Origin of the sequence: Stenotrophomonas maltophilia (genome assembly GCF_006970445.1) — a bacterium.
GTDB classification, from domain to species: Bacteria; Pseudomonadota; Gammaproteobacteria; order Xanthomonadales; family Xanthomonadaceae; genus Stenotrophomonas; species Stenotrophomonas maltophilia_AU.
Map to the genome: position 1 here is coordinate 1054623 of NZ_CP033877.1, position 53483 is coordinate 1108105.

The 53483-nt window shown below is 67.5% G+C and carries 63 protein-coding genes (2 of these 63 cut by a window edge); 23 read left to right on the top strand and 40 right to left on the bottom strand.

What is annotated here, in order from left to right; translation table 11 throughout:
- Positions 1–280, bottom strand: the 5' end (the start) of a protein-coding gene (locus EGM71_RS04795; RefSeq protein ID WP_188488115.1) for a TonB-dependent siderophore receptor. The gene continues 1808 nt to the left of window position 1, outside the view; only the first 280 of its 2088 coding nucleotides appear in the window; it begins with the start codon at positions 278–280; its stop codon lies off the left edge, out of view.
- A gap of 331 nt (positions 281–611) precedes the next feature.
- Complete coding sequence (locus tag EGM71_RS04800; protein ID WP_188488117.1) at positions 612–1016, bottom strand: GFA family protein; 405 nt, start codon at positions 1014–1016, stop codon at positions 612–614.
- A 171-nt stretch (positions 1017–1187) separates the two neighbouring features.
- On the opposite strand from EGM71_RS04800, the gene EGM71_RS04805 reads away from it, so the two are divergent.
- Complete coding sequence (locus EGM71_RS04805; protein WP_188488119.1) at positions 1188–2162, top strand: DUF4105 domain-containing protein; 975 nt, start codon at positions 1188–1190, stop codon at positions 2160–2162.
- Entirely contained in the window at positions 2162–4183 is a 2022-nt protein-coding gene (locus tag EGM71_RS04810) for an esterase/lipase family protein (RefSeq protein ID WP_188488121.1), read from the top strand. Before EGM71_RS04805 ends, EGM71_RS04810 begins: the two co-directional genes overlap by 1 nt.
- An 86-nt stretch (positions 4184–4269) precedes the next feature.
- Here the strand turns inward: EGM71_RS04810 and EGM71_RS04815 are convergent, their stop codons facing one another.
- Positions 4270–5691 (bottom strand): MFS transporter, encoded by a 1422-nt coding sequence (locus tag EGM71_RS04815; protein WP_188488123.1) that lies wholly within the window; start codon positions 5689–5691, stop codon positions 4270–4272.
- 29 nt (positions 5692–5720) lie between these two features.
- Here EGM71_RS04815 and soxR point away from each other — a divergent pair, with 29 nt between their 5' ends.
- Entirely contained in the window at positions 5721–6155 is a 435-nt protein-coding gene (gene soxR, locus EGM71_RS04820) for a redox-sensitive transcriptional activator SoxR (RefSeq protein ID WP_005415534.1), read from the top strand.
- A gap of 66 nt (positions 6156–6221) precedes the next feature.
- Here the strand turns inward: soxR and EGM71_RS04825 are convergent, their stop codons facing one another.
- A complete protein-coding gene (locus EGM71_RS04825; protein WP_188488125.1) occupies positions 6222–6824 on the bottom strand; it encodes a short chain dehydrogenase in 603 nt (200 codons plus the stop codon).
- Between the two features lie 98 nt (positions 6825–6922).
- On the opposite strand from EGM71_RS04825, the gene EGM71_RS04830 reads away from it, so the two are divergent.
- A complete protein-coding gene (locus EGM71_RS04830) occupies positions 6923–7798 on the top strand; it encodes a LysR family transcriptional regulator (protein WP_188488127.1) in 876 nt (291 codons plus the stop codon).
- A 60-nt stretch (positions 7799–7858) separates the two neighbouring features.
- On the opposite strand, the gene proC is transcribed toward EGM71_RS04830, so the two are convergent.
- Positions 7859–8680: a pyrroline-5-carboxylate reductase gene (gene proC / locus EGM71_RS04835; RefSeq protein ID WP_188488129.1), complete on the bottom strand. Its 822-nt coding sequence runs from the start codon at positions 8678–8680 to the stop codon at positions 7859–7861.
- Between the two features lie 18 nt (positions 8681–8698).
- On the bottom strand, positions 8699–9376 hold the full coding sequence (locus EGM71_RS04840; protein ID WP_188488131.1) for a YggS family pyridoxal phosphate-dependent enzyme: 678 nt from the start codon (positions 9374–9376) through the stop codon (positions 8699–8701).
- Between the two features lie 87 nt (positions 9377–9463).
- Here EGM71_RS04840 and EGM71_RS04845 point away from each other — a divergent pair, with 87 nt between their 5' ends.
- The 3 genes from EGM71_RS04845 to EGM71_RS04855 all read left to right on the top strand — a co-directional run bounded on the left by EGM71_RS04845 (position 9464) and on the right by EGM71_RS04855 (position 12849).
- The gene (locus EGM71_RS04845; RefSeq protein WP_004147099.1) at positions 9464–10501 is read left to right on the top strand and encodes a type IV pilus twitching motility protein PilT; all 1038 of its coding nucleotides are present in this window, start codon (positions 9464–9466) and stop codon (positions 10499–10501) included.
- Positions 10502–10580: 79 nt separating this feature from the next.
- Positions 10581–11744, top strand: coding sequence for a PilT/PilU family type 4a pilus ATPase (locus tag EGM71_RS04850; protein ID WP_049400675.1), 1164 nt, complete (start codon positions 10581–10583; stop codon positions 11742–11744).
- Positions 11745–11865: 121 nt separating this feature from the next.
- Positions 11866–12849 carry an aldo/keto reductase gene (locus tag EGM71_RS04855; protein ID WP_188488133.1) on the top strand — a complete coding sequence of 328 codons (984 nt, stop codon included), beginning with the start codon at positions 11866–11868 and terminating at the stop codon, positions 12847–12849.
- 78 nt (positions 12850–12927) lie between these two features.
- Here the strand turns inward: EGM71_RS04855 and EGM71_RS04860 are convergent, their stop codons facing one another.
- Entirely contained in the window at positions 12928–13824 is an 897-nt protein-coding gene (locus EGM71_RS04860; RefSeq protein WP_188488135.1) for a LysR family transcriptional regulator, read from the bottom strand.
- Between the two features lie 93 nt (positions 13825–13917).
- Here EGM71_RS04860 and EGM71_RS04865 point away from each other — a divergent pair, with 93 nt between their 5' ends.
- From EGM71_RS04865 to EGM71_RS04875, 3 genes are all read left to right on the top strand, one after another.
- Positions 13918–14130, top strand: coding sequence for a DUF4287 domain-containing protein (locus EGM71_RS04865; RefSeq protein WP_188488137.1), 213 nt, complete (start codon positions 13918–13920; stop codon positions 14128–14130).
- A gap of 96 nt (positions 14131–14226) precedes the next feature.
- Complete coding sequence (locus EGM71_RS04870) at positions 14227–14676, top strand: GNAT family N-acetyltransferase (RefSeq protein WP_188488139.1); 450 nt, start codon at positions 14227–14229, stop codon at positions 14674–14676.
- A gap of 93 nt (positions 14677–14769) precedes the next feature.
- Positions 14770–15477, top strand: coding sequence for a YitT family protein (locus tag EGM71_RS04875; protein ID WP_094002035.1), 708 nt, complete (start codon positions 14770–14772; stop codon positions 15475–15477).
- Positions 15478–15560: 83 nt separating this feature from the next.
- On the opposite strand, the gene EGM71_RS04880 is transcribed toward EGM71_RS04875, so the two are convergent.
- Positions 15561–16106, bottom strand: coding sequence for a DNA-3-methyladenine glycosylase I (locus EGM71_RS04880; protein WP_188488141.1), 546 nt, complete (start codon positions 16104–16106; stop codon positions 15561–15563).
- Positions 16103–17890 (bottom strand): DUF4153 domain-containing protein, encoded by a 1788-nt coding sequence (locus EGM71_RS04885; RefSeq protein WP_188488143.1) that lies wholly within the window; start codon positions 17888–17890, stop codon positions 16103–16105. Before EGM71_RS04885 ends, EGM71_RS04880 begins: the two co-directional genes overlap by 4 nt.
- A gap of 91 nt (positions 17891–17981) precedes the next feature.
- On the opposite strand from EGM71_RS04885, the gene EGM71_RS04890 reads away from it, so the two are divergent.
- Genes EGM71_RS04890 through EGM71_RS04900 form a run of 3 tightly spaced genes read left to right on the top strand, consistent with a single transcriptional unit; the run spans position 17982 to position 20002 of the window.
- Positions 17982–18548, top strand: coding sequence for a YqgE/AlgH family protein (locus EGM71_RS04890; protein WP_005408377.1), 567 nt, complete (start codon positions 17982–17984; stop codon positions 18546–18548).
- Positions 18541–19035, top strand: a complete 495-nt coding sequence (ruvX, locus tag EGM71_RS04895; protein ID WP_188488145.1) for a Holliday junction resolvase RuvX — start codon at positions 18541–18543, stop codon at positions 19033–19035. Before EGM71_RS04890 ends, ruvX begins: the two co-directional genes overlap by 8 nt.
- A gap of 16 nt (positions 19036–19051) precedes the next feature.
- On the top strand, positions 19052–20002 hold the full coding sequence (locus EGM71_RS04900) for an aspartate carbamoyltransferase catalytic subunit (RefSeq protein ID WP_142807420.1): 951 nt from the start codon (positions 19052–19054) through the stop codon (positions 20000–20002).
- Positions 20003–20090: 88 nt separating this feature from the next.
- Here EGM71_RS04900 and EGM71_RS20940 read toward each other — a convergent pair whose 3' ends face one another.
- The 18 genes from EGM71_RS20940 to EGM71_RS04985 all read right to left on the bottom strand — a co-directional run bounded on the left by EGM71_RS20940 (position 20091) and on the right by EGM71_RS04985 (position 34196).
- The gene (locus EGM71_RS20940) at positions 20091–20345 is read right to left on the bottom strand and encodes a hypothetical protein (protein ID WP_317608634.1); all 255 of its coding nucleotides are present in this window, start codon (positions 20343–20345) and stop codon (positions 20091–20093) included.
- On the bottom strand, positions 20342–20581 hold the full coding sequence (locus tag EGM71_RS20945; protein ID WP_317608635.1) for a hypothetical protein: 240 nt from the start codon (positions 20579–20581) through the stop codon (positions 20342–20344). The genes EGM71_RS20940 and EGM71_RS20945 overlap by 4 nt, the downstream gene beginning before the upstream one ends.
- Positions 20582–20783: 202 nt before the next feature.
- Positions 20784–21581: a prolyl oligopeptidase family serine peptidase gene (locus EGM71_RS04910; RefSeq protein WP_188488147.1), complete on the bottom strand. Its 798-nt coding sequence runs from the start codon at positions 21579–21581 to the stop codon at positions 20784–20786.
- A gap of 71 nt (positions 21582–21652) precedes the next feature.
- Complete coding sequence (locus tag EGM71_RS04915) at positions 21653–21919, bottom strand: hypothetical protein (protein WP_188488149.1); 267 nt, start codon at positions 21917–21919, stop codon at positions 21653–21655.
- A gap of 63 nt (positions 21920–21982) precedes the next feature.
- Positions 21983–23344, bottom strand: a complete 1362-nt coding sequence (gene mgtE, locus EGM71_RS04920; RefSeq protein WP_110711405.1) for a magnesium transporter — start codon at positions 23342–23344, stop codon at positions 21983–21985.
- 187 nt (positions 23345–23531) lie between these two features.
- Positions 23532–25301, bottom strand: a complete 1770-nt coding sequence (gene ptsP / locus EGM71_RS04925; RefSeq protein WP_188488151.1) for a phosphoenolpyruvate--protein phosphotransferase — start codon at positions 25299–25301, stop codon at positions 23532–23534.
- 2 nt (positions 25302–25303) lie between these two features.
- A complete protein-coding gene (locus EGM71_RS04930) occupies positions 25304–25573 on the bottom strand; it encodes an HPr family phosphocarrier protein (RefSeq protein WP_005408385.1) in 270 nt (89 codons plus the stop codon).
- Positions 25566–25958, bottom strand: a complete 393-nt coding sequence (locus EGM71_RS04935) for a PTS sugar transporter subunit IIA (RefSeq protein WP_032958481.1) — start codon at positions 25956–25958, stop codon at positions 25566–25568. Before EGM71_RS04935 ends, EGM71_RS04930 begins: the two co-directional genes overlap by 8 nt.
- A 492-nt stretch (positions 25959–26450) precedes the next feature.
- Positions 26451–27335, bottom strand: coding sequence for an RNase adapter RapZ (gene rapZ, locus EGM71_RS04940; protein WP_188488153.1), 885 nt, complete (start codon positions 27333–27335; stop codon positions 26451–26453).
- Between the two features lie 27 nt (positions 27336–27362).
- Positions 27363–28313: an HPr(Ser) kinase/phosphatase gene (hprK, locus tag EGM71_RS04945; RefSeq protein WP_005408388.1), complete on the bottom strand. Its 951-nt coding sequence runs from the start codon at positions 28311–28313 to the stop codon at positions 27363–27365.
- Positions 28310–28762 carry a PTS sugar transporter subunit IIA gene (locus EGM71_RS04950; protein WP_032130191.1) on the bottom strand — a complete coding sequence of 151 codons (453 nt, stop codon included), beginning with the start codon at positions 28760–28762 and terminating at the stop codon, positions 28310–28312. Before EGM71_RS04950 ends, hprK begins: the two co-directional genes overlap by 4 nt.
- Before the next feature lie 21 nt (positions 28763–28783).
- On the bottom strand, positions 28784–29101 hold the full coding sequence (gene hpf, locus EGM71_RS04955; protein ID WP_005415556.1) for a ribosome hibernation-promoting factor, HPF/YfiA family: 318 nt from the start codon (positions 29099–29101) through the stop codon (positions 28784–28786).
- 58 nt (positions 29102–29159) lie between these two features.
- Entirely contained in the window at positions 29160–30581 is a 1422-nt protein-coding gene (locus EGM71_RS04960; protein WP_188488155.1) for an RNA polymerase factor sigma-54, read from the bottom strand.
- Positions 30582–30621: 40 nt separating this feature from the next.
- A complete protein-coding gene (gene lptB / locus EGM71_RS04965) occupies positions 30622–31341 on the bottom strand; it encodes an LPS export ABC transporter ATP-binding protein (RefSeq protein WP_005415558.1) in 720 nt (239 codons plus the stop codon).
- Complete coding sequence (gene lptA, locus EGM71_RS04970; RefSeq protein WP_188488157.1) at positions 31341–31907, bottom strand: lipopolysaccharide transport periplasmic protein LptA; 567 nt, start codon at positions 31905–31907, stop codon at positions 31341–31343. Before lptA ends, lptB begins: the two co-directional genes overlap by 1 nt.
- A gap of 101 nt (positions 31908–32008) precedes the next feature.
- Positions 32009–32584 carry an LPS export ABC transporter periplasmic protein LptC gene (lptC, locus tag EGM71_RS04975; protein ID WP_188488159.1) on the bottom strand — a complete coding sequence of 192 codons (576 nt, stop codon included), beginning with the start codon at positions 32582–32584 and terminating at the stop codon, positions 32009–32011.
- On the bottom strand, positions 32581–33129 hold the full coding sequence (locus EGM71_RS04980) for a KdsC family phosphatase (protein ID WP_049415164.1): 549 nt from the start codon (positions 33127–33129) through the stop codon (positions 32581–32583). The genes lptC and EGM71_RS04980 overlap by 4 nt, the downstream gene beginning before the upstream one ends.
- 65 nt (positions 33130–33194) lie before the next feature.
- Positions 33195–34196: a KpsF/GutQ family sugar-phosphate isomerase gene (locus EGM71_RS04985; protein WP_049434447.1), complete on the bottom strand. Its 1002-nt coding sequence runs from the start codon at positions 34194–34196 to the stop codon at positions 33195–33197.
- A gap of 54 nt (positions 34197–34250) precedes the next feature.
- Here EGM71_RS04985 and EGM71_RS04990 point away from each other — a divergent pair, with 54 nt between their 5' ends.
- Genes EGM71_RS04990 through EGM71_RS05000 form a run of 3 tightly spaced genes read left to right on the top strand, consistent with a single transcriptional unit; the run spans position 34251 to position 36097 of the window.
- Entirely contained in the window at positions 34251–34481 is a 231-nt protein-coding gene (locus EGM71_RS04990) for a BolA family protein (protein ID WP_005408396.1), read from the top strand.
- A gap of 21 nt (positions 34482–34502) precedes the next feature.
- Positions 34503–35774 carry a UDP-N-acetylglucosamine 1-carboxyvinyltransferase gene (gene murA / locus EGM71_RS04995; RefSeq protein ID WP_014036247.1) on the top strand — a complete coding sequence of 424 codons (1272 nt, stop codon included), beginning with the start codon at positions 34503–34505 and terminating at the stop codon, positions 35772–35774.
- Positions 35771–36097, top strand: coding sequence for a hypothetical protein (locus tag EGM71_RS05000; protein WP_049459898.1), 327 nt, complete (start codon positions 35771–35773; stop codon positions 36095–36097). Before murA ends, EGM71_RS05000 begins: the two co-directional genes overlap by 4 nt.
- A 115-nt stretch (positions 36098–36212) precedes the next feature.
- On the opposite strand, the gene EGM71_RS05005 is transcribed toward EGM71_RS05000, so the two are convergent.
- The 7 genes from EGM71_RS05005 to purM form a co-directional block, all read right to left on the bottom strand.
- Positions 36213–36896: a DUF3108 domain-containing protein gene (locus tag EGM71_RS05005; protein ID WP_188488161.1), complete on the bottom strand. Its 684-nt coding sequence runs from the start codon at positions 36894–36896 to the stop codon at positions 36213–36215.
- A gap of 2 nt (positions 36897–36898) precedes the next feature.
- Positions 36899–37720 carry a DUF3108 domain-containing protein gene (locus EGM71_RS05010; RefSeq protein WP_188488163.1) on the bottom strand — a complete coding sequence of 274 codons (822 nt, stop codon included), beginning with the start codon at positions 37718–37720 and terminating at the stop codon, positions 36899–36901.
- Positions 37721–37787: 67 nt separating this feature from the next.
- A complete protein-coding gene (purN, locus tag EGM71_RS05015; RefSeq protein ID WP_188488165.1) occupies positions 37788–38447 on the bottom strand; it encodes a phosphoribosylglycinamide formyltransferase in 660 nt (219 codons plus the stop codon).
- Positions 38444–39106: a DUF2238 domain-containing protein gene (locus tag EGM71_RS05020; protein ID WP_223224537.1), complete on the bottom strand. Its 663-nt coding sequence runs from the start codon at positions 39104–39106 to the stop codon at positions 38444–38446. Before EGM71_RS05020 ends, purN begins: the two co-directional genes overlap by 4 nt.
- Positions 39107–39147: 41 nt before the next feature.
- On the bottom strand, positions 39148–39570 hold the full coding sequence (locus tag EGM71_RS05025; protein WP_188488167.1) for a hypothetical protein: 423 nt from the start codon (positions 39568–39570) through the stop codon (positions 39148–39150).
- Entirely contained in the window at positions 39567–40055 is a 489-nt protein-coding gene (locus EGM71_RS05030) for a hypothetical protein (RefSeq protein WP_188488169.1), read from the bottom strand. The genes EGM71_RS05025 and EGM71_RS05030 overlap by 4 nt, the downstream gene beginning before the upstream one ends.
- Before the next feature lie 21 nt (positions 40056–40076).
- A complete protein-coding gene (gene purM, locus EGM71_RS05035; RefSeq protein WP_188488171.1) occupies positions 40077–41135 on the bottom strand; it encodes a phosphoribosylformylglycinamidine cyclo-ligase in 1059 nt (352 codons plus the stop codon).
- A gap of 99 nt (positions 41136–41234) precedes the next feature.
- Here purM and EGM71_RS05040 point away from each other — a divergent pair, with 99 nt between their 5' ends.
- From EGM71_RS05040 to hda, 3 genes are read left to right on the top strand one after another with little or no spacing between them, the layout of a single operon-like run.
- Positions 41235–42374: a DUF2066 domain-containing protein gene (locus EGM71_RS05040; RefSeq protein ID WP_100439385.1), complete on the top strand. Its 1140-nt coding sequence runs from the start codon at positions 41235–41237 to the stop codon at positions 42372–42374.
- On the top strand, positions 42371–43540 hold the full coding sequence (locus EGM71_RS05045) for an AI-2E family transporter (protein WP_188488173.1): 1170 nt from the start codon (positions 42371–42373) through the stop codon (positions 43538–43540). Before EGM71_RS05040 ends, EGM71_RS05045 begins: the two co-directional genes overlap by 4 nt.
- Positions 43540–44247, top strand: coding sequence for a DnaA regulatory inactivator Hda (hda, locus tag EGM71_RS05050; RefSeq protein WP_188488175.1), 708 nt, complete (start codon positions 43540–43542; stop codon positions 44245–44247). The genes EGM71_RS05045 and hda overlap by 1 nt, the downstream gene beginning before the upstream one ends.
- Before the next feature lie 520 nt (positions 44248–44767).
- On the opposite strand, the gene murU is transcribed toward hda, so the two are convergent.
- The 4 genes from murU to EGM71_RS05070 all read right to left on the bottom strand — a co-directional run bounded on the left by murU (position 44768) and on the right by EGM71_RS05070 (position 48396).
- A complete protein-coding gene (gene murU / locus EGM71_RS05055) occupies positions 44768–45478 on the bottom strand; it encodes an N-acetylmuramate alpha-1-phosphate uridylyltransferase MurU (protein WP_188488177.1) in 711 nt (236 codons plus the stop codon).
- Entirely contained in the window at positions 45475–46500 is a 1026-nt protein-coding gene (locus EGM71_RS05060; protein ID WP_188488178.1) for an aminoglycoside phosphotransferase family protein, read from the bottom strand. The genes murU and EGM71_RS05060 overlap by 4 nt, the downstream gene beginning before the upstream one ends.
- 63 nt (positions 46501–46563) lie before the next feature.
- Positions 46564–46833 (bottom strand): GlsB/YeaQ/YmgE family stress response membrane protein, encoded by a 270-nt coding sequence (locus tag EGM71_RS05065; protein ID WP_188488180.1) that lies wholly within the window; start codon positions 46831–46833, stop codon positions 46564–46566.
- A 69-nt stretch (positions 46834–46902) separates the two neighbouring features.
- Complete coding sequence (locus EGM71_RS05070) at positions 46903–48396, bottom strand: M20 family metallopeptidase (RefSeq protein ID WP_126928499.1); 1494 nt, start codon at positions 48394–48396, stop codon at positions 46903–46905.
- A 199-nt stretch (positions 48397–48595) separates the two neighbouring features.
- Between EGM71_RS05070 and EGM71_RS05075 the strand changes: the two genes are divergently transcribed.
- The 4 genes from EGM71_RS05075 (at position 48596) to EGM71_RS05090 (ending at position 51757) form a co-directional block, all read left to right on the top strand.
- Positions 48596–48922: a ComEA family DNA-binding protein gene (locus EGM71_RS05075; RefSeq protein ID WP_223224538.1), complete on the top strand. Its 327-nt coding sequence runs from the start codon at positions 48596–48598 to the stop codon at positions 48920–48922.
- A gap of 351 nt (positions 48923–49273) precedes the next feature.
- Entirely contained in the window at positions 49274–50371 is a 1098-nt protein-coding gene (locus EGM71_RS05080) for a L,D-transpeptidase (RefSeq protein WP_188488184.1), read from the top strand.
- 17 nt (positions 50372–50388) lie between these two features.
- A complete protein-coding gene (locus tag EGM71_RS05085; protein ID WP_004147404.1) occupies positions 50389–51114 on the top strand; it encodes a murein L,D-transpeptidase catalytic domain family protein in 726 nt (241 codons plus the stop codon).
- 34 nt (positions 51115–51148) lie between these two features.
- Positions 51149–51757: a HutD/Ves family protein gene (locus EGM71_RS05090; RefSeq protein WP_188488186.1), complete on the top strand. Its 609-nt coding sequence runs from the start codon at positions 51149–51151 to the stop codon at positions 51755–51757.
- Between the two features lie 116 nt (positions 51758–51873).
- Here EGM71_RS05090 and EGM71_RS05095 read toward each other — a convergent pair whose 3' ends face one another.
- Together EGM71_RS05095 and EGM71_RS05100 are read right to left on the bottom strand one after the other, a co-directional pair.
- Positions 51874–53478: a sulfite reductase subunit alpha gene (locus tag EGM71_RS05095; RefSeq protein WP_188488187.1), complete on the bottom strand. Its 1605-nt coding sequence runs from the start codon at positions 53476–53478 to the stop codon at positions 51874–51876.
- A protein-coding gene (locus EGM71_RS05100) for an FAD:protein FMN transferase (RefSeq protein WP_188488189.1) crosses the window boundary here: on the bottom strand, positions 53475–53483 show its final stretch. Its footprint extends 963 nt past the window's final position; only the last 9 of its 972 coding nucleotides appear in the window; its start codon lies beyond the right edge, outside the window — the gene reads right to left on this strand; its stop codon occupies positions 53475–53477. The genes EGM71_RS05095 and EGM71_RS05100 overlap by 4 nt, the downstream gene beginning before the upstream one ends.

The window sequence follows — 53483 nt, forward strand, 5'->3', positions numbered from 1 at the left end:
GGCCCCAGGCGTCGGCGGTGACGCCGGCGCTGTAGCGCAGCACCTCCTGCAGGTTGTGCGCGCCGCGATCGGTGAACAGCTGCTGGGTGACCACGCTGATCGCCTGTGGCGTCGCGGTCAGTGCGGTATCGGTCTTGGTCGCGGTACTGGCGCGGTCGGCCACGACGCTGACGCGGTCCAGAGTCCGGGCGTCCGGTGTTTCCGCTGCCGTAGCCAGTGGTGCGGTGAGGACGCCTGGCATCGCCAGGGCAAGGCAGAGCAGGGTGTGGCGGGCAGGCATGGCGGTCGGTCCATGGAAGATCGCCGCGGATTATCGGGATTGCTCTTGATTGATGCAAATGATTCTCAATGGCGTGTCATCCGGCGGTCGTCGCCGCGTCACGCGCCCTATGCCGATCCGGGCCTAGTCTCGATCGTCCCCGTCCCCCACGGAGACCCGCCATGTGGCTGCTCGACCATCTCTGGCCCGGCCGTAGACCACTTCTTCCCCCGGTCGCGGACGCGCCGCAGGCACCGCCACGCCGGCCCTGGCTGAAACGCCCTGTGCGGGCCGGGCGCAGCGGCATGGCGCCTTGGCAGAAGATCGCCACGCCGCCGCGGCGCACGCGCCACTAGGCGCCTCGGTCGGCCGGGTGGTTGACGCCGTCGTTGACCGGGATGATGCCCAGCGCAAACGGGTCGATGCCTTCCAGGCATGCCACGTTGTAGCCGTACTGATCGGGGTTGGAGCGGCGCCGGTGATGGGTGTAGATGCCGCACACACCGCAGAAATAGTGTTCGGCCACATGGGTGTTGAACTGGTACTTCTGCAGGTGATGCTGCCCGCGCACCACCTGCAGGCCGCCGCGGGTGACGCTGGCGGCGATGGCGCCACGGCGCCGGCACATCGAGCAGTCACAGCGGCGGGGATCGACGATGCCGTCCGGCAGGTCCAGCAGCAGCTCGACCGTGCCGCAGTGGCAGGTTGCGCGGTGCTGGGGTTGGACCGGAACGCCGGCCACTGAAGTGATGCCCATCATTGCTCCTGAGTGATCCATCGGGCCGCGGGGGCCGCTGCAGACGGTGCGCTGGCGTGCCTGAACGGGCCGTAGATGCCACGGTGAACCCGCTTGTGGCTAACTATGCGGCTTCGGGACCGCGACAGGATGCCAGTGAAAGCCGCAGGACGTTGGATGACAGGAAGTGCCATGGCGCTTGCAGCGTTGTGGGTGACCGGGCTGTTGGCCTATCAGATGCCGGGGCCGGGCTGGTTGGCGAACGGCATTGCGGTGCTGTGGCTGCTGGTTGCGCTGTGGGCGTCGTGGCGGGTTGCGCGTGGTCGCAGCAACCGTCGCCTCGGCATGGCGTTCGGCGCTTCGCTGGCGCTGGCCGGCCTGTGGTGGCTGCTGCTGACCCCACGCCAGGACCGCGTATGGGCCGATGACGTGGCCCAGCGCCTGCATGTGGTGTCCTTCGACGGGCGCCACGTGGTGTTCGACAATGTGCGTGATTTCACCTGGCGCAGCGAGACCGACTACGACGCGCACTGGGTGCGTCGCGAGTACGACCTGGACCAGCTGCGCTCGGCCGACCTGGTGCTGTCGTACTGGATGGGCCCGGCGATCGCCCACACCCTCATCTCGTTTGGCTTCGAGGATGGGCGCCACGTGGTGTTCTCGCTGGAGATCCGCAAGGAACGCGGCGAATCGTTCTCGGCGCTGGGCGGCTTCTTCCGCAAGTTCGAGATGACCCTGGTGGCCTCGGAGGAGACCGACATCATCCGTACCCGCACCAACGCGCGTGGCGAGGATGTCTATCTGTACCGCCTGCACGGCATGGATCACGCGCAGTTGAAGGAACTGTTTGCCGCGTACATCGCGCAGGCGCGCGAACTGGATGCGAAGCCGGGCTTCTACAACACGCTCACCAGCAACTGCACCACCATCGTCTTCGACCTGGCCCGCCACATTGCGCCGCGCCTGCCGCTGGACTACCGCCTGCTGCTGTCCGGGTATCTGGCCGAGTATGCGCAGGAGGTCGGTGCGCTCACCCCGGGCGTGCCTTATGCCGAACTGCATGACAAGGGCCGCATCACCCAGCGTGCGCTCGACCTGGGCAGCGGCGACCACTTCTCCACCGTGATCCGCCAGGGTGTGCCTGGTACCGAGCAGGACCCGCAGTAATGACTCGACTCCCCCCGATCCGCTGGCAGCGTGCGCTGCCGGTGTTGTTCGCCGCCTTCCTGCTGCTGGGCAGCAGCGGCTGCGCGATGGTGACCGTCAAGCAGGTCACGTCCAGCGATTCGCTGGTCAACAAGCGTGCCGACGTGCTCAACACCGGCAAGCTCAGCCCGGCCGCGCGCGAGACACTCAGCGCAGCGGGCCTGGATGAATCGCAGTGCGAGAAGGACTTCCTGGTCTGCCGCAGTACGCTGCTGATGACCGACGATCTCAATGTCGAGCAGCGGCTGTCGGCGCTGTCCGAACTGTGGGTGAAGGCCGCGCTGGCGCTGACGCCGAAAAAGACCGCCGCCGGCGATCCGCCGATGAGCGATGCGGCGCTGGACGCCTGGCTGGAAGCCGCGCGCTACGCCTATGCCTACCTGTTCTACAGCGGCCGCTCGCCGTCCGACCGTGCCTTCGAGGACCGGCAGACACAGGTGCGCGACTACTACAACTACGCCGCCGAGAAGGCGGCGGTGGTGCTGTTCGTGCGTGCGCGTGCGGCGGCGCTGGCCGGCGAGGACTACACGAAGCCGCTGACCGTCGGCAGCTGGTCGCTGGCGTCGAACTACCAGCAGCTGGGCCTGAAGAGCATTCCTGCGCAGCTGGTGCCGGCCGGCACCGTCAGCTTCGTTGGCCTGCGCAGCACCTATCGTCGCGATGGTTTCGGCGCCGAGCTGGTGATGGTGATGGATCCGCCCAAGCTGGTCGCCCCGGTGATCGCGCCGGATGGCCCGAAGGCCGAAACGGCAGCGGATGATGACGATGACGAGCGTCGTGGCCGCCGTCATCGGCATGACGATTCAGTGCCCGAGTTCAGCGAGATGTCCTCGATCAACGTCACCGCGTTGCTGCGTTTCGAAGGCAGCAGCCTGGACGATGTGATGCGGACGCGCCGGGTTGAACTGGATGCCTATTCGCCGGAAGCCACCGAGCGCATCACCCTGCACGGCGAGCAGGTGCCGCTGGCCGGCAATTTCACCGCCGCCTATGGCCTGTGGCTGGCGCAGAGTGGCTTCGCCCGGCAGTCGCTGCGTACCCTGTTCGGCATGAGTGAGGGTATCGGCGAGCCGCACATCTACCTGATGCAGCCGTGGGACCCGAACCGCCGCATCATCTTCATGCTGCACGGCCTGGCCAGCAGCCCGGAAGCCTGGGTGAACCTGGCCAACGAGATCATGGGCGACCCTGAGCTGCGCCAGCAGTTCCAGGTGTGGCAGGTCTATTACCCGACCAATGCACCGATCGCGCTGAACCGCTACGAGATCGCCAACGCGTTCAACGACACGCTGAAGCACTTCGATCCCAATGGCACCACGCGCGCATCGAAGGACATGGTCTATATCGGTCACAGCATGGGCGGCGTGCTCGCGCGCCTCCTCGTGAGCGACTCCGGTGATGTGCTGTGGGATGACCTGCTGGCCAACTACGACCTGAAGGGCGAGCGGCTGAAGCGGGTGCAGACCAAGCTGGGCCCACTGCTGCATTTCAAGGCACAGCCGAACGTGGAGCGCGCGATCTTCATCGCCGCGCCGCACCAGGGCACCGATATCGCCGGCAACAAGGTCGGCCGCCTGATCGGGCGCCTGGTACGCCTGCCGCTGACCATCCTCGGCAAGTTCGAGGACGTGTTCATGGCGCTGGCACAGGCCGAGCAGCAGGTCGATGGCACCGCCAAGCCGAAGATCCCGAACAGCATCGACAACCTCAAGGCCAGCGATCCGTTCGTGAAGGCTGCCGCGCATCTGCCGATCGAAGCGGGCCTGAAGTACCACTCGATCATCGCCCAGCGCAAACCGGAACTGCCGGTGGAGAAGTCCGATGACGGGCTGGTGCCGTACTGGAGCGCGCACCTGCCGGGTGCGCTGTCGGAGAAGGTGATCATTTCCGGCCACAGCGTGCAGGAGACCCCGCAGGCCGTGCTGGAAGTGCGCCGCATCCTGCATCGGGACATCGATGACATGGGCGCCGCTGCCAGGTAGTGCCGGCCGCTGGCCGGCATCATCACGGGATTCCTGCGTGCGTGGAGGTTGCCGGCCAGCGGCCGGCACCACCGTAATGTGGCGGGCTACACCCGCCGCGCGATTACCGCGGCCAGCACCGCCAGGCCGAAAGTGATCGCCAGGCACAGCAGGTAGCCGGTGTGCGGCGCGGTTTCCACGAACAGGGCGAACAACGCACCGGAGACCGCCAGCGCGGTGGTCACCGACAACGCCTCGCTCAGCTGCAGGGCCGAGGTGTTGGCGCCCTGCTCATGCGGCGCTGACAGCGACAGAGTGAGCACCGACAGGCTCGCGTAGATCATGCCCATGCCGAAGCCGGTCACGGCCCAGCCGACCAGCGCGACCGGCAGCGGCATCGGGTTGAACAGCACGGCCAGCGTTGCGGCGATGCCGAACGTCATCATCACCGTGCCAACGCGCAGCAGCTGCTGGCGTGACCAGCCGCGCTGCTGGTGGCCCTGCAGCCAGGAGCCGGCGAACCAGCCCAGCGCACCAAGGCTGAGCACTGCGCCGGCCCAGCTGGGCGAGAGCCCGCGTTCGCGCTGCAGCAGCAGGGGCAGATAGGCCTCGCAGGCGAAGAACGCCGCCGCAGCAACGCCGCGCAGTGCGATCACGCTGGGCAGGCCGCGGCGCAGGATCAGGGTTCCGGCCGGCAGCAGCCGATGCACGCAGAACAGCAGCCCCAGCATCGCCACGCCGATGCAGAGCAGGGCAGCAATGCCCTGCTGCTGCCCGCCGACGTAGAGCAGTAACGCCGCCAGCGACGCACCACTGGCCCAGCGCACGATCTTGCCGCGCCCTTTGTCATCGCTGGCGGTCACGGTGGACTGCATGCGCGCCAGTGCCGGGCGCAGCAGCAGTGCCGCCGGTATCGCCAGCAGCGGCACCGCCAGGAACACCCAGCGCCAGCCGAGATGCTGCACGATCAGGCCACTCAATGCCGGGCCGACCATCGACGGCACCACCCAGCCTGCGGAGAACGCGGCGAACACCTTCGGTCGCAGATGCTCGGGGTAACTGCGGCCAACCATCACGTACAGCGAGACCGAAATCGCACCCGCGCCCAGGCCCTGCATCAGGCGCCCGGCCACCAGCATGCCCATGCGCATCGCAAAGCCGGCCAGCAACAGGCCCAGCACGAAGCAGGCCAGGCCGTACCAGAGTGGCCGCGCGGGGGCGTGGCGATCGGCCCAGCGACCCGCCAGGGTCATGCCGATCACACTGGTGGCCAGGGTGCCGCCAAAGGCCAGCGCGTACAGGCGCAGGCCATCGAGTGCTTCGGCCACGGTGGGCATGGCGGCCGCGACGGCCAGTGCTTCGAAGGCGTGCAGCGCGACCAGCGCGACCATGCCGATGGTGGTGGCGCGGTAGCGAGCGGACAGGATCGAGGTGTCCGCCGGCAGGCGGGCATCGGTGGGAGAGAGGGTCGGGGTCATACGGGTCAGATGCGGGCCGCGCTTGTCAACGGGCGGCGAAGATAGCAGCATGCCACCTCAACTGTAGTTGAGGTCAAGCAATGGCATCCCAGGAACTCAGCGTTGGCGAGGTTTCCCAGCGCAGTGGCGTGGCCGTTTCCGCACTGCATTTCTACGAGCGCAAGGGGCTGATCAGCAGCCTGCGTACCTCAGGCAACCAACGCCGTTACAGCCGGGATGTGCTGCGCCGGCTGGCGGTGATCCGCGTGGCGCAGCGGGTGGGCATGCCGCTGGAGGCGGTCGGTCGCGCCTTCGAGAGCCTGCCCGAAGGCCGCGCCCCAACCAAGGCCGACTGGGCCAAGCTGTCCGCGCGCTGGCGCACCGAGCTGGAAGAGCGCATCCACATGCTGCAGTTGCTGCGTGATGAACTGACCGGCTGCATCGGCTGTGGCTGCCTGTCGCTGCAGCATTGTCGCCTGGCCAACCCGGGCGACGTCCTCGGCGAACGCGGCGACGGCCCGATGCGCTGGGAATGAAAAAGGGGACGGAGGGGATTAAGTCGCAAGTGCACAAACGACTTAATCCCCTCCGTCCCCTTTTTCTTACCAGACCGTGATCGTTTCGCCGCTCTGGATGCCTTCCACCGCGCGCTGGAAGGCCAGCGCCGCGCGTTGCGCGCTTACCGCTTCAAAGCCCGGGAAGTAGGGGCCGTAGGCCGCCATCGATTCGATCAGTACGTTCGGGCTGACCACGTTGATGCGCAGGCCGCGCGGCAGCAGCTCCAGTGCGGCGGCGCGCACGAAGCCTTCCAGTGCGGCGTTCACCGCGGTGGCGTTGACGCCGTCGCGGATCGGCTGCGCGCTGATGATGCCGCTGGTCAGGGTGATCGAGCCGCCAGCGTTCAGGTGGTGCTGGGCGGCCAGTGCCAATCGCACCTGCCCCAGCAGTTTGTCCTGCAGGCCGCTGTTGAACTGTGCCGGCGTCATGTCCTTCAGGGGGCCGAAATGCACCGAGCCGGTGGTGGAGATCACCGCATCGACCTGGCCGGTACGCGCGAACAGCTCGGCAACGCTGGCGTCGTCGGTCAGGTCCACGCGCAGCTCGCCGCTGTGGCGGCCGGCCGCGAGGATCTGGTGCTGAGGCCCGAGCTGGCGGGCAACTGCCTGGCCGAGGGTGCCGCTGGCACCGACGAGGAGGATCTTCATGGCCGTTCCTTGCGTGTGGGAGTGAGCGCAGTCTGCGCCGTCACAGTGGAGTTAGGTAAGCAGCGTATGCTTCGCTGATTCCTAACCCTGGATTAGCAATGGATACCCTTCGCTGCATGCAGGCCTTCGTGGCGGTAGCTGAGTGCGGCAGCTTCGCCGGCGCCGCCGAACAGCTGCAGGTGTCGGCGGTGATGGTGGGCAAGTACATCCAGCAGTTGGAGGCGCACCTGGGCACCGCGCTGCTGCAACGGAACACCCGCCGCCAGCGCCTGACCGAAGCCGGCAGCGCCTACCTGGCCGGGTGCCGGCAGGTGCTGGAGCAGGTGCAGCAGGCCGAGGCCGATGTGGCTGGCTTGCAGGTGCAGCCGCGTGGCCTGTTGCGGGTCAGCGCGCCCACCACCTGGGGCAGCTGCGTGCTGGCGCCGCAGCTGGCCGGCCTGCTGCGCGCGCAGCCGCAGTTGAATATCGAGCTGGACCTGAGCAACCGCCGCGTGGACCTGATCGAAGATGGCTTCGACGTGGCGATCCGGGTCGGGCCGTTGCCATCGCAGGAGGTGGTGGCGCGGCCGCTGCCGCCGTATGCGATGAGCCTGTGCGCGGCGCCGTCTTACCTGCGCAGGCGCGGCACGCCGCGAACACCGGATGACCTGCAAGGGCACGACTGCCTGAGCCATCTGGCCTGGCGCGGTGGGCATGGCTGGCAGTTGGCCAATGGCCAGCAGGTGGACTGGGAGGCGCGGCTCACCTGCAATGATGGTGTCGCGCTGCGCGAAGCCGCCGTGGCCGGGGCCGGGTTGGTGTTGCAGCCCACCGCGCTGTTGGCGGGGGAAATTGCAGCAGGGCGCTTGAAGCCGCTGCTGCGCGACTACCTGCCCGAACCGCGACCGATGCACCTGATCTACCTGCCCGACCGACGCCCGCGCCCGCGCTTGCAGTGCTTCGTGGATTTCGTCATGGCCACATTGGGGCGGTGATCATCAGGGTAGATGGGGGCAGATCCCTTTGCCTTGGCAAAGGGATCTGACCCCAGGGGATCAATCATTCGCCGCAGACAGTTCCTGCCCACGCACCTGGGCGGCGCGCAGTGCCGTATCCACCAGTGCTTCGAAACCACCGGCCTGGAAGCTCTCGATCGCAGCCTGGGTGGTGCCGTTCGGCGAGGTCACGCGACGGCGCAGTTCGGCCGGGCTTTCGCCGGCTTCATCCAGCATGCGCGAGGCACCCAGCAGGGTCTGCACCACCAGCGCGCGCGCGGCGTCGGCCGGCAGGCCCTGGGCGATACCCGCCGCTTCCATCGCTTCGGCCAGCAGGAACACGTAGGCCGGCCCGCTGCCGGACACGGCGGTGACCGAATCCATCAGTGCCTCGCGTTCGATCCACACCGTGCGCCCGGCGCTGGCCAGCACCTGTTCGGCCTGCGCGTGCTGCTGCGCGTCCACCGACGGCGTGGCGTACAGGCCGGTCACGCCGGCGCCGAGCAGGGCCGGCGTGTTGGGCATTGCACGCACCACCGGCAGGTTGCCTCCCAGCCAGCGTTCCAGCTGCGCACTGGTGATGCCGGCGGCGATCGACACCACCAGCGGCCGGTTTGCCTGGGCCAGTGCCTGCAGCGACTGGCAGACCTCGCGCAGCACCTGCGGTTTCACCGCGAGCAGCCAGGTGCCGCCCTGTGCGGCGGCATCGGTTGCGTTGTCGTGCACCTGCACGCCGAAGTCGGCAGCCAGCGACTCGCGCAACGCTGCAACCGGTTCGGCCACGTGGATGTGCGTGGCGGGCACGCCCTGGCGGATCAGGCCGGCGATCAGGCTGCGCGCCATGTTGCCGCCGCCGATGAAGGTGATGGAATCAGCTGCCATGGGAGTCTCCTTGGTAAATCAGGCCGGGCGCGGGCGCGCGCCGAACAGGGCGGTGCCGATGCGCACCAGGGTGGCGCCCTCGGCGATGGCTTCGGCGTAGTCGCTGCTCATGCCCATCGACAGCGTGTCGACCTGCGCGTGCTGGGCGGCCAGCGACTGGAAAAGTGTGCGCATGCGCACGAACGCATCCCGACGGCGCTCGGCCTCGGGCCACGGCGCGGGAATCGCCATCAGGCCACGCAGGCGCAGGGTAGGCTCGGCGGCAATCGCAGCGGCCAGTGCGTCCACTTCTTCCGGAGCACAGCCGTGCTTGCTGGATTCATCGTCGATGTTGACCTGGATCAGCACATTCAGCGGGCCGCGTGTGGCCGGGCGATGGCGCGCCAGCGCCGTCACCAGCTTGGGCCGGTCCACGCTCTGCACCCAATCGAAGTGGGTGGCCACGGCCTCGGCCTTGTTCGACTGCAGGTGGCCGATCAGGTGCCACTCCAGCGCCAGGTGCTGCAGCGCCTGCATCTTGGCCAGCGCTTCCTGCACATAGTTCTCGCCGAAGGCATGCTGGCCCTGTGCAGCCAGCGCGGCCACGGCCTCGGCCGGTTGGGTCTTGGAAACAGCCAGCAGGCGCGGATCGGGCCGGCCGACGGCCTCGGCGGCGGCATGCAGGTTGCTCAGGATCTGGGGCAGGGGAGTGGCCACGTAACGCGTTCCGTTGAATCAGGAGGCTATACTGCCGCCCGGGGAAAGATCCTTCCAGTCGAAGCCGTTATTGGGGAGTAGCCGCTCATGGATATCGCCGAACTGCTGGCGTTTTCCGTAAAGAACAAAGCGTCCGACCTGCACCTGTCCGCAGGCCTGCCGCCGATGATCCGCGTGGACGGCGATGTTCGCCGGATCAACATCCCAGCCCTGGACCACAAGCAGGTCCATGCGCTGGTGTACGACATCATGTCCGACAAGCAGCGCCGCGATTACGAGGAATTCCTCGAAGTGGACTTCTCCTTCGAGATCCCGTCGCTGGCGCGCTTCCGTGTGAACGCGTTCAACCAGAACCGCGGCGCCGGTGCGGTGTTCCGTACCATTCCCTCCGAGGTGCTCACCCTCGAGGACCTGGCCTGCCCGCCGTTGTTCCGCGAGGTGATCCAGCAGCCGCAGGGCCTGATCCTGGTGACCGGCCCGACCGGCTCGGGCAAGTCGACCACGCTGGCGGCGATGATCGACTACATCAACAAGAACGAATACGGCCACATCCTCACCGTCGAGGATCCGATCGAATTCGTGCACACCTCGCAGAAGTGCCTGATCAACCAGCGCGAAGTGCACCGTGACACGCATGGCTTCAATGAAGCGCTGCGCTCGGCTCTGCGTGAGGACCCGGACATCATCCTGGTCGGCGAACTTCGCGACCTGGAAACCATCCGCCTGGCGCTGACCGCCGCGGAGACCGGTCACCTGGTGTTCGGCACCCTGCACACCAGCTCGGCGGCCAAGACCATCGACCGCATCATCGACGTGTTCCCGGCCGGTGAAAAGCCGATGGTGCGCTCGATGCTGTCCGAATCGCTGCGTGCGGTGATCTCGCAGGCCCTGTTGAAGAAGGTCGGTGGCGGTCGTACCGCAGCGTGGGAAATCATGGTTGGCACCCCGGCCATCCGCAACCTGATCCGCGAGGACAAGGTGGCGCAGATGTACTCGGCCATCCAGACCGGCCAGCAGTACGGCATGATGACCCTGGACCAGCACCTGCAGGACCTGGTCAAGCGCAGCCTGATCACCCGCAACCAGGCCCGCGAGTACGCCAAGGACAAGCGCCTGTTCGAGTAAGGCGGGGCAGCAGCGGGGCGGCGTGCGCCAGTGCGCCGCCGTTCCCGCGCCGTTTCCTCCACCGACCGTTTCCTGGTACATGCCCCATTGGGAGCCCGCCGTGAACACCACCGCGACCACCATCGATTTCACTTCGTTCCTCAAGCTGATGGCGCACCAGCGCGCCTCGGACCTGTTCATCACCGCCGGCATGCCGCCGGCGATGAAGGTCAACGGCAAGATCTCGCCGATCACGCAGACCCCGCTCACGCCGCAGCAGAGCCGCGACCTGGTCCTCAACGTGATGACCCCGGCACAGCGCGAGGAATTCGAGAAGACCCACGAATGCAACTTCGCCATCGGCCTGTCCGGTGTCGGCCGCTTCCGTGTCAGCTGTTTCTACCAGCGCAACCAGGTCGGCATGGTGCTGCGTCGCATCGAGACGCGCATTCCGACCGTGGAAGAACTGAGCCTGCCGCCGATCATCAAGACGCTGGCAATGACCAAGCGCGGCATCATCCTGTTCGTCGGCGCCACCGGCACCGGTAAATCGACGTCGCTGGCGGCGATGATCGGTTACCGCAACCAGAACTCGACCGGCCACATCATCACCATCGAAGACCCGATCGAATTCGTGCACAAGCACGAGGGCTGCATCATCACCCAGCGCGAAGTCGGCATCGATACCGACAGCTGGGAAGCCGCGCTGAAGAACACCCTGCGCCAGGCGCCGGACGTGATCATGATCGGCGAGGTGCGTACCCGCGAAGGCATGGACCACGCCATCGCGTTCGCCGAAACCGGCCACCTGGTGCTGTGCACCCTGCATGCCAACAACGCCAACCAGGCGATGGACCGCATCGTCAACTTCTTCCCGGAAGATCGCCGCAACCAGCTGCTGATGGACCTGTCGCTGAACCTCAAGGGCGTGGTCGCGCAGCAGCTGGTGCCGTCGCCCGATGGCCGCTCGCGCAAGGTGGCGATGGAGATCCTGCTGGGCACGCCGCTGGTGCAGGACTACATCCGCGACGGCGAGATCCACAAGCTGAAGGAAGTGATGAAGGACTCGGTCCAGCTGGGCATGAAGACCTTCGACCAGAGCCTGTTCGAGCTGTACCAGGCCGGCGAGATCAGCTATGAGGACGCGCTGCGCTACGCCGATTCGCAGAACGAGGTGCGCCTGCGCATCAAGCTCAGCCAGGGCGGCGACGCGCGTACCCTGTCGCAGGGGCTGGACGGCGTGGAGATCTCCGAGATCCGGTGACCCGGCCGGCATCGGTCGTGACTGGATTGATGAATTCCAGTCATGACCGACTGCCATCCAGTCGGTTCAATCCATCGCCCAAGCGGGCGTATCGTCAGCGCTCCCCCTCTGGAGCACGACGATGCAGACACGTGAACTCGGCCGCAGCGGCCTGAAGGTTTCCGCCCTGGGCCTGGGCTGCATGGGCCTGACCCACGCCTACGGCCAGCCGGTGGAGCGCAGCCAGGGCATCGCCCTGCTGCAGGCCGCCGTCGAGCGTGGCGTGACCTTCTTCGATACCGCCGAGGTGTATGGCCCGTACACCAACGAAGACCTGCTTGGCGAAGCGTTGGCGCCGTATCGCGACACGTTGGTGATCGCCACCAAGTTCGGCTTCAAGGACGCGCGCGTCGACACCGGCCTGGACAGCCGCCCGGAGAACATCCGCGCGGTGGCCGAAGCCAGCCTCAGGCGCCTGCGCACCGATCATATCGACCTGTTCTACCAGCACCGCGTCGACCCGAACGTGCCGATCGAGGATGTCGCCGGCACCGTGCGCGACCTGATCGCTGAGGGCAAGGTCGGCCACTTCGGCCTGTCCGAGGCCAGTGCCGCCACCGTGCGCCGTGCGCATGCGGTGCAGCCGGTTGCCGCCGTGCAGAGCGAGTACTCGCTGTGGTGGCGTGAGCCGGAGCGCGAACTGTTGCCGACGTTGCAGGAACTGGGCATCGGCTTCGTGCCGTTCAGCCCGCTCGGCCGCGGCTTCCTGACCGGCGCGATCAACGCCGATACCACCTTCGACGCCAACGACTTCCGCAATACCGTGCCGCGTTTCGAAGTGGAGGCGCGCCGCGCCAACCAGGTGCTGGTGGATCGCATTGGCACGATTGCCGCAGCACGTGGCGCGACACCGGCGCAGGTGGCGTTGGCCTGGCTGCTGGCACAGGCGCCCTGGATCGTGCCGATCCCGGGCACCACCAAGGTCCATCGCCTGGAAGAAAACCTGGGCGCGGCCGACCTGCAGTTGGCGCCGGAGGAACTGCAGCGCATCGCGCAGGCGCTGGACGAAGTGTCGATCGTTGGCGAGCGCTACAACCCGCAGCGTGCGGCGCAGGCCAAGGGCTGACCATCAGGCGGGTACGGACCGCCGGTAGGTGCGGACGTTGGTGGTGGGTGCGGACCGTTGGTCCGCACTCCTTAACCCTCACCCCATCGGCTCGCGCAGCGCATCAAGCACCGTGCGCATCGCCACGGTGACGTGGCGGCGCGACGGGTAGTACGCGTAGTAGCCATCGAAGTGCGGGCACCAGTCGTCCAGCACCGACTGCAGGCGGCCATCGTCCAGCATCGGCTGCACCTGGTCTTCCGGCAGCCAGGCCAGTCCGCTGCCGGCCAGCGCAGCGGCGCGGGTCATGCCCATGGTGTTGAAGGTCCACTGGCCGGACACGCGCACACTGAGTTCGTTGCCGTCCTGGCCGAAATCCCACGGCATCAGTCCCCCATGCGTGGGCAGGCGCAGGGTCACGCAGTTGTGCCCGGCCAGGTCGTCCGGATGTCGTGGCACCACGTGCTGGCGGAAGTAGCTGGGCGCGCCGACCACGCGCATGCGCAGCGGCGGGCTGATCGGCACCGCGACCATGTCGCGCGCAAGGCGCTCGCCGAGGCGGATGCCGATGTCGTAGCGCTCGGCGACGATGTCGGCCAGGCCGTAGTCGGTGGTCAGTTCCACCTTCAGGTCCGGATAGCGTTGCAGCAGTGGGGCCAGCCGCGGCCAGGCCAGGTACTCGGCAGCATGGCCGGTGGCGTTGATGCGGATGGTGCCGGCCGGGCGCTCGCGGTACTCGGCCAGCGCGGCCAGTTCGTCCTCGATCTCGGCCAGGCGTGGGGCGAGGGTCTCGAGCAGGCGGGCGCCAGCTTCGGTGGTGGACACGCTGCGGGTGGTGCGGGTCAGCAGGCGCACGCCGAGGCGCTGTTCCAGGCCGCGCATGGCATGGCTGAGCGCGGACTGGGACACGCCCAGCTGGGCGGCGGCCTTGGTGAAGCTGCCTTCGCGGGCAACGTGCACGAAGGCCTGCAGGTCGTTGAGATTTTCACGGGGCATGACCGGATGATACGGCTCCCGGATTGAACGGATCTGTCGATTTCCGGCTCCCCGGTTCGTCGTACCGGTACATCCAACGCAAGGAGCTTCCGCATGAGCACTGACACCAAGCCGAAAGGCCCGGCCTCGTATTTCCCCTCCATCGAGAAGACCTACGGTCAGCCGGTGGCGCACTGGTTCGGCCTGCTGGCGAAGCAGCCTGGGCTGAAGCACATGGAACTGGTCAGCTTCCCTAAAAGCGAGCATGGGCTGGGCCATGGCCACGCCAACGCGCTGGTGGCGCACCATCTGGCCGAGAAGGGATGAGGCAGGCAACGCTGCGCTGAACGGTCGTGTGGGGCCTGGCCACACGGCATCCAGAGTCAGGCAGACTGGGCGTTCATCCCGAGGCAGGACGCCCATATGCAGGTCACGTTGGACGCGATCACCGTCGACAACTACGAAGCCGTGTGCGACCTCGAGGTCAGTGAGGCGCAGCAGGATTTCGTCGCCGGCAACACCTGGTCGCTGGTGCAGGCCGCATTCCATCCCGGCTACCAGACCCGTGCCATCCAGGCCAATGGCGAGCTGGTCGGGTTCTTCATGTGGGTGCCGGAGACGCCGCAGCGCATCTCGATCTGGCGCTTCATGGTCGACCAGCGCTGGCAGGGGCGAGGCATCGGGCGCCGCGCGCTGGAACTGGCGCTGGCGCAGATCCGGGCCACGCCCGGGCTGGCCGAGATCGAGATCTGCTACAACCCCCGCAATCCGGTGGCCGGCGCCTTCTACGGCAGCTTCGGGTTCGTCGAGACCGGCATGGACGACGATGGCGAGGACATGCTGGCCGTGCTGCCGGTGACGCCTCCGAAATAATCTGAATGGGCGAGCGCAGCTGAACGATTTCATCTGCAACTGTCATGCAGATCGTGTCTAATATCGCTCCCCACCTGCTGTTCCCCCACCCGTATGTCTCTTCCCGCCCATGGCTCCGCGCCGTGCGACGACGCTGACGGCCACCTGGTCACCGCTGGTCCGCTGACCCCACCGCCCGACAGCGCCGGCACCACCGCTGACGAAAAAGCGCTGCGCCACTCGATTGCCGAAGACGTGCAGGGCATGGTGCTGGCCACGATGGTGGCCTCGCTGGGCCTGGCCATCTTCGCCAAGGGTGGGCTGATGATCGGCGGCATGGCGGGCATGGCGTTCCTGCTGCACTACGCGATGGGCTGGAACTTCGGCCTGGTGTTCGTGCTGGTCAACCTGCCGTTCTACTGGGTGGCGCTGCGGCGCATGGGCTGGGAATTCACCCTGAAGACCTTCGCCGCGGTCACCGCCTGTGGCGTGCTGACCGACCTGCTGCCGCGCTGGATCGACTTCTCGCACATCAACCCGCTGTATTCGGCGATCGTCGGCGGTGCGTTGTCCGGCCTGGGCATCCTGTTCTTCATCCGCCACCGCGCCAGCCTGGGTGGCATCGGCATTCTGGCGGTGTACCTGCAGCGCACCCGTGGCTGGAGCGCGGGCAAGGTGCAGATGTCCTACGACGCCTGCCTGATGGTGGCCGCGTTCTTCGTGCTGTCGCCGTCGAAGGTGCTGTACTCGGCCATCGGCGCGGTGGTGCTCAGCCTGGTGCTGATGTTCAACCACCGCCCCGGCCGCTACATGGGCGTTTGACCGTTCAACGGGATTGCCGGCCAGCGGCCGGCACTACCGGAACCCACGCGTGGTAACGCCGAGCCATGCCCGGCGGATATCCATCAACCGCCGGCGGCCTGCATCCACGGTGGCGACAGCTTCAGCAGCCGCGCATGCACCGGGCAATCCTCGGCGTGCGCGCCGGGCAGGTAGCCCAGGCTCATCAGGAACTCGCCGGTGATCTCGCCGCCGGTGAAGCGGAACGTCTTCTTGAACAGCTTCACCCAGTCGGCCTTGCTGCGCGGGTGATGCGCATCCAGCCACGCCGCGAAGCTGCCATCGCTGGCCCGCAGCTGCTGGATCACCTGCGCGTTGTGGATCGCCGCCAGCACCTTCAGCCGGTTGCGGATGATGCCCGCGTCCGACAGCAGGCGTTCGATGTCCTGTTCGGCATACGCTGCCACGCGGTCCACATCGAAGCCGTCATAGGCCGCGCGGAAGCCCTCGCGCTTCTTCAGGATCGTTTCCCAGCTCAGGCCGGCCTGGTTGATTTCCAGCACCAGCCGCTCGAACAACTCGCGCTCGTCACGCTGCGGGAAGCCGTACTCGTTGGCGTGATAGTAGTCGTGCACCGGATGGCCCGGGGCGATGAGGCAGTAACCGCTCATGGGGAGGACTCGTTGGATTCGGGTTCGGGATCGATGGCCAGCGCAGGGCGCCCGCCGATGGACAGCATCGGCCAGCGCGGCGGTTCGAGAGTGAGCTCGCCATCACACAGGGCCTGGTTGATGGCTTCGGCCTGGCCGCTGACAGTGCCGAACAGCGAACCGGCCCGGCGCCAGTGGGCATCCCTGCCACGTGCATACAGCACGCAGTCCGGCCCACGGTGGGTGTACAGCTCGCACAGCAGCACTTCGCCGGTGCCATCGCCGTCCAGGTCGCGGTGCACGATCAGGCAGTCGCGCTCGCTCTGGGCGCAGGATTCGCCATTGATCGCGCGGGTGGCCAATGCCTGCCACCAGTCGTCCGGTGGCGAGCTGGATCCCTTGGCCAGCTTCAGCGCGCGCTGCAGGGCAGCGACATCCTGCGGCCCCTTGTCGAGGCGGTGGCCGTCGTCCCAGCGTGAGGTACGTGCCAGTGCTGCAGCGATCACCTGTGGCGCGTTGGCATCGGTGGTGATGGCTGGATCACGCTGCAACTCGCGCAGCGCCTGCACGCCACGGCGCCCAAGATCGAAGCGCAGCACGTTGACGTCGCTACTGGTGATCGCCGGCGGATCCGCACGCAGGCGCGCCAGCTGGCTGGACAGGGTCAGCCGCACCGGATCCAGCAGCGGCGAGTTGCCCAGCAATGCCAGTGCCAGCACCGCCCAGCACATCCAGCGGTTGACCGGCTCCAGCATCTGCAACCAGCGGCTCTGCCGGCGCAGCACCGCCAGCGCATAGCCCACGGCATAGCCGGCCACGGCCAATGCGACGAGTACCGCCCAGAACCGGTCCACGGTCCAGCCGTACTGCGTCACGCGCAGGCCCAATGCATACAGCGCCAACGCGGCGTACACCGGCAGTGTCAGCAGGCTGGCCTCGACCAGCCTTCGCAGTACCAGAGGGTAGGGTGCACTGTCTTCCCCCTGCTGGTAGACCGCATTGGTGAACGTCACCAGCAGCAGCGACACCACCACCAGCAGGCTGGCGGCGGAACGGGTCTTCCACAGCGGCTCCAGCCCGGTAAGCGGCAGGCTCAGCACGAACAATACGGCGATGAACGAGAGCAGCGGCAGCAGCCCGCGGCAGATCGCGAACAGCACCTGGCGGGTGATCTGGATCGCGCGGTGCTGGGTGCGCCCGATCAGCACGCCGAAGCCGGCCAGGCTGCCGGTGGCCAGCGCGATGAATGCATCCTGGCGGAACAGATCGCGGAAGACATTCACTTCCAGCAGTTGGAACAGTGCCGCCCACAGCCACAACAGCAGCCAGGTCAACCCGGTGAACAGCGTCGCCAGCGCCAGGGTCAGGCCGTTCTGCCAGGCGCGCTCGAACAGCTCGGGATAGCTGGCGCGCCAGTGCCCATGCTGCAGCTGGAACTGCCACCAGGGCAGGGCCACGAACACCGCCACGGCAATGCCCAGGGTCAACGGAACCTGCAACGCGCCCGATTCCAGTGCGGTCTCGCCATTGAGGTTCCAGCCGATCCAGGCGGCCAGCGCCAGCACCACCGCCGAGCCGAGCACGGCCTGCAGCCACAGTCGGCGCTGGCCCAGCTCGACCAGGCTCAGCGCCACCGCGCTCGGAATGGCCAGCGCCCAGGCATACCAACAGTAGCGCCAGCCGATATCGCGGAACGGCCACGCGTCGGACAGCTCCTGCGCGGCATACAGCATGAGACCCTGCAGCAGGGCAAGCAGGACGATGGCGCTGCGTGCCGGCAGGGTCAGGGGCGATGAAGACTGCATCGAAGACCTTCCATGGCAAAGCGCCATCCTAGCCCATCGCCGTTCGGCGCCATCGCGCGACCATCCCGCGCCCAGCAGGTAGAATGGGCGCATGCCTGTAACGCCGACCTCCCTTGCCGATCACCTGCTCGTCGCGCTGCCGTCGCTGCTCGACGCGACTTTTGCCCGCAGCGTCGCGCTGATCTGCCAGCACGACGAGAACGGGGCGATGGGCGTACTGGTCAACCAGCCTTCCGAATACACGCTGGGTGAAGTGCTCGCGCAGATGGACATCACCACCGGCGATGGCGACCTGCAGGCGCGCATGGTGCTCAATGGCGGCCCGGTGCATCCCGAGCGCGGCTTCGTCATCCATGACGACGCGCGCGCATGGGATTCCAGCCTGACCGTGGGCGACGGCCTGTACCTGACCACCTCGCGCGACATCCTCGAAGCGATGGCGCGTGGCGAAGGCCCGGCCAATGCCGTGGTCACCCTCGGCTGTGCAGGGTGGGGCGCAGGGCAGCTGGAAAGCGAGCTGTCCGAGAACAGCTGGCTGACCGTGCCGGCCGATGCCGAACTGGTGTTCCAGCTGCCGCTGGAGCAACGCTGGCAGGGTGCGGCCTCGCGCATCGGCGTGGACCTGTTCCGGCTGACCGACTACAGCGGCCATGTCTGAGCCCATCACGCCCGCGCCGGATCCTGCTGCCCCGGCCATCCGTCGTGACGGCACGGTCCTGGGTTTCGATGTCGGCTCGCGGCGGATCGGCGTGGCCATCGGCAGTGCCTTCGCCGCGCATGCGCGCGCGGTGGCCGTGGTCGATGTGCACGGCAATGGCCCGGACTGGACCGCGATCGAACGCCTGCTCAAGGAATGGAAGCCCGACGGTCTGGTGGTCGGCGACCCGCTGACCCTGGACGGCCAGGACCAGCCCAACCGCAAGCGCGCGCAGGGCTTCGCCCGCCAGCTGCGGGAACGCTTCAAGCTGCCGGTGGTGATGATCGACGAGCGTTCCAGCTCGGTCGAGGCTGCCCGCCGCTTCGCTGTCGAGCGCGCCGAAGGGCGCAAGCGCCGCCGTGATGCGGCCGCCCTCGATGCCGTGGCCGCGGCGGTGATCATCGACCGCTGGCTGTCGTCGCCGGACGACGCCACCCCCATTCCCTGACTGCCCGACTCCCGCCATGACTGCACAGCAAATCGATGCCTCCGGACGCCTGCGCCACCTGCTGACCCTGGAGGGCCTGCCACGCGAAACCCTGCTGCAGCTGCTTGACCGGGCGGGGCAGATCCGCGATGCCGCGGTCGGCCGCGTTGGCAACAAGCGCCACGTGCTGGCCGGTTCGGCGGTGTGCACGCTGTTCTTCGAACCGTCCACGCGCACCCGCAGTTCGTTCCAGTTGGCCGCGCAGCGCCTGGGCGCCGACGTGCTGAACTTCGATGCCTCGACCTCGTCCACGCGCAAGGGCGAAACCGCCTGCGACACGCTGCGCAACCTGGAAGCAATGGGCGTGCGCGGCTTCGTGGTGCGCCACCCGGATGATGGCGCCGTGGCCGCGCTGGCCGACGCCGCGGGTGAGGGCACCGCACTGATCAACGCCGGCGACGGCCGCAGCTCGCACCCGACCCAGGGCCTGCTGGACATGCTGACCCTGCGCCAGGCCAAGGGCCCGGATTTCTCGAAGCTGAAGGTGGTGATCGTCGGCGATGTGAAGCACTCGCGCGTAGCCCGCACCGACCTGCATGCGCTGCGCACGCTGGGCGTGGGCGAGATCCGCGTGTGCGGCCCGCAGTCGCTGCTGCCGGACGACGAGACCCTGAAGGGCTGCGTGGTCGGCGATGACTTCGACGCGATGCTGGAAGGCGTCGACGCGCTGATGATGCTGCGCCTGCAGCGCGAGCGCATGGAAGAAGGCCTGGTGCCGTCGCTGGAGCAGTACCACGCCCAGTACGGACTGACCAACGAACGCCTGGCCCGCGCCGGCAAGGATGCCGCGGTGCTGCACCCGGGTCCGATCAACCGTGGCGTGGAAGTGACCGACGACGTGGCCGACGGCCCGCAGTCGTGGGTGCTGCGCCAGGTCGCCAACGGCGTCGCCGTGCGCATGGCTGTACTGGAAACTCTGCTGGGCTGACCGCCCTGGTGGGTGCAAATCTTGGGTGACACGCTCACCGCTCGGCTTGTCCGCGCACCGCTCTGGTAGATGCCAACCTTGGTTGGCACTATCCATCCGCGCCCATGTCGTCGAACCGATCACACAAGGCTTCGAGCTCCCATTCGCACCATGCATGGGGAAATTGCCCCAACCGCGTCGTCAGCCCGGCCCTGATCGGATTTCCCAACAGGTACATCGCATGCCGGTGCAACGATTCGTCAGAGCGGATCGCATGATCGTGATAGCAGGCCTGCCAGAAGCGCCCGGCTCGCCCCAGCAGCCGGTTTGCCTGCTGGGCTGTTCGCGACTTGAAACGCTTCATGACGGTTTCCCGTGACCGGCGCGCAGTTCGGCCAGCCAGTGGATGTGGTCTGGCATGACCACGTAGGCAATCGAGCGGGTGAAGCCTTCCTGATCAAGTCGCTGGAACTCCCGCGCTACGAGGGCGGCGACATCGTCGCTGGCGAGCAGCGGCGCGCGGCCTGTCACCACCGTAGTGAGGATGTAGCTGAGCCCAACGCTGGAGCGGCGACCGATCAGGAGTCTGGTGTTCTGCATGGAGCAAGCATGTGCGTGCCTTCTTGCCGTGAACATCAGGAAATGGTCTGGATTCGGGTAGGCCAGTGCCAACCAAGGTTGGCAGCTACCAGAGCAGTCAATGCCAACCAAGGTTGGCACTCACCGAAAGCAGGTTCCAACCTTAGTGGGTACCTACCCAAACCAGGCTCCAACCTTGGTGGGCAACCAGCGGACGCTAGGGTCAGCGCTTCTGCGCGAACAGCCATTCCCACATCGCCGGGTCCGCATACGTGGCATCCCAGGCATTGTGGTTGCCTTCCGGGAACTCGGTGTAGCGCACGTCACGCGCGTTGGCGCTCTGGAATGCGGCATGCAGCCTGCGGTCGTCGTCCGGCGGCACCACGTCATCCAGCGCACCGTGGAAGATCCAGATGGGGGTGTGCTGAAGGCGTTTGGCGATCACGGCATACGGATCGGATTCCTGGGCCACCTGTTCGACGAACAGGGTCGGCCGCTTCGCGCGCGGTGCGAACACGGCACCGCACACCGGCACGAGCGCGGCAAAGCGGTGCGGGTTATCCAGCGCAATGTTCCAGCTGCCGTAGCCGCCCATCGACATGCCGGTCAGGTACTGGCGCGTCGGGTCGGCACCGAACTCGGCAATGGTCGCGTCCAACGCGGCCACCGCCATGCGGTTGTTGCGGCCGCTCCATTCCGAATGGCGCGGTGCCTGCGGGAACACCACCAGGGCAGGGAAGTTGGGATGCTCGCGCAGGTAGGGGCCCAGCCCGGCGTGCGTCTGCTTGACGCCATCGCCGCCGCGCTCACCGGAGCCGTGCAGGAACAGGATGACCGGGAGGTTGGTGGGAGCGCCGGCCTGCACGCCGGCCGGAATGAACACCTGATAGTAGGCGGTCTCTCCGTCCACCTTCACGGCACGGCCTTCAAAGCGACCACGTGCGCTGTCCGGCATCGAGGCGCAGCCGGTCATCATCAGGACCGCCAGCAAGGGCAGCCAGCGCGAAATCGAACGGAGCATGGCGTGTCCCAGGGCAGCGAGGTCAGCTGCATCCTAGTCCGCCGCAGGTCAACGCGGCATCATGCGCCGCATCACTGCGGGCGCGGGAAACTGGCAATGATGTCCAGCTGCTCCTGTGCTTCGGCATTGCCTTCGGCGGCCGCGGCCTGCACCTGTGCCATGTCCGGGTGCAGCACCACCAGCAACGGGTTTTCGCAGACCGGGCAGTCGTACTCGGTGGCGTCCTCGTCCAGCTCCATCACCATGGCGCGCGAGCAGCCCTTCCATTCGCAGGCCGGGCAGGTGTGCTGCTGGTCGCGCCAGCCGGGCTGGAAGTAGTTTTCGATCGTTGTTGCCATGGGATGTTCCAGCAAGGGAAGCGGATCAGAGCCCCGCGTGGCGGGGATCCGACCCTGCGGGGATCAGTGCAGCAGCACCAGGGTGGCCAGGCCGAGGAAGGTGAAGAAGCCCATCGAGTCGGTCACGGCAGTCAGGAAGATGCCGCTGGCCAGCGCCGGGTCGAAGCCGAAGCGTTTCAGGGTCAGTGGCACCAGCACGCCGGCCAGTGCCGCAAACAGCAGATTGCAGGTCAGTGCGATGGCGATCACCGCCGACAGCCCGGGCGAGTGGAACCAGGCCAGCACGATCAGGCCCAGGATCGAGCCGAGCAGCAGGCCATTGAGCGCGGCCACCCGCACTTCCTTCCACAGCAGCGTGCGCGCGTTGGAGGCACCCACCTGGCCCAGTGCCAGGCCGCGCACCATCAGCGCCAGTACCTGGGTGCCGGCATTGCCACCCAGGCCAGCCACGATCGGCATCAGCACCGCCAGCGCCACCAGCTTGTCGATCGTGCCCTCGAAGTGGCCGACCACGCTGGAGGCCAGGAAGGCCGTGCACAGGTTCACTGACAGCCACATCAGGCGGCGGCGCATGGCGCGCCAGACCGGGCTGAACAGGTCCTCGTCCTCGTCCAGGCCGGCGGCGCCCAGCGCCTGGTGCTCGGCCTGGCCACGGATGATGTCGACCACGTCATCGATGGTGATGCGACCGACCAGGATGTTGTTCTCATCCACCACCGGGGCGGAGATCCAGTCATGGTCGGAGAACTGGCGGGCGACTTCCTGGTCGCTCTCGCCGACGTCGATGGCCGGCTGCTCGTCGTCGATCAGGCGGTTGATCGGGGTGGTGTCCTCGTGGGTCACCAGTGCCGCCAGCGACACCCGGCCGAGGTACTGATGGCGCCGGCTGACCACGAACAGGTGGTCGGTGTGGTCCGGCAGTTCGCCGCGCAGGCGCAGGTAGCGCAGCACCACGTCGACGTTGACGTCGGCGCGCACGGTTACCACGTCCGGGTTCATCAGGCGGCCGGCGCTGTCCTCGGGATAGGACAGCACCTGTTCCAGGCGCTCGCGGTTCTCGCGGTCCATCGACTTGAGGACTTCGTCGATGACCGTATCCGGCAGGTCTTCGACCAGATCTGCCAGATCGTCGATGTCCAGGTCTTCGACCGCGGCGATGATCTCGTCCGGGTCCATGTCCGCGAGCAGGCTTTCGCGCACGTCTTCGCCGACGTGGACCAGAACCTCGCCGTCATCTTCCGGATCAACCAGGCCCCACACCACCTCGCGCTTGCCCGGCGGCAGCGATTCAAGCAGGTTGCCGATCTCGGCCGGGGCCAGGGTATTGACCAGGCGACGCACCGGGCCCAGCCGGCCGCTGTCCAGTGCATCGGACAACATCCGCAGTTGGCGCGCAGTCTTGTCGTGGCGTACAGCTTCAGCCATCGCAGCTCCCGCGGGATGAGAAAAGCCGCGATCCCGGCAAGGATGCGGCAACAGGGGTGTTCAGCGCGTCATTATCGCAAGGGGATGTTGCAACGCATACCCCGACGGGAGGCTGGGGCCAGATCCCTTTTCCACAGGAAAAGGGATCTGGCCCCGCGCGTGCATGCCCGGCGAATCAGCAGGGCGCTCAGGGTGTATCGGCCACCAGCGCCAGCCAGCGTTCGATGGCGCGGCGGTCGCGCGCGGCCAGCAGCTTCGGTGCGCGGGCACGCAGCACGGACAGGTCGGCTTCGCGGATCGCGCGGCGCACCTCCAGCAACGTGCCGGGGTGCAGGCTGAACTCGCTCAGGCCAAGCGCCAGCAGCAGCGGGGTCATCCGGGCATCACCGGCCATCTCGCCGCAGACCGCCACCGGGATGCGGTGGCGTGCGCCGGTCTCGATCACCATCTGCAACAGCCGCAGCACCGCCGGGTGCAACGGCGAATACAGTTCCCCCAGCGCCTCGTTGTTGCGGTCGGCGGCCAGCAGGTACTGCACCAGGTCATTGGTGCCGATCGACAGGAAGTCGACCAGGTCGATGAAGCTTTCCAGTGCCAGTGCCGCCGCCGGGACTTCGATCATCGCGCCCAGCGGCACGTGCTCGGACACCATGTGGCCTTCGCCGCGCAGCTGTTCACCCAGCTTGAGCATGCGCCGGCGCACCGCCAGCAGTTCCTCGCGGGTGCTGACCATCGGTACCAGCACGCGCAGCTTGCCGTAGGCCGAGGCGCGCAGGATCGCGCGCAGCTGGGTGTCGGCCACCTTGGGCCGTGCCAGCGACAGGCGCACGCCGCGCAGGCCCAGTGCCGGGTTTTCTTCGTTGCTCAGGGTCAGGCCGGTGCGATCGGCCTTGTCGGCACCCAGGTCGAGCGTGCGGATGGTCACCGGCCGACCGCTCATGCCCAGCGCGGCATCGCGATAGGTCTGGAACTGTTCTTCTTCGTCCGGCAGTTCGTTGCGCTGCAGGAACAGGAATTCGGTGCGGTACAGGCCCAGTCCCTGCGCACCCAGCGCATGCGCCTGGGTGACGTCCTCCAGCGATTCGGCGTTGGCCAGCAGGGCGATGTCGACCTGGTCGCGGGTACGGCTGGGCTTGCTGCGCAGGCGGCCAAGCTCGCGCTGCTCGCGCGCGTGCTCTTTCAGGCGCGCGCGGTAGTCACGCAGGTTGTCGGCCAGCGGGTTGGCGGTGATGCTGCCGTCGGCACCATCGATGATCAGCACGTCGCCGTCGGCAACGCGGCTGAGCAACTGCGGCACGTTGACGATCAGGGGCAGGTGCAGGCTGCGCGCCAGAATCGCGCTGTGCGACAGCGCGCTGCCGGCGGCAGTGACGATGCCGACCACGCCCTGCGCCTGCAGCTGTGCCAGTTCGGATGGAGCGATGTTGTCGCAGACCAGGATCTCGCCGGCCAGGCCCTTCATCACTGGAGGGCGTTCGGGTTGCAGGAAGGCGTGGATGCGCCCGATCACATGGTCGAGATCGTCCATGCGGCTCTTCAGGTAGGCATCGTCCATGCCATCGAAGACCTTGGCCAGGCGGTCACGCTGCAGGCGCAGCGCGTAGCCGGCACTGTACGGGCCGCTGCGGATCAGTTCGTCCAGGCCATACAGCAGCTCGGGGTCGTCCAGCAGCAACGCGTGCAGGTCGAGGAACTCGCCCACTTCCTGGTTCAGTGCGCCATGCAGGCGCTGACGCAGTTCGTGCATTTCCGTACGCGCGGCATCCAGCGCACGGTGCAGGCGGGCCAGTTCGGCCTCGACCTGATGGGCGGCCACGCGCTGCTCGGCCACTTCCAGTGCATGCGGCAGTCGCACGCGTGCCCGGCCCATCGCCGTTCCGCGCGCGGCGCCGTGGCCGGCCAACAGCTGTACCGGCCGTTGGCCGGAGGGGAGCTGGCCGGCGCGTGCGCGTGGCACGCTCAGCTGTCCTCGTCGAAGCGGCGTTCGAACAGGCCGACTACCGCCTCCATGGCAGCGGCTTCATCTTCGCCGTTGATGCGCACGGTGACCGGGGTGCCCTGGCCGGCGGCCAGCAGCATCACGCCCATGATGCTCTTGGCGTTGATCTCACGGCCCTTGGCGGCCATGGTCACGTTGCAGCGGAACGGCGCCAGGGTCTGCACCAGCTTGGCGGTGGCCCGGGCATGCAGGCCCAGGCGGTTGCTGACGGTGAGTTCTCGTTCAAGCATCGTCGACTATCGCTCCATTACGGGTACCCGCCGCGGCTGTGGCGGGCAGTTGATCCAGTCCCTGTTCCGGATAATTCATCACCCGCAGCAACATCGGCAGGCTCAGCGCCGACACCCGGCGAACCGGGGTCCCCAGCCGGGCCAGCTGCCCGGCAAGGTTGGCGGGGCTGGCGCCGTACAGGTCGGTCAGGATCAGCACGCCCTCACCACTGTCGACCCGCCGCAGAGCGGCCGAGGCGAGCGGGAGCAGGGCGTCCATGTCTGCGTCGAACGGTACTTCGAAAGCTTCGGTTTTCAGCGGCAATTGCCGCAGGAGCCGGGTCGCCACGTCAAGCAGGGCGGTCCCGACCCCGGGATGTGTTACGAGGAGAATGCCACAGGTCATTACTGCACGTTAACAGGTCAAGGTGAATCGGCGATAGCAGCAGATGAGGGGTACTGTGTCCCGTATTCAGCGTTACCGGGGTCAGGGCCCTTTTCCCCTGGAAAAGGGATCCGACCCCATGCGTTTTTCGATGCCTGACCGGGATTCATCCACGCATGGCGTGGATCTACTGTGTCGACCAAGGTCGACACCCACCAACAGCACACGGAATCTGTCAGAGGCGGGGCGGTGTGGGTGGGCAGGACCGTTGGCGCCATGGATGGCGCCATCGAGCCCCCAGGGGTGAGGGCGCTTTGCTTGCGAAGCACTGCTTCGCAAGCGCCCGAACGCACAGCCGCCAGCGGCTGGGCCGGACCGCGGAGCGGGGTTTACGGCGTGTCCTGCCTACCCACACCGCCTCGCCATCCCTCGGAATGCCGCTTTTGCTGTTGCTGTTGCCGGCCAGCGGCCGGCACTACCAGCGGGTGCCGGGCGCAGCCCGGCCGACCACCTTCAATCCTGTTCGCGGTGGTAGGTCGCCACGTCTTCCCAGCCCATCTCGCGGGCATGCCGGGCCATGCGCTCGGCCAGGAACACCGAGCGATGCTTGCCGCCGGTGCAGCCGAATGCCACGGTCACGTAGCTGCGGGTGCCGTCGCCCAGTTTCGGCAGCCAGGTATCGAGGAAATCCATCAGCTGGGTCAGGTAGCGCTGCACGTCCGGCTGCGCCTCCAGGTAATCGCGTACGCCCGGTTCGCGGCCGCTGAGCGCACGCAGGTCCGGGTCCCAGTGTGGATTGGGCAGCACGCGGGCGTCGAACACGAAGTCCGCCTCGGCGGGCACGCCACGCTTGTAGGCGAACGATTCGAACAGCAGCGACAGGCCGGTGGCATGGTCCATCGCGAACTCGGTGATGATCCGCCGCCGCAGCTGATGCACGTTGAGGTTGCTGGTATCGATCACCGCATCGGCCTCTCGGCGCAACGGCGCGGTCAGCTCGCGCTCGCGGGCGATCGCTTCGGGCAACGACAGGCCCAGCTGGCTCAGTGGATGGCGACGACGGGTGTCGGCGTAGCGCTTGAGCACCGTTTCATCGCTGGCCTCGAAGAACAGCACTTTCACTTCCACGCCGGCATCGGCGGCCAGCTGCCGCCAGTCGCCCAATTGGCTCAGGTCGGCCTGGCCGCGCACGTCGATGCCCACCGCCAGCCGGCGCGGCGCGCTGCCGTCATGGTTGGCCAGCAGGCTGCGCACGAAGTCCGGCAGCAGGTGGATCGGCAGGTTGTCCGAGCAGTAGTAGTCCTGGTCCTCGAAGGTCTTCAGGGCGACGGATTTACCCGAGCCGGACAGGCCGCTGACGATGATCAGGGTCGGGGCGGTGGGGGTTGCGGTGCTCATGGACAGGCTCTTCGAGGGGCAGGGGAATCAGGGTGTTCGCCGTTCCAGCAGATTGCTGTGGCGGGCGATGAACATGGCCGCCGGGTCAATGCCCTTGGTGCGCAGGATGTGCAGGCGGGTGGCGGCCTCGGTCAGCACGGCCAGGTTGCGGCCAGGCATCACCGGCAGGGTGATCAGCGGAACGTCCAGGTCCAGCACATGGCGGGTGCCCGAGTCGCCGGTCAGGCGCTCGTAGCCATGCGGGGTGGGTTCGGTCATCGGCTTGGTCAGGTGGACGATCAGCCGAAGGTACTTGTTCTTCTTTACAGCCGTGTCGCCGAACATCTCGCGCACGTTCAGCACGCCCAGGCCGCGCACTTCCAGCAGGTCCTGCAGCAGTTCGGGGCAGGTGCCGTCGAGCACGTCCGGGGCGATCTGGGTGAACTCGGGGGCGTCGTCGGCGACCAGGCGGTGACCACGGCTGAGCAGTTCCAGTGCCAGCTCGCTCTTGCCCGACCCGGCCTCACCGGTGATCAGCACGCCGATGGAATAGATCTCCATGAACACGCCGTGCAGGATCACCCGCGGCGCCAGCGTACGCGCCAGATGGTAGGACAGGTGGTTGAGCAGTTCGTGGCCGCGCTTGGGCGACAGCCACAGCGGTGTGCCGGATTCGTCCGCGGCGGCGCGCAGGTCTTCCGGGCACGCCTGGTTGCGGGTCAGCACCAGCGCCAGCGGATGCGACTGCATGATCTTTTCGATGGTCTCCCAACGCTGGCGCGGTTCCAGTGCATCCAGCCAGGACAGTTCCTCGGTGCCCAGGATCTGCACCTTGTTGGGATAGATGGCGTTGAGGTAGCCGGCCAGCGAGGGGCGCCGCGAGACCGTGTTGCCGGCCTCCAGCTCGCGCTTCTCTCCGGATTTGCCGGCGGCCCAGCGCAGCCCCAGCCGCTCGCGCTGCTGTTCGAACAGTTCACGGGCGGTGATGCTGGTATTCATGCGGCACTCGCAGGTGGGGTCATGTCCAGCGCCTCGCGCAGGGCCCGGGCATCGCCCGCCTCGCGCAGGGCCTGGCGGATGTCGGGCGCGGAGAACAGCTCGGCCAGCTCGGACAGCAGCATCAGGTGCTGGTGGGTGTAGTGGGCGGGGACGGCCATCGCGAACACCAGGTCCACCGGCTCATCGCCGCCGAAATCGACCGGGGTCGCCAGACGCAGCAAGGCGCCACGGGGGCGGTCCAGGGTCGGCGCGCGGCCGTGGGGGATGGCAATACCGTGGCCGATCGCGGTGCTGCCCAGGGCTTCGCGCTGGCACAGGTTCAGATAGATCTGTTCGGCGTTGGCCTGGCGGCAGGCCAGCAACCCGGCGGCGGCCTGCAGGACGCTGTCACGGTCGGTGGCCGTGCAGAGCTGGGTCTGCACGGCCGCCAGGAGGTCAGTCAGGGGCATGTCTGCGGGGAACGGTGGCGATCAGCCACCATTGTCGCCCACCGGCAGCGGTGCGTGCTGCTGTTTTTTCTCCTTGTGCTTGATGACCAGGCGGTCAAGCTTGTCCGCAAGCAGGTCGATCGCGGCATACATGGTCTGGCCGCCGGCCTCGGCGTGCAGGGTCTGCCCCGGAATGTTGAGGCTGGCGTCGACGTGGTGTTCGGTCTTCTGCAGCTTGAGGGTCACCCGCGCTTCGCAGTGCTGGTCGAAGTGTTTTCCGATCCGGGCCAGCTTCTCCTCTACATAGGACTGCAGGGCCGGGGTGACTTCGACGTCTTTGCCAAACGTTTCGATGCGCATCGGGTTTCTCCTGTGTTCGGATGTGCCAATGAACCTCTCCGCCGGGCGCGGCGGCGCGTCAAGCGATTCTGACCCTTTCGTGCGAGGCGGAGATGTTCATGGCTTCACGATACTTCGCCACGGTGCGCCGCGCTACTGGAATTCCCGACGATTTGAGCAGGTCAGCCAGCTTGGCGTCAGAAAGCGGCTTGCGCGGGTTCTCATCGTCGATCAGGCGCCGGATCATCGCCTGGATGGCCGTGCTGGACGCCTCGCCACCGCCCTCGGTATCGATGCCCGAGGCGAAGAAGGCGCGCAGCGGCAGGGTGCCGCGCGGCGTACGCACGTGCTTGCGGGCGATCGCGCGCGACACCGTGGATTCGTGCAGGCCCAGCTCGGCGGCGATCTCGCGCAGGGTCAGCGGGCGCAGCGCCTGCTCGCCGAATTCGAGGAAGCCTGCCTGTTGCAGGATCAGGCTGCGCACCACCCGCAGCAGGGTTTCGCCGCGCTGCTGCAGGCCCTTCAGCAGCCAGCGCGCCTCCTGCAGCTGGCCGCGCAGGTAGCCGGCGTCGGCCTCGCCACAGCGGCGGATCAGCTGTTCGTAGCCCCGGTGGATCACCACCTTCGGCCCGGCGTGGGCCGCCAGCGCCGCGCGCCAGATGCCGTTCTGCCGCCACACCACCACGTCGGGCACCACGTAGGTGTCCTGCGAAAGCGGCGCGATCTGCGTGCCCGGGCGCGGGTCCAGCGAGCGCAGCAGGGCGACCGCCGTGTCGACCTCGTCCAGTGGCTGTTTCAGTTCATGGGCCAGCCCGGCGACGCCACTGCGCGGCAGCCGTTCCAGCGGCCCTGCGGCAATCTGTCGCGCCAGCGCCAGCCCCGGCGTGTCGGCAGGCAACACGTCCAGCTGCAGCTGCAGGCACTCGCCGAGCGTGCGCGCGGCAACGCCGACCGGGTCGAAGCGCTGGATGCGATGCAGCACTGCAAGGATTTCAGCCTCATCGGCATGGACCGACGGCAGCAGGGTTTCGGCGATGGTGGCCAGCGGTTCGCGCAGGTAGCCGTCGTCGTCCAAGGCATCGATCAGCGCAGCGCCGATGCTGCGGTCATGCATGGAAAGATGCGACAGGTGCAGCTGCCACAGCAGGTGGTCGGCCAGCGTCTCGGTTTCGGCCACGCGCTCGGCGGCGCTGCCGGTGTCATCGTCATCATCGAAGCTGCCGCCACTGCCGGCGGCGCTCCAGTCGAGTTCGGCCGGTGCCCAGTCGTCGCCGCTGTCGGTGCGTTCGGCGGAGGCGTCGGCATCCGTGCTGTCGACGCCTTCATTGGCGGCACTGCTGTCGTTGCTGTCGGCCCAGTCCAGCAGTGGATTGCTTTCCACGGCCTGGGCGATTTCAAGCTCCAGCTCGGTCGTGGACATCTGCAGCAGCTTGATCGCCTGCTGCAGCTGGGGCGTGAGCACCAGCTGCTGTCCCAACGATGTCTGCAGCCGAGTCTTCATGCCTGTGCCGAACGGAAGGAAAGGGACCCGGCGCCAGCGGTCACAGCTTGAAGGAATCCCCAAGGTAGACGCGACGTACGTCGGCGTTGTCCAGGATCGCCTCCGGCGAGCCCTGGGCCAGCACGGTGCCCTCGGCGAGGATATACGCGCGGTCGCAGATTCCCAAGGTCTCGCGCACGTTGTGGTCGGTGATCAGCACGCCGATGCCACGTTGCTTGAGATGGGTGACGATGCGCTGGATTTCGCCCACCGAGATCGGGTCGACACCGGCAAACGGTTCGTCGAGCAGGATCAGGCGCGGCTGCGCGGCCAGTGCGCGGGCGATCTCGCAGCGACGACGCTCGCCACCGGACAGGCTGGCGCCGAGCTGGTCGGCAACATGGCCCAGCTGCAGTTCGTCGAGCAGGCTGTTCAATTCGCGTTCGCGGCCGGCCGAATCCAGGTCTTCGCGCAGTTCCAGCACCAGGCGGAGGTTGTCGGCCACGGTCAGCTTGCGGAACACCGACGGTTCCTGCGGCAGGTAGCCCACGCCCTGCTTGGCACGGGTGTACATCGGGTCGCTGGTGATGTCCTTGCCGTCGAGCACGATGCTGCCTGCATCGGCGGCGACGAGGCCGACGATCATGTAGAAGCAGGTGGTCTTGCCGGCGCCGTTGGGGCCGAGCAGGCCGACCACCTCACCAGCGTCGAGGGTCAGCCCGAAGTCCTTGACGACTTCGCGCTGCTTGTAGCGCTTGCGCAGGCCCTTGGCGACGAGCATTACTTCTTGCTCCCGGCCGGCTTGGCCGGCGTGCTGGCCGGAGCCGTCGCCTTGGGCGCGGCCGCCGGCTGTGCCGCCGGGTTCTTGTTCTTCGGCGGAATGACGGTGCGCACGCGGCTGCCATCGCCGCCGGAGTTCATCTCGCCGCTGCGGGTGTTGTAGACCATGCGCTGGCCGGCATTGGTGCCGCGCGCGCTGGTGACCTTGTAGTTGCCGGTCAGGGTGATGATCTCGGTCTTGATGTCGTAGTCGATGCGATCGGCCACCGCGTCCATCCAGGTACCGTCGTCGAGCTGCTGCTTCATCGTGGCCTGCTTGCCGGTGAACACCGCACGCACGGCCTCGCCGTCCTTCAGGTAGATCTCGGCTTCGGACGAGCGGATGTCCAGCGAGCCCTGGGTGACGGTCACGCCCTGCGAGAGCACGGTCTTGCCATCGCCGGTGAGCACGCCGGACTGGGCGCCGGAGTCGATGTTCATGTTCTCGTTGCGGTCGGTGGACTTGGCAAAGGCAGCGCTGGGAACAAGGAGACCGAGCGCGAGTACGGCTGCAAAGGGAATCTTCATCGGGGTCCGTTCTACCGGTGGGGCCGCCCGGAAAACCGGGGGCGGGTGGGTGGGCTGCCTGCCTTGCGCCTGTCCGGGGACGTCGCAGGAGGGCGGCGGAATCAGCGTCGGGGCGTGTAACGGCCCTTGGACTGGCTGAGGAAATGATACGTGTTGTTCTTCGAATCCACCTCGAAGCCAACGCCGGACTGTTCCATGCCGGGGCGGGTCATCGTGACCAGCGCATCGGTGCGGGCACGGTTCTCCTTCGGGAACACGTCCAGGTGGTCGGTGCGGAAGGTGGTCGGCACCACGCCCGGATCGGCCGGGCTGTCGCCGGCGACATTGCCGCGCAGCTTCATCTCGTCGCCCTTGGCGCTGAGCCAGCCGGTCTCGGCACGCAGGGTCCAGTGCTTGCCATCCTTGTCGGGCATCTCGAACAGCGGGGTGGCGATGTTGATGGTCTGGTCGCCACGCTGGCGTTCCAGCAACGGCGCGCGCAGGGTCGTCGATTCCTTGCCGTGCTCATCCAGCGCGACGATCTGGAAGTCGTGCAGGATGTAGTCCACGCCGACTTCCTGGCCGGCAGTGGCCGGGCCCTTGTCGCGGTTGCGCAGGGCGGCCCAGCTGCTGAGGAGGGCCGCCAACAGCAGGCCGATGCCGAGCACGGTGCGCCAGTTCAGGGTCGGCAGGTTCATGCGCCGAACCTCGCCAGCACCGCATCCACATGGCCCTGGGCGGCCAGCAGGATGTCGCACAGCTCACGGGCTGCGCCACGTCCGCCATCGGCACGGGTCTGCCAGTGCACGCGCTCGGCGATCCACGGGTGGGCGTTGGCCGGCGCCACCGCCAGCCCGACCGCGCCAAGCGGCGCCAGGTCCGGCAGGTCGTCGCCCATGAAGGCCACCTGCTCCAGGCCGATGCCGTGCTGCGCACACAGCGCCTGCACGCTGGCCAGCTTGTCGCCCACGGCGATCTGGGTATCGATGCCGAGGTCGGCGCCGCGCTTGAGCGCGGACTGGCTGTTGCGCGCGGTGATCAGCACGGGGTGGATGCCGTGCTGCTGCAGCAGTTTCAGGCCCAGGCCGTCCTGCACGAAGTATGCCTTGCTCTCGTTGCCGTCCTTGTCGTAGTACAGCCGACCGTCGGTGAGGGTGCCGTCCACGTCAAAGCAGGCCAGGCGGACGCGGGCCGCGGCGGCATGCAGGTGGGCGGGAAAGGCGGGCAGGGGGGACCAGGGCATCAGGGCGGCAGGCTCGATAGGTTCGGGTGGGCAGTACAGACTGAATGGGGTCTACGGACTGTCGGTTAAACCACCCGGGCCCGCAACAGGTCATGAATGTTCAGGGCGCCGACCGCACGACCCTGGCCGTCGACCACGATCAGGCCGGTGATCTTGTGGGTCTCCATCAGCCGGGCGGCCTCAACGGCCAGCTGGTCGGCACCGATGGTGCGCGGGTTGCGGGTCATCACATCGGCGATCTTCGCAGTCCGTACGTCCAGCGCACTGTCCAGCGCGCGGCGCAGGTCGCCGTCGGTGAACAGGCCGATCAGCACGCCGTCGGCGTCGACCACGGCGGTCATGCCCAGCCGTTTGCGGCTCATTTCCATCAGCGCTTCGCTGAGGCTGGCGTCGGCACCTACGCTGGGCAGGTCTTCGCCGGTGTGCATGACGTCGGTGATGTGCAGCAGCAGGCGGCGGCCGAGGCTGCCGGCCGGGTGCGAGCGGGCGAAGTCGTCGGCGGTGAAGCCGCGCGCGTCAAGCAGGGCCACGGCCAGCGCATCGCCCATCGCCAGCGAGGCGGTGGTGCTGGAGGTCGGCGCCAGCGCCAGCGGGCAGGCCTCGGCCGGCACGCTCACGTCCAGGTGGATGTCGGCGGCGGTGGCCAGGCTCGACTGCGGGCGGCCGGTCATGGAGATCAGCACGTTGCCCTGGCGCTTGAGCACCGGCAGCAGCATCAGCACCTCGTCGGACTCACCGGAATAGGACAGGGCCAGCACCACGTCGTCCTCGGTGATCATGCCCAGGTCGCCGTGGCCGGCTTCGCCGGGGTGCACGTAGAACGCCGGCGTACCGGTGGAAGCCAGGGTGGCGGCGATCTTGCGGGCGATATGCCCGGACTTGCCCATGCCGGTGGCGACCACCCGCCCGCGGCTGGCCAGGATCGCCTGGCAGGCCTGCTGGAAGGCCTCGCCGAGGCGATCGGCCACGGCATCCAGCGCCTGCCGCTCGATCTCGAAGACGCGGCGGCCGCTGGCGACCAGGCCGGCAGGGTCGACGGAACGGGGGGGCAACAGGGATTCGGCCATGCGGACGCCACGCAGCGGAAGTAGAATGGAGGCACATTTTATTAGGAAAGCCCGTTGGACGCCGACACCATCCGCAACCTGATCGAAACCGGCCTGCCCGGCGCCCGCGCCGACGTGCAGGGCGACGATGGCGTGCATTTCGAAGCGACCGTGGTCTGCGAGGCCTTTGCCGGCAAGATGCCGCTGGCCCGCCATCGGATGGTCTATGCCACCCTGGGCGACCTGATGGGCGGCGCGATCCACGCGCTGGCGCTGAAAACCGTGACCCCGGCCGAAGCCGGCTGAACCGCAGAAGATCCCGAATACATGGCCAAGATCGTTGTGACCGGCGGCGCTGCGCTGCACGGTGAAGTGAGCATCTCCGGCGCCAAGAACGCCGTCCTCCCCATTCTCTGCGCGACCCTGCTGGCCGATGCGCCGGTGGAGATAACCAACGTGCCGCACCTGCATGACGTGGTCACCACGGTGAAGCTGCTGGGCGAGCTGGGCGCCAAGGTCACCATCGACCAGGGCACGCTGTCACGCGGCAGCGCAATCGTGGTCGACCCGCGTTCGGTGAACCAGCACGTGGCGCCGTACGAGCTGGTCAAGACCATGCGCGCCTCGATCCTGGTGCTGGGCCCGCTGCTGGCCCGCTTCGGCGCGGCGGAAGTGTCGCTGCCCGGCGGCTGCGCGATCGGTTCGCGTCCGGTCGACCAGCACATCAAGGGCCTGCAGGCGCTCGGTGCCGAGATCGTGGTCGAGAACGGCTTCATCAAGGCCACCGCCAAGCGCCTGAAGGGCGGTCACTTCACCTTCGACATGGTCAGCGTCACCGGCACCGAGAACGTGCTGATGGGCGCGGTGCTGGCCGAAGGCACCACCATCCTCGACAACTGTGCGATGGAACCGGAAGTGACCGATCTGGCGCATTGCCTGATCGCGCTGGGCGCGAAGATCGAAGGCCTGGGCACCGCCCGCCTGGTCATCGAAGGCGTCGAGCGCCTGTCCGGTGGCCGCCACGAAGTGCTGCCCGACCGCATCGAGACCGGCACCTTCCTGGTCGCCGCGGCGATGACCGGCGGCAAGGTCACGGTCAACCGTGCGCGGCCGAACACCATGGACGCGGTGCTGTCCAAGCTGGTCGAAGCCGGTGCGAAGATCGAGACCACCGACGACACCATCACCCTGGACATGCAGGGCAAGCGGCCGAAGGCGGTCAACCTGACCACCGCGCCGTACCCGGCGTTCCCGACCGACATGCAGGCGCAGTTCATGGCGCTCAACTGCGTGGCCGACGGTGTGGGCGTGATCAACGAAACGATCTTCGAGAACCGTTTCATGCACGTCAACGAACTGCTGCGCCTGGGCGCGGACATCCAGGTCGAAGGCCACACCGCCATCGTGCGTGGCAGCGAGCACCTGAGCGGTGCGCCGGTAATGGCCACCGACCTGCGTGCCTCGGCCTCGCTGATCCTGGCCGGCCTGATGGCCAGCGGCGAGACCACCATCGACCGCATCTACCACCTTGATCGTGGCTACGAGAACATCGAAGAGAAGCTGTCTTCGCTCGGTGCCACCATCCGGCGCGTGCCATGATCCTGCGCGGCAAGTTCAGCCCGCGTCGCAAGGCGCTGCTGGCCCTGGTGCTGATCGTGCTGGCGTGGCTGGGCTATGCCTGGTACGCCAACATCGCCATCACCCAGGGCATCGAGCAGAAGGACATGGACTGGAACGGCGATGGCACGGTCTCGCGCGACGAGATCATCGAGTCGTTCTATGCCGTTGCGGTGAATGACAGCCAGGATGGCAACCGTCATTGCCGCACCTTCGTCTGGCGCAGCACCGGCGAGCAGATCCGCGTGGACTGCCGCACCGAGTTCAAGGCGGCCGAAGAGAAACCGGCCGAAGCGAAGAAATAGGAAAACGCCCGCGCAAGCGGGCGTTTTCTTTGGGGTACACCCATCCACGCATGGCGTGGATCTACTTCAGGTTTCCAGTAGATCCACGCCATGCGTGGATGACGTGGATCTCCGGTCAGTTCATCGCCTTGATGGTCAGGTCCAGCGCATCGCGGTCGTTTTCCCGCTGCAGCATGCGTGCCGGCACCGGGAACTCCGGCACGATCCACGCGATCAGTTCCTTGTTGCCATCGGCACGCGAGACCTTGGTGGCTTCGTAGCTCTTGCCGCCCACGGTGATCGACTCCTTGCCGATCACGCGGTAGGTCATGTTCTTGATGCGGCCTTCGTCGACCATGCGATAGGTCAGCGGCTTGCCGGCGGCCAGGTCGCGGGCGATCGCCAGGTTGATCAGCAGTGCATCCATGTCACCGGATTTCAGTGCGATCGGGCCGGCGCGGTCCGGCTTGATGTCACCGGTCCAGGTGGCCTGGTTGCTGGACCAGTTGTAGTTGGCCTGCACATTGCGCTTCTTCACCAGCAGCGCCGAACGGTCCTGGCTGCTGAGCGGGCGCAGCTGGCCGCGCACCTCTTCGAACACGGTGCTCTGGCTCAGGTCGGCCAGCTGGTTCTTCACCTGCAGCGTGTAGCGCCACTTGTTGGCGCCCTCGCTGCTCAGCGTCATGCTGCCATTGGCCTGCATGCCCATGTAGCTGGCCAGGTAATCGGCCTTGAACGGCTGCAGGGCCATGGCCGGCAGGCTGGCCACCGACAGCGCGGCTGCAGCGATCCAGGTGAGGGGGCGGGTCAGGGTGCTCATGCTCAGACTCCTTGGTATTCGATCAGGCGCAGATCGACGCGGTCTTCGCCGTCTTCGCGTTGCAGGATGCGCACCGGGGTGGGGACACCGTTGGCGATCCAGAGGATGGTTTCGTTGTTGCCGCCGTTGGTCCGGTAGACCCGCAGCGCGTTGTAGGACAGGTCGCCGACCTCGACGTTCTCGGTCTGCGGCGCGGCCTGGTAGTCGTGCTGGCGGACCTTGCCCATGTCCACGTAGCGGTAGTGCATGGTGGCGCCCGGGCGGGCATCACGCATGATCGCCAGATTGATCAGCAGGGCGCTCTGGTCGCCCGGCTGCAGCGGGATCGGCTGCGCACGGTCCTTCTTGACGTCGCCACTCCACTGCGCGGTGCCGGCCTGCCAGTTGTAGGTGCCGACCGCCTTCTTGCCCAGGAACAGGCCCTTGCGCACCGTGCTCTGGCTGAGCGGTGCATAGACGCCGCTGCGCTCCTCGAACACCGTGCTCTGTTCGATGTTCAGGCCCAGCACGCTGGCGAAGCCGCGGCGGCCGACCACCTGCATGTCCACCCGCCATTGGTTGCCGCCGGTGTGGGTGACCTGCATGCTGGCGTCGCCGGCCTCCTTGCTCTTGTAAAAGGCCTGGTAGGTGGCGGTGAACGGCTGCAGCGGCGGCGGCTCCCAGGCCAGCGCCGGAGGCATCGGCACGGCCGGTTCCGCGGGCGGCTGTACAACGGGCACCGGCTGCGCAGGGGCCGCAGGCGCTTGCGCCTGGCCCCAGCCCACGCCGGGAAGCACGGCCAGCGACAACAGCAGTGAAGTGGACAGCAGGGTCGTGGTCTTCATGAAGGACAGGGACCGCAGGAGGGGGCAGGATGCCAGCCCCGCAGTCAGCGGGGCGTGTGCAAGGGGGTTACCGGTTCAGGTTCCCGGCGGAATCTAGAGCCAGCGGGCTAAACAGGGGGTGACCGTCCAGTTGCGGCTGGCCGTCCCGTTCAGCCAGGCGGCCGCTGCACAACAACTGCAGGGTGGCGATCAGCAGCGGATGCTCCACCGCCAGCACGCGTGCAGCCAGGCTGTTCGCGTCATCGCCGGGCAGCACCGGCACCCGCACCTGGGCCAGCACGGCGCCAGCGTCCAGCTCGGGCACGACCAGGTGCACGCTGGCACCGTGCTCGGCATCGCCGGCGTCCAGCGCCCGCGCATGCGTGTCCAGCCCCTTGTGCGCCGGCAGCAGCGACGGGTGGATGTTGACCAGGCGGCCGTCGAAGCGCTGCACGAAGGCGGCGCCGAGGATGCGCATGTAGCCGGCGCAGATGATCCAGTCCGGTGCGACCGCGGCCAGCGCGTCGCCCAGTGCCTGCTCGTAGGCGGCGCGGTCGACGAATTCCTTCGGTGCGTGTGCCCAGCGCAGGCCAGCGGAGACCCGCTGCAGCGCGGCGGCGGTCGGGCGGTCGGAAAACACGCCGACCACCGTGGCGGGCAGGCGGCCCGCTGCGATGGCATCGAGGATGGCCTGCAGGTTGCTGCCGCGCCCGGAAGCAAGTACGGCAATGCGGGTGGGCGCGGTCATTGCTGGACGCTCCGGCGGACCAACGGCCAGGTCAGCAGGCTGCCTACGGTAGCCATCAGCATGTCGGCATGCGCGTCCCACATGTCGCCCTGCTGCCCGTTGTAGGCTTCGGCGGCATCCGGCGACAGGGCAAGCGCGATGGCCCACTCGAACCACTCGTAGACCAGGCTGGCGCACATTACGGTCATCACCGCCAGGGTGAAGGCCTGGCCACGGCGCAGCGCCGGCCAGGCATGGCGTGCCAGCTGCAGCAGCGCCGGAGTGAAGCAGACGCCGAACAGGAAGTGGATGAGGCGGTCGAAATGATTGCGCTGCCAGCCGAACGCCGCATTCGGCGACCAGCCGGTCAGCGCCTGCGCCCATGCATCGTAGGGCACGTTCGAGTACAGCCAGCGCGCAGCCACGCAGTGCAGGGCGATGAAGCCGCAGATCGCGATGAAGGCACTGTTGCCCAGCCAGCCACCCCGGCGGTCGACCCACAGCAGGGCAGCCAGCCCGATCACGGTCAGGGTGCTGTGCAGGGCCTGCTCGGTGGGCCACAGCGGGTGGACCCAGCTGATCGCGAACACCGCCAGCACGGCGGCGAAGGCCAGCTTCTTGGGGCCCGAGAAACGGGAGGCGGTGGGCGAGGCGGTCGTCGGGAAGGCAGGCGCGGACATGGGGAGTCGATCAGGGAAGGGCGGGGCGTCTGCCGGCAAGCTCAGACGCTGAGATGGTCGCCGCGGTCGAACAGTGCGGCCATGTCAGGCTTGGAAAGGAACACCCAGGCATAGGCGGTCAGGGCCATGCCCAGCGGTCCGGCCAGCACCGCCAGCCAGGCCGCGCGCTGGCACCAGGCCAGCCCGGTGCGACGTGACAGCAGGCGCGCGGTGTGCAGCTGCACGAAGCCAAGCGCGGCAGCCAGCAGTGAAATGACGCCATACACCGTGGCCAGCACCGCGCCATCGTCCAGCCCGCGCGAGCTGGCGACCAGACCGATGAAACCGAGGAAGGCCAACGCGGCCACCCAGTGGAAAACCGCCAGCGCGTAGAACAGCACCTTCAGCGTCTGCAGGTGGCTGGCCAGCTGCAGGTGCGCCAGGGTCTGGCGCGGCAGCGGCGGAGGTGCGCCCCGGCTCGTCATGCAGCGGTGCCCGCGGTGTCGAACGCGGCCTTGACCTGCGGACGCAGCAGCGTGATCAGGCTGAACACCCCCAGCACGGTACCGATCGGCGTGAACAGGCAGGCCAGGCCGGCCATGATCAGGCACAGCAGGTAGCGGCGTCTCTGGGCCAGGCAGCGGCCGGCATAGGCGACGAACGCGCCCAGGGTGACGCCACCGAATACGGCGACGCAACCGATGAGGGTGAACATCCAGCCGAACAGGCGCTGTTCGGCCGGCGAGGAGGGCTGATCGCCGGAGTTCATCGGCAGATTGCCGGTGAGGGCGGTGATGCCCAGCACGATGTGGACGATGAAGATCATCGAGAACAGCGCGATCAGGCCACCGACCACGTAGTGCGCGATGGACAGCATGCGCAGGTGGTCAGCATCCTGGGGGCTGAACGCCGGTACCGCGGTCGTTGGCGGCGGCACGGGGACGGGGGGCAGGGGGGGCGTTGCGTCCATGCGGGCTCCTCGGGGTCGGGTTCAGCCGATGTGGACGCGCTCGGCGCCTTCAGCGGTGACCACCTGGCCGATGGTCCAGTGATCCAGGCCCTGTGCCTTGACTGCCTCGGACACGGCGGTGACCTGGTCCGCTGCCACGATCAGCACGAAGCCGATGCCGCAGTTGAAGGTGCGCCACATCTCGCTGTCGGCCACGGCGCCTTCCTTCTGCAGCCACTGGAACACCGGCGGCAGGGCCCAGGACGAGGCCTGGATGTCCAGGCCGAGGCCGTCGGGCACCACGCGGATGATGTTCTCGGTCAGGCCGCCACCGGTGATGTGGGCCATGCCGTGGATGGCGCCGCCGTGCGACTTCAGCAGCGACAGGATCGGCTTCACATACAGGCGGGTCGGTGCCATCAGCGCATCGACCAGCTTCACGCCACCTTCCAGTTCCAGGTCGGCCGGGCGGCCGGCGCGGTCGTAGATGCGGCGCACCAGCGAGTAGCCATTGGAATGCGGGCCGGACGAGGCGATGCCGATCAGCACGTCGCCGGCGGCTACGCTGGCGCCGTCCTTCAGCTCGCTCTTCTCGACCGCGGCGACCGTGAAGCCGGCCAGGTCGTACTCGCCCGGGGCGTACATGTCGGGCATTTCAGCGGTTTCACCGCCGATCAGCGCGCAGCCGGCCTCGGTGCAGCCGTTGGCAATGCCGCCCACGACCGCCGCGGCGGTGTCGATGTCCAGCTTGCCGGTGGCGAAGTAGTCCAGGAAGAACAGCGGTTCGGCGCCCTGCACCAGCACGTCGTTCACGCACATCGCGACCAGGTCGATGCCGATCGTATCGTGGCGGTTCAGCTGGTGGGCCAGCTTCAGCTTGGTGCCCACGCCGTCGGTACCCGACACCAGCACCGGCTCGCGGTACTTGTTGGACAGGTCGAACAGGGCGCCGAAGCCACCGAGTCCGCCCATCACTTCCGGGCGGAAGCTGCGCTTGACCAGGGGCTTGATCCGCTCGACCAGCTCGTTGCCGGCGTCGATGTCGACACCCGCGTCACGGTAGGTGAGGGGGGAGGGGGCGGAAGACGGGGTGTTGGTCACGGGCGTCGGCGCTGGCAGGGGTTGAACGAGCGATTTTAACAGGCCGCATTGGCGCAAAGGCCGTATTCGGGCAACAATTCCCCCGGATTCGTCGAGCCAATGGATGTCCTGATGCGCCGCAGCCTGATTCTGACCCTGCTCCTTGCACTGAGCCTGCCGGTGGCCACGATGGCCCAGAGCGGCCTGCGCACCGAGGGAGATGTCGCCACCGCCTCGGGTGCGTACGAGGCCGAAGTGCCCGTCAACAGCCAGGCCGAAGCTGATCGCAACGGCGCCCTGGCCCGTGCCCTGAGCGTGGTGCTGGGCAAACTGTCCGGCGACCGCAACGTGATGTCCCGCCCCGGCGTGGTGCAGGCGCTGCGCAATGCCAAGGACTACGTGGCCAGCTACGACTACAAGCAGGACCAGAGCGTGGGCGCCAGCGGCGCACCGAGCTTCAGGACCCTGCTGGTGGCCCGCTTCCGCGAGGATGATGTCGATTCGCTGGTCTCGGCGCTGGGCCTGCCGCTGTGGCCGCAGCCGCGACCGAAGCCGGTGCTGTGGCTGGCCGTCGACGACGGCAGTGGCCCGCGCCTGGTCAGCGTGCAGCAGGCCAATGCCGCCCGCCCGCTGCTGAACCGCGCCATCGAGCGGGGTTACAAGCTGGGCCTGCCCAGCGGCGGCGCTGCCGAACAGGCCCTGGCCGGTGCCATCTGGCGCCAGGACAGCGCCGCCGTGGCCCGTGCCTCCTCGCGCTATTCGCCGCCGATGCAGCTGATCGGAAAGCTGTACCGTGCCAATGGCGGCTGGCAGGCGGACTGGGTGTTCGTCGACAACGGCCGTGAACTGAACAAGTGGACCAGCAAGGATGCCAACGCCATGCGCGCGATGGCCGCCGGTGCCGATGGCGCCGCCGATGCGCTGGTCAAGCGATACGCCAAGGCCGGCGTTGCCACCGGCCAGGCCGGCACCTACCGCGTGGTGGTGACCGGCATCAACAGCGCTGATGACTACCTGCGCCTGGCCGCCGGCCTGCGCGAGGTGCCGGTGGTGCGCAATGTCACCCCGCTGCACGCCTCGGCTGGCCAGCTGGAGTTGAGCGTGGAGATGACCACCGGCCTGGCCGGCTTCAACCGCATGCTCGGCGACAACGGCGTGCTGGTGCCCAGCGCGCCGCTGCCGGCCCTGCCGACCCCGATCGATGACACCACCGGTGCCCCGGTGGCCGCGCCGGTCAGCAACGAGTACCGGCTGCGATGACCCTGACCCCGGAAGCTGAAATCGCGCAGTTCCTGCGCCGGCTGAAGTACATCCTGTTCGCCGGCCTGATCGGCTGGGTGGTGTGGCTGCTGGCGCCGATCCTGACCCCGTTCGTGCTGGCACTGGCGCTGGCCTGGCTGGGTGACCCGCTGGTGGACCGCATCGAGGCCACCGGCCGCTCGCGCATGACCGGCGTGGTGCTGGTGTTCGCAGCGATGGTGCTGGTGATCGTGGCGCTGCTGCTGGTGCTGGTGCCGATGATCGAGCGCCAGATCACCACGCTGATCGCGGTTGCACCGCAGGCGCAGGCGTGGCTGATGGAAAAGGGCATTCCCTGGTTCGAGCACAAGACCGGCCTGGAAGTGATGCAGTGGATGGATCCGGACCGCCTGATCGAATGGGTGCGCAGCCATTGGCAGCAGGCCGGCGGCTTCGCCACCACGTTCATGGGCTACGTCTCGCGTTCGGGCTTTGCGATGGTGACCTGGGTGGTCAACATCCTGCTGCTGCCGATCCTGGCGTTCTACTTCCTGCGCGACTGGGACAAGCTGGTCGAGCGGGTGGCCTCGGTGATCCCGCGCAACCAGATCGGCACCATCAGTGCGCTGGCCCGCGAGTCCAACGAGGTGCTGGGGGCGTTCATCCGCGGCCAGTTCCTGGTGATGCTGGCGCTGGGCGTGATCTACGCCGGCGGCCTGTCGCTGGTCGGCCTCAAGCTGGGGCTGCTGATCGGCCTGATTGCCGGCCTGATCAGCTTCATCCCGTACCTGGGCGCGACCACCGGCATCCTGATGGCCATCGTGGCTGCGCTGGTGCAGGCACAGGGTTTCGACCTGAAGCTGCTGATCCTGGTCGGCGTGGTGTTCACCGTGGGCCAGCTGCTGGAAAGCTACGTGCTGACCCCGCGCATCGTCGGCGACAAGATCGGCCTGCACCCGGTGGCGGTGATCTTCGCGGTGATGGCCGGCGGCCAGCTGTTCGGCTTCCTCGGCATGCTGCTGGCGCTGCCAGTGGCGGCGGTGACCAACGTGCTGCTGCGTTATGCCCACCAGCGTTACCGCCAGAGCGAGCTGTACGTGGGCGAGAAGCCGGCGATCGTGCTTGATGGCGTGGTCGACGCCCCCCATATCATCGTTCCGAACGACAAGGGCCCCGACCTGAAGTGATGGGTGTGCCGCAACTGCCGCTGGCCCTGCATTACCCGCGGGACCAGCGCCTGGAGACCTTCATCGGCGCGCCGGATGGCGCGCTGGCGCAGCTGCGCGCGATCGCGGTTGGCGCCAGCCACGACTGGGTCTACCTGGAAGGTGCGGCGGGAACCGGCAAGACCCACCAGGCGCTGGCGATGTGCTCCAGCGCCGAGCAGGCCGGACGCCTGCCGACGTACGTGCCGCTGGCCAGTGCCGCCGGCTGCGTTCGTGCAGCGCTCGATGGGCTGGAAGCCCGCGAACTGGTGGCGCTGGATGGCCTGGACGAGGTCGCCGGCAACCGGGAGGACGAGATCGCGCTGTTTGATTTCCACAATCGCGCGCGCGCTGCAGGTGTGACCGTGCTCTACACCGCGCAGAAGGCACCGGGCGAGCTGGGCCTGGTGCTGCCGGATCTGCGCTCGCGGCTGGGCCAGTGCGTGCGCGTGCTGCTGCAGCCGCTGGATGAGGAAGGGCGAGCAGCGGTGCTGCGCGAGCGTGCACTGCGACGCGGGCTGGCCATCGACGAGGCGGCCATCGAGTGGCTGCTGTCGCACACCGGTCGTGAGCTGGGTGGATTGATCACGCTGCTGGACTGGCTGGACCGCGAGTCGCTGGCGGCGAAGCGGCGGATCACCGTGCCGTTCCTGCGCCAGGTGCTGGAAGAAGGCCGGCCCCGCTACTGAGGGTGGGGTTTGTTTGCAGGGCTGCGCCCTGCACCCGCCGAAGCCGAAGCAACGTCAACGTCAGAAGCTGGCTTTCTGAGGGGAGGCGGGGTGGCTCAGGTTGCGGCGGACGGCGCAAGTACGTCCATGTAGCCTCGGTCGCGCCATCCATGGCGCTCACGCCCCCGCAACCTGAGCCACCCCGCCTTCGACAGGTTCCCGCGATCTGCCGGAACTGCGTATTGCACTGCTGCTGGTGGGTGTCGACCTTGGTCGACACGTGTCTTGCTTGTGGTGGGTGACGACCGTTGGTCGTCACCAGAGCAAGCGCAGCGAAGCAACCCGCTTTTGCTTTTCTTTCTTTCTTCCGTGGCTGGACGCCCACGGAAACTGTCAGAGGCCGGGCGGGTGGGCCATGCAGGGGCGTTGGCGCCATGGATGGCGCCATCGAGCTTACAGGGACGTACTTGCAGCGTCCCCTGCATGGCCCACCCGCCCGGCCAAACGCGCGATTCGCTCTACGCGACCAGCCACGAGGGGCTCAGCCGTTCGCCGCCAACTCAACATCCAGCGCGCGCAGGCGATCCACGGTGCCGACATCGGTCCAGCGCCCCCGATGGTGCTGCCCCGTCATCAATCCCTGCGCCATGAAATGCTTCTGCAGCGGCACCACCGAGAACTTCGGCGGCAGCCGCTCGCTGCCCGGCGCATCACCAATCACCGCGCGCCAGTCGGCCACGATCGAAGGACGGTACACGCCGATCCCGGCATAGGTCAGGCACGGTCCTGCGCGGTCGTGGTGCAGCAGGCCCTGTGCATCCAGGCGGTAGTCACCGTTCGGGTGCTGAACCGGATTGTCGACCAGCACCAGGTGTGCCTGGCCCTGCGGCTCGCGCGGCAGCGTGGCGAAATCGAAATCGGTCCAGATATCGCCGTTTACCACCAGGAACGGGGCGTCACCCAGCACCGGCAGTGCGTTGAGGATGCCGCCGCCGGTTTCCAGCGGGGTCTGTCCTTCGTACATGAAATGCAGGCGCAGGCCCCACTGGCTGCCATCGCCCAGCGTCGCCGGGAACTGTTCGGCCAGCCACGCGGTGTTGACCACTACCTCGCGCACGCCGAGCGCGGACAGTCGCTCCAGATGCCAGACAATCAGTGGCTTGCCAGCCACTTCCAGCAGCGGCTTGGGCGTGTGCAGGGTCAGCGGGCGCATGCGCTCGCCCAGGCCAGCGGCAAAGACCAGCGCCTTCATCGGGCCACGCGCATCGGTGCGGCCAGTTCGGCCAGCGCCGGTTTGATGCGGTCGTCCAGCAGCTGCTGCAGCGGTGCCAGTTCGCGGTAGCGCGGCAGTACTTCATCCAGGTAGTTGATGAAGCGCGGTGCGTCGTCCAGGTAATGGCCCTTGTTGTCGCGGTAGCGCAGGCGGCAGAACAGGCCGAGGATCTTCACGTGGCGCTGGATGCCCATCCAGTCGGCATCGCGCAGGAAGGTGGCGCGGTCGGGCACCGGCAGGCCAGCATCGCGCGCACGCTCGTGGTACTGCGCCAGCCACTCGTCCACGCGCTGCAGCGGCCAGCTCAGGAAGGCGTCCTTGAACAGGCTCACCGCGTCGTAGGCGATCGGGCCACGCACCAGGTCCTGGAAATCCAGCACCGCGGGGCCGTCGTCGACCGGCATCAGGTTGCGCGGCATGTAGTCGCGGTGGGTCATCAGCTGAGTCTGGCCCAGCGCGTTGTCCATCAACCGGCGATGCACCAGCTGCAGCCCTTCAATCTCGCCGCAGTCCAGTTCCAGGTTCAGGTGGCGCTGCAGGAACCACTCATCGAACAGCCCGGCATCGCGTTGCAGCAGCGCTTCACCGAACTGGCCGAAGTCGGGCGGCACCGGGATCGCCTGCAGGCGAAGCAGCTGCTCGATCGAACGGCCGAACCATTCATCGGCATTGCGCTCGTCGAGGATCTTCGCCAGGGTCGGGCCGCCGAGATCTTCCAGCAGCAGGAAGCCGGCCTTCAGGTCCTGCGCCAGCAATGCGGGCACGCGCAGGCCGTTGTCGTGCAGCAGGCCGCGCATGCGCAGCCACGGCCGCGGATCTTCCAGCCCCGGCGGGGCGTCCATCACGATGTGGCTGCCGCGCGTGCTGGTGGTGCGCCAGTAGCTGCGCATGCCGGCGTCAACCGAAGCGCGTTCGACCACCGCGTTGGCATCATCGAGCTGGGTACGGGCCCACTGCAGGCGCTGCGCGCTGCGCTGGGGATCGGAGGCGGGTTCGGTCATGCGGGCATATCCGGGCGCGCCGGGCGCGCCAACGTCGGGAACAGGAAGGGAAGGGGGACGAGGTCAGCGGCGGCCGCTGAACAGGCGCAGGACGGCCAGCACGGCCACCGCGCCCACCACCGCACCGAGGAAACCGGCCGGTTCGCCGGGCGCGTACCAGCCCATGTACTGGCCGAACCAACCGGCCAACAAGGCACCGAGGACGCCCAGCACGATGGTCAGCAGGCAGCCCATGCGGTTGTTGCCGGGCATGAAGAAACGCCCGAGCAGGCCGACGAAGAAGCCGACCAGCAGGATGTACAGCCAGCTGCTGCTGCCGAACAGACCATTCATGCGCGCGGATTCCGCTTGAGTGTGGACGCAGCCTAGCAAGGCCAGGCTGCGTCCGTCACGAGTGCCGGATCAGCAGCAGCCGTGGTCGCCGTGGCGGGTGCCGCTGTCGGCAGCCACCGGCGAACCGCTGGTCTCGCCACGCAGGCTGGCGGCGTAGTGCTCGCTGATCACCTTGGACACGCAGGCAGTGACCTTCTTGCCCATCGGGATGTGCAGGAACTCGTTCGGGCCGTGCGCATTGGAGTGCGGGCCGAGCACGCCGGTGATCATGAACTGCGCACCCGGGAATTTCTCACCGAGCATGCCCATGAACGGAATCGAGCCGCCTTCGCCCATGTACATCGCCGGCTTGCCGAAGAAGGCCTGGCTGGCATCGTCGATGGCCTGGGTCAGCCACGGCGCCATCGCCGGGGCGTTCCAGCCGGTGGAGGCCTTTTCCAGGTCCAGGGTAACCTGCGCGCCGTTCGGCGGATCGCGCAGCAGCGCTTCCTTCAGCAGCTCGCCGCAGGTCTTGCCATCGGCGGTCGGCGGCAGGCGCAGCGACAGCTTCACCGAGGTCTGCGGGCGCAGCACGTTGCCGGCCGATTCCAGCGCCGGCATGCCACCGACGCCGGTGACCGACAGCGCCGGGCGCCAGGTGCGGTTGAGCACCAGCTCGGTCAGGTCCTCGTTCATCGGGCGCAGGCCGTCGACCATCGGGAACTTCTCGAAGATCTCGGTATCGACCACTTCGGCGGCACGCTTGGCCTGCGCCTGGCGCTCGGCCGGGATTTCCACGTTCATGCCGTCGATCAGGATGCGGCCGGTGTCCTGGTCCTCGATGCGCGACAGCAGCTGGCGCAGCAGGCGGAAGCTGGACGGCACCACGCCGGAGGCATCGCCGGAGTGCACGCCTTCGTTGAGCACCTTCACGGTGAAGTTGCCGCCGGTCAGGCCGCGCAGCGAGGTGGTGCACCACAGCTGGTCGTAGTTGGCGCAGCCCGAATCCAGGCACACCACCAGCGACGGCTTGCCGATGCGGTCGGCCAGGTGGTCGACGTAGGCCGGCAGGTCGTAGCTGCCCGATTCTTCACAGGCTTCGATCAGCACCACGCAGCGGGCGTGCGGCAGGCCCTGGGCCTGCAGCGCCAGCACCGCGGCCAGCGAGCCGAAGATGGCGTAGCCGTCGTCCGCACCGCCGCGGCCATACAGCTTGTCGCCGCGCAGGACCGGGGTCCACGGGCCGAGGTCGTCATCCCAGCCGGTCATTTCCGGCTGCTTGTCCAGGTGGCCGTAGAGCAGGATGGTGTCGTCGCCGGTTTCGGCGCCGGTAGCCGGAATTTCCAGGAAGATCAGCGGGGTACGGCCTTCCAGGCGCACCACTTCAACCTTCAGGCCGGGCAGCTGCTGGGCCTTGGCCCAGTTCTCCATCAGCGTGACCGCCTGTTCCATGTAGCCGTTCTGCACCCAATTGGCGTCGAACATCGGCGACTTGTTGGGAATGCGGATGTAGTCGACCAACTGCGGGACGATTTCGCTGTCCCACTTGTCATTGACGAATTGGCCGAGCTTGGCGCTGTCCATCTGAAACTCCGGTTGCATGGGCTGATCCTTCCATTCTACGCCTGTGCCGTGGGTAGGGTTTTTCCTACATCACGTCGGGTATTTGGCTGGCTTACGAAAATCCGGGAAACCGATAGGCTGTGCACATGTGGTGACGGACACTGTTCCTACCGACGGGATTGCCGGTCGGGACGGCCAGAATCACAGGGAGATACACGTTGTGCCTTGGTTTGTCGTGTTGAGGGCACTGGTGCTGGTCGTGTGGATCGCTGGGGCGCATGCCGCCGAACCGATCGACATCAACCGCGCCGATGCCCAGGCGCTGCAGCAGGGATTGACGATGGTCGGAGCCGCCAAGGCCGAGGCGATCGTCGAGCACCGGCGCAGACACGGCCCGTTTCACCGCGTCGAGGACCTGACGCAGGTGAAGGGAATAGGGAAAGCGATCGTCGAACGGAATCGACAGCGGATCACCGTAGGCAACAGGCTGTTGCCAGCGGATCCGGTACCCGGATCGGTACCGGTGCGAACCGTACCAAGGCGCTGACAGCAGGAATCGTCGGAACCGGCAGGAGGCTGGTTCACCGGTCACGGACAGGACGCCCGTGACCACCGACCGCCGCAGGACGCGGCACCAATCACCAGGATGGTGGCATCACAGACCTGTGGAAGGGGCTGAGATACAAACAGGACAGACGCGGCCGCGTGCAGGATGCAACGCTACCCCCACAGCGCAGGATGCGAGGGGGCGGCAGCAGGCCGACAAGGACGTAACGATTGCCCGGTACGACACATGGCTGTGTCGCCGGGCAGTTTCATTTCCGGCGCCTGGTTTTGCCGCGGCCACCACGGGCCGATGGTGTACGGTGGCCGCTCCGCATGGAAAGGACCCCGCTGGATGCTTCCGCACCGCCCTACGACCCTGATGCTTGCCCTTGCCCTTGCCCTTGCACTCGCGCTGCCGCTGATGGCCCATGCGGCTGCGCCGACGACGGCAGCCAAACCCTCGGCTGCGGCTGCCACCACCGCCGACGTGCGTGGGCCGACCGACCTCAAGCCTGGCGAATATCTGTGGCATCCGGAAATTTCGCCGACCGGCCCGATCGTGCTGGTGGTCAGCCTCGATGAGCAGCGGGCCTATGTCTACCGCAACGGCATTGCCATCGGCCTGACCACGATCAGCTCGGGCAAGGCCGGGCACGAAACACCAACTGGCGTCTTCACCATCCTGCAGAAGGACAAGGACCACAAGTCCAATCTCTACAACAGCGCGCCGATGCCGTACATGCAGCGGCTGACCTGGGACGGCATCGCCCTGCATGGCGGCAGCCTGCCCGGGCATCCGGCCTCGCATGGCTGCGTGCGCCTGCCACAGGCCTTCGCGCAGAAGCTGTTCAGCGAAACCCAGCGCGGCGATACCGTGGTCGTGGCCGACGCCAAGAGCTCGCCGATGACCCTGGCCTATCCGTCGGTGCTGGCGCCGGTGAACGCGCGCGGCCAGGCCCTGCCGGAGACGGAGGGCGGAGTCCCGGCACAGGCCTGGTGGGATGACGCTGCGGCACCGGCCGGGCAGGTCGGCATCCTGGTCAGCCTGCACGACCAGCGCCTGTACGTGCTGCGCGATGGCGTGATGATCGGCGAGTCGCCGCTGAAGGCCGACGCCCTGCCGGCCTTCCAGGGCACCACGCTGTTCGTGATGGGGCAGGGTTACAGCAATACCCCCAGCCCGCTGGACGTGAACCAGCGCCTGCACCAGTGGACGGCCTATCCGCTGCTGGGCCAGGACCGTGCCCAGGCCACGCCGGATCTGCTGGCCACGCCTTCGCTGCCGATGGCGCTGCCGGCCGATTTCGCCCGCCAGCTGTACCAGGTGCTGGTGCCGGGCACGACCCTGCTGGTGACCTCGTTGCCGGCGGTCCGCCCAAGCCCGGCTGAATCCGGAATGCAACCGGTCTTGGAATCCGAGCCGCCAGGGTCCACCCTCAAGGGCAACTGAGTCCCCCTGTTGTGCCCATGACTGCATCCCGCCTGTGCCGGCTGGCCGCGTTCGGCCTGCTGGCGACCTCGGCCAGCGCCCCGGCGCTGGCACAGACGCCCGCCCTTGCCACCAGCGCCGATGATCTGGCTGCCTTGCTGTCGCGCAGTGCGCCCAAGGCCGATCGCCACGTGTTGCAGCTGGCGGCGCACGCCATGCGCTGTGCACTGCAGCGGCCGGAGCTGGGCATCAACGGTGATCGGCTCAGCGTGATCGATTATTCGCGGCCGTCCACCGAGCCGCGTCTTTGGGTGTTCGACCTGGCCCACCAGCGCCTGCTGTTCGAGGAATGGGTGGCGCATGGCCGCAACAGCGGCGAGAACCGCACCGAACACTTCTCCAATCGCGATGGCAGTTTCATGTCCAGTCTCGGCGCGTTCACCGCGCAGGAGACCTACATGGGCGGTAACGGTTACTCGCTGCGCCTGGCCGGGCTGGAGCCCGGCTTCAACGACCGTGCGCGCGAACGCGCGATCGTCATCCACGGTGCGCCGTACGTGAACCCGGCTACCGCGCAGCTGCAGGGGCGGCTGGGCCGCAGCCTGGGTTGCCCGGCGGTGCGGCTGTCGGTGGCCAAGCCGCTGATCGATGCGTTGCGTGGCGGCACGATGGTGTTCGCCTATTACCCGGACCAGGACTGGCTGAAGCACTCGCAGCTGCTGGGCGGCGAATGTGGTGGCCAGGGTACGCTCGCCACGCGGTGATGCACGACGGCGCGCGGCGTGATGCAATGCGCCGATGAACGTCGACTCTCTGTTGCACACTCCGAGCCAGGTGATCTCCCACCTGGACTATCGCCGCGAACGCTGGCGCAACGGCCTGGGCTGGACCCGCGAGATCCTGCGCCTGCCCGTACAGGGTGATGACTGGGCGCTGCGCCTGTCGGTGGCCGAGATCGAACAGGACGCCGCGTTCTCCGCCTTCCCCGGCGTGGAGCGCGAACTGGTGTTGCTGCAGGGCAATGGCGTGCACCTGCGCTTCGACGATGGCCGCGTGGCCGAAGTCCTGCCGCCGCATGGACGCGTACGCTTTGCGGGTGAGGAAGCACTGCACGGCGAACTGGTCGATGGCACCACCCACGACTTCAACCTGATGTGGAAGCGCGAACTGCTGCAGGCCGAACTGCTGCACCGGCCGCTGGTGGGCGCGATGTTCTTCTTCTGCGAGCCGGGCGTTGCATGGGCGTTGCACCTGCTGGCCGGTCAGGCCGAGTTCGGTGCCGACAGTGGCCTGCCGCCGCTGCAGGCCGGCGATACCGCGTGGCTGTCAGCGGGTGAACGGCAGCGGCACGCGTTGCAGGGCGGGGGCGAGTTGTTGGCTATCCGGGTGAGTGCGGCGGCGGGATGATTCCTGGGCGCCGGTCGGCACTATCCACGCATGGCGTGGATCTACTTGCAGTGCGGTTGCCACCCTGCCTGGACACGCCGTTCAGTAGATCCACGCCATGCGTGGATGGGGCGACCTCAATACACATCGCGCCGGTAACGACCGGCCAGCAACAGCGCTTCCTTGCCCGCAGTACCCAGCACCTGCTCGATCACTGCATCCACCGCCGGGGCCATGCCCTGCAGGCTGCCGCAGACCAGGATCGTCGCGCCTTCATCGATCCATTGCCGTAGTGTTGCCGCTTCGGCCAGCAGGCGGTCCTGCACATAGCGATGCGCACCGCCATCGCGGCTGAATATTGCATCCAGCCGTGCCAGCGTGCCGTCTTCCAGCATCGCCTGCAGCTCGTCGCCGAAATGGAAGTCGTGCGCGGCGGTGCGCTCACCGAACAGCAACCAGGTACGACGCGCGCCACGCTGGGCACGTTCGTGCAGGTGCGCGCGCAGACCGGCAATGCCGGTGCCGTTGCCGATCAGCAGCAGGGGTACATCGGCGGCGACGCCGTGGAAATTGTCGTTGCGGCGCAGGCGCAGCTGCACCGGTTCGCCAAGTGCGGCGTGGTCGCACAGCCAGCCGCTGCCGATGCCGGGTGTTCCGTCAGCGCGCAGCTGGCGGCGCAGCAGCAGCTCAACCGCACCGTCGGCCATGACCGAGGCGATGGAATACTCGCGATGCGGCAGCGGTTGCAGGGTCGCCAGCAAGGCAGGCAGATCACCCGGGGGAACCAATGAGGGCAGGTGCGAGCGCGCGACGCGTGCCAGCAACGTCTGCCCGTCATCCAGCACGGTATCCGCGTCGAAGCGTTGTGCATCCAGCCAGGCACGCACGGTGTGCGATGCGTGCTGCGGGCCGATCTCGGCGATGTCGCCGGCCTGCCACTGCGCATCTGCGTCGGCCGGTGGCTGCAGGCGCAACCAATACACGGGGCCGCCAGGGCTGCCCGGGTTCAGATGCTCGCGTTGCAGCAGCGTCCACGGCTGGTATTCGGCCGGGCTCCAGTCAGGCAGTTCACTGGCGCCACCGCCGAGTTGTCCCAGCAGTTGTTGCCAATGACGCAGCGCTGCCGGATCGGCGTTGTCGACCTCGATCGCATCGAACAGCGGATGCGCACCGTGCTGGCGCAGCCACTGGTCAAGCTGGTGGCCGAATCCGCAGAAGTGGCCATAGCTGCGGTCGCCCAGTGCGAGCACGCCGTAGTGCAGGTGCTGCAGCGAAGGCGGCGTGGCCATCACGCCGCGCAGGAACGGCAGGGCGTGGTCGGGTGGATCGCCTTCGCCGGTGGTGCTGGCAATGAACAGTGCGCGCAGGCTGCCGGCCAGCAGCGCGCCATCCACCTCATGCAGGCCACGCACGCGCACTGGCACGCCCGCGCCGCGCAGGGCCTCGGCGCTGCGCTCGGCGAGTTCGCGGGCGAAGCCGGTCTGGCTGGACCAGACCAGCAGGATTGGCGCGGTGTCACCGGATGCGGCATCGTCGCGCGGACGCCCGCGCCACCACAGTGCAGCACAGGCCAGCGCGTACAGCGCCGTGGCGATGCCCGCAATCTGCGACTGCCGCGCCGGTGGCGCGCCCTGCCACCAGGCTTCACCGAGGTGCAAGCGCAGCAGCGCCCAGCTGATCAGCGCCAGCAGAAGCAGGACCAGGGCGTTGCCGAGCCACGCGCGCGACGGCCGAGTGCTCATGCGTC

Bases quoted from the DNA above. Each gene is read 5' to 3' on its own strand.
- EGM71_RS04800 (WP_188488117.1), bottom strand. From the start codon at position 1,016: ATGGGCATCACTTCAGTGGCCGGCGTTCCGGTCCAACCCCAGCACCGC.
- EGM71_RS04805 (WP_188488119.1), top strand. From the start codon at position 1,188: ATGGCGCTTGCAGCGTTGTGGGTGACCGGGCTGTTGGCCTATCAGATG.
- EGM71_RS04810 (WP_188488121.1), top strand. From the start codon at position 2,162: ATGACTCGACTCCCCCCGATCCGCTGGCAGCGTGCGCTGCCGGTGTTG.
- EGM71_RS04815 (WP_188488123.1), bottom strand. From the start codon at position 5,691: ATGCTGCTATCTTCGCCGCCCGTTGACAAGCGCGGCCCGCATCTGACC.
- soxR (WP_005415534.1), top strand. From the start codon at position 5,721: ATGGCATCCCAGGAACTCAGCGTTGGCGAGGTTTCCCAGCGCAGTGGC.
- EGM71_RS04825 (WP_188488125.1), bottom strand. From the start codon at position 6,824: ATGAAGATCCTCCTCGTCGGTGCCAGCGGCACCCTCGGCCAGGCAGTT.
- EGM71_RS04830 (WP_188488127.1), top strand. From the start codon at position 6,923: ATGGATACCCTTCGCTGCATGCAGGCCTTCGTGGCGGTAGCTGAGTGC.
- proC (WP_188488129.1), bottom strand. From the start codon at position 8,680: ATGGCAGCTGATTCCATCACCTTCATCGGCGGCGGCAACATGGCGCGC.
- EGM71_RS04845 (WP_004147099.1), top strand. From the start codon at position 9,464: ATGGATATCGCCGAACTGCTGGCGTTTTCCGTAAAGAACAAAGCGTCC.
- EGM71_RS04850 (WP_049400675.1), top strand. From the start codon at position 10,581: ATGCCCCATTGGGAGCCCGCCGTGAACACCACCGCGACCACCATCGAT.
- EGM71_RS04855 (WP_188488133.1), top strand. From the start codon at position 11,866: ATGCAGACACGTGAACTCGGCCGCAGCGGCCTGAAGGTTTCCGCCCTG.
- EGM71_RS04860 (WP_188488135.1), bottom strand. From the start codon at position 13,824: ATGCCCCGTGAAAATCTCAACGACCTGCAGGCCTTCGTGCACGTTGCC.
- EGM71_RS04865 (WP_188488137.1), top strand. From the start codon at position 13,918: ATGAGCACTGACACCAAGCCGAAAGGCCCGGCCTCGTATTTCCCCTCC.
- EGM71_RS04870 (WP_188488139.1), top strand. From the start codon at position 14,227: ATGCAGGTCACGTTGGACGCGATCACCGTCGACAACTACGAAGCCGTG.
- EGM71_RS04875 (WP_094002035.1), top strand. From the start codon at position 14,770: ATGTCTCTTCCCGCCCATGGCTCCGCGCCGTGCGACGACGCTGACGGC.
- EGM71_RS04880 (WP_188488141.1), bottom strand. From the start codon at position 16,106: ATGAGCGGTTACTGCCTCATCGCCCCGGGCCATCCGGTGCACGACTAC.
- EGM71_RS04885 (WP_188488143.1), bottom strand. From the start codon at position 17,890: ATGCAGTCTTCATCGCCCCTGACCCTGCCGGCACGCAGCGCCATCGTC.
- EGM71_RS04890 (WP_005408377.1), top strand. From the start codon at position 17,982: ATGCCTGTAACGCCGACCTCCCTTGCCGATCACCTGCTCGTCGCGCTG.
- ruvX (WP_188488145.1), top strand. From the start codon at position 18,541: ATGTCTGAGCCCATCACGCCCGCGCCGGATCCTGCTGCCCCGGCCATC.
- EGM71_RS04900 (WP_142807420.1), top strand. From the start codon at position 19,052: ATGACTGCACAGCAAATCGATGCCTCCGGACGCCTGCGCCACCTGCTG.
- EGM71_RS20940 (WP_317608634.1), bottom strand. From the start codon at position 20,345: ATGAAGCGTTTCAAGTCGCGAACAGCCCAGCAGGCAAACCGGCTGCTG.
- EGM71_RS20945 (WP_317608635.1), bottom strand. From the start codon at position 20,581: ATGCAGAACACCAGACTCCTGATCGGTCGCCGCTCCAGCGTTGGGCTC.
- EGM71_RS04910 (WP_188488147.1), bottom strand. From the start codon at position 21,581: ATGCTCCGTTCGATTTCGCGCTGGCTGCCCTTGCTGGCGGTCCTGATG.
- EGM71_RS04915 (WP_188488149.1), bottom strand. From the start codon at position 21,919: ATGGCAACAACGATCGAAAACTACTTCCAGCCCGGCTGGCGCGACCAG.
- mgtE (WP_110711405.1), bottom strand. From the start codon at position 23,344: ATGGCTGAAGCTGTACGCCACGACAAGACTGCGCGCCAACTGCGGATG.
- EGM71_RS04930 (WP_005408385.1), bottom strand. From the start codon at position 25,573: ATGCTTGAACGAGAACTCACCGTCAGCAACCGCCTGGGCCTGCATGCC.
- EGM71_RS04935 (WP_032958481.1), bottom strand. From the start codon at position 25,958: ATGACCTGTGGCATTCTCCTCGTAACACATCCCGGGGTCGGGACCGCC.
- rapZ (WP_188488153.1), bottom strand. From the start codon at position 27,335: ATGAGCACCGCAACCCCCACCGCCCCGACCCTGATCATCGTCAGCGGC.
- hprK (WP_005408388.1), bottom strand. From the start codon at position 28,313: ATGAATACCAGCATCACCGCCCGTGAACTGTTCGAACAGCAGCGCGAG.
- EGM71_RS04950 (WP_032130191.1), bottom strand. From the start codon at position 28,762: ATGCCCCTGACTGACCTCCTGGCGGCCGTGCAGACCCAGCTCTGCACG.
- hpf (WP_005415556.1), bottom strand. From the start codon at position 29,101: ATGCGCATCGAAACGTTTGGCAAAGACGTCGAAGTCACCCCGGCCCTG.
- EGM71_RS04960 (WP_188488155.1), bottom strand. From the start codon at position 30,581: ATGAAGACTCGGCTGCAGACATCGTTGGGACAGCAGCTGGTGCTCACG.
- lptB (WP_005415558.1), bottom strand. From the start codon at position 31,341: ATGCTCGTCGCCAAGGGCCTGCGCAAGCGCTACAAGCAGCGCGAAGTC.
- lptA (WP_188488157.1), bottom strand. From the start codon at position 31,907: ATGAAGATTCCCTTTGCAGCCGTACTCGCGCTCGGTCTCCTTGTTCCC.
- lptC (WP_188488159.1), bottom strand. From the start codon at position 32,584: ATGAACCTGCCGACCCTGAACTGGCGCACCGTGCTCGGCATCGGCCTG.
- EGM71_RS04980 (WP_049415164.1), bottom strand. From the start codon at position 33,129: ATGCCCTGGTCCCCCCTGCCCGCCTTTCCCGCCCACCTGCATGCCGCC.
- EGM71_RS04985 (WP_049434447.1), bottom strand. From the start codon at position 34,196: ATGGCCGAATCCCTGTTGCCCCCCCGTTCCGTCGACCCTGCCGGCCTG.
- murA (WP_014036247.1), top strand. From the start codon at position 34,503: ATGGCCAAGATCGTTGTGACCGGCGGCGCTGCGCTGCACGGTGAAGTG.
- EGM71_RS05000 (WP_049459898.1), top strand. From the start codon at position 35,771: ATGATCCTGCGCGGCAAGTTCAGCCCGCGTCGCAAGGCGCTGCTGGCC.
- EGM71_RS05005 (WP_188488161.1), bottom strand. From the start codon at position 36,896: ATGAGCACCCTGACCCGCCCCCTCACCTGGATCGCTGCAGCCGCGCTG.
- EGM71_RS05010 (WP_188488163.1), bottom strand. From the start codon at position 37,720: ATGAAGACCACGACCCTGCTGTCCACTTCACTGCTGTTGTCGCTGGCC.
- purN (WP_188488165.1), bottom strand. From the start codon at position 38,447: ATGACCGCGCCCACCCGCATTGCCGTACTTGCTTCCGGGCGCGGCAGC.
- EGM71_RS05020 (WP_223224537.1), bottom strand. From the start codon at position 39,106: ATGTCCGCGCCTGCCTTCCCGACGACCGCCTCGCCCACCGCCTCCCGT.
- EGM71_RS05025 (WP_188488167.1), bottom strand. From the start codon at position 39,570: ATGACGAGCCGGGGCGCACCTCCGCCGCTGCCGCGCCAGACCCTGGCG.
- EGM71_RS05030 (WP_188488169.1), bottom strand. From the start codon at position 40,055: ATGGACGCAACGCCCCCCCTGCCCCCCGTCCCCGTGCCGCCGCCAACG.
- EGM71_RS05040 (WP_100439385.1), top strand. From the start codon at position 41,235: ATGGATGTCCTGATGCGCCGCAGCCTGATTCTGACCCTGCTCCTTGCA.
- EGM71_RS05045 (WP_188488173.1), top strand. From the start codon at position 42,371: ATGACCCTGACCCCGGAAGCTGAAATCGCGCAGTTCCTGCGCCGGCTG.
- hda (WP_188488175.1), top strand. From the start codon at position 43,540: ATGGGTGTGCCGCAACTGCCGCTGGCCCTGCATTACCCGCGGGACCAG.
- murU (WP_188488177.1), bottom strand. From the start codon at position 45,478: ATGAAGGCGCTGGTCTTTGCCGCTGGCCTGGGCGAGCGCATGCGCCCG.
- EGM71_RS05060 (WP_188488178.1), bottom strand. From the start codon at position 46,500: ATGACCGAACCCGCCTCCGATCCCCAGCGCAGCGCGCAGCGCCTGCAG.
- EGM71_RS05065 (WP_188488180.1), bottom strand. From the start codon at position 46,833: ATGAATGGTCTGTTCGGCAGCAGCAGCTGGCTGTACATCCTGCTGGTC.
- EGM71_RS05070 (WP_126928499.1), bottom strand. From the start codon at position 48,396: ATGGACAGCGCCAAGCTCGGCCAATTCGTCAATGACAAGTGGGACAGC.
- EGM71_RS05080 (WP_188488184.1), top strand. From the start codon at position 49,274: ATGCTTCCGCACCGCCCTACGACCCTGATGCTTGCCCTTGCCCTTGCC.
- EGM71_RS05085 (WP_004147404.1), top strand. From the start codon at position 50,389: ATGACTGCATCCCGCCTGTGCCGGCTGGCCGCGTTCGGCCTGCTGGCG.
- EGM71_RS05090 (WP_188488186.1), top strand. From the start codon at position 51,149: ATGAACGTCGACTCTCTGTTGCACACTCCGAGCCAGGTGATCTCCCAC.
- EGM71_RS05095 (WP_188488187.1), bottom strand. From the start codon at position 53,478: ATGAGCACTCGGCCGTCGCGCGCGTGGCTCGGCAACGCCCTGGTCCTG.